Origin of the sequence: Micromonospora sp. CNB394 (genome assembly GCF_000374985.1) — a bacterium.
Lineage (GTDB): Bacteria > Actinomycetota > Actinomycetes > Mycobacteriales > Micromonosporaceae > Micromonospora > Micromonospora marina.
This window is the reverse complement of record NZ_KB895845.1, coordinates 57,672-105,974: the sequence shown is the minus strand read 5'-3', so window position 1 is coordinate 105,974 and position 48,303 is coordinate 57,672. Positions and strand designations below refer to the sequence as shown.

General features: G+C 71.2%; 30 protein-coding genes (1 of these 30 cut by a window edge). 13 read left to right on the top strand and 17 right to left on the bottom strand.

The genetic code is table 11. The features are described from left to right. Positions 1–849 precede the first annotated feature (849 nt). From C569_RS30685 to C569_RS0121185, 3 genes are read left to right on the top strand one after another with little or no spacing between them, the layout of a single operon-like run. Positions 850–12,057, top strand: coding sequence for a hypothetical protein (locus C569_RS30685; RefSeq protein ID WP_155945573.1), 11,208 nt, complete (start codon positions 850–852; stop codon positions 12,055–12,057). A gap of 58 nt (positions 12,058–12,115) precedes the next feature. Further along, complete coding sequence (locus C569_RS0121190) at positions 12,116–13,189, top strand: hypothetical protein (protein WP_018787773.1); 1,074 nt, start codon at positions 12,116–12,118, stop codon at positions 13,187–13,189. 13 nt (positions 13,190–13,202) lie between these two features. Further along, positions 13,203–14,108, top strand: a complete 906-nt coding sequence (locus C569_RS0121185; RefSeq protein ID WP_018787772.1) for a GlcNAc-transferase family protein — start codon at positions 13,203–13,205, stop codon at positions 14,106–14,108. A 5-nt stretch (positions 14,109–14,113) separates the two neighbouring features. Here the strand turns inward: C569_RS0121185 and C569_RS31775 are convergent, their stop codons facing one another. The 3 genes from C569_RS31775 to C569_RS0121170 form a co-directional block, all read right to left on the bottom strand. Next, entirely contained in the window at positions 14,114–15,691 is a 1,578-nt protein-coding gene (locus C569_RS31775; RefSeq protein WP_051090514.1) for a serine/threonine-protein kinase, read from the bottom strand. Between the two features lie 149 nt (positions 15,692–15,840). Next, the gene (locus C569_RS0121175; RefSeq protein WP_018787771.1) at positions 15,841–16,560 is read right to left on the bottom strand and encodes an NAD(P)-dependent oxidoreductase; all 720 of its coding nucleotides are present in this window, start codon (positions 16,558–16,560) and stop codon (positions 15,841–15,843) included. A gap of 253 nt (positions 16,561–16,813) precedes the next feature. Further along, the gene (locus C569_RS0121170) at positions 16,814–18,190 is read right to left on the bottom strand and encodes a hypothetical protein (protein WP_018787770.1); all 1,377 of its coding nucleotides are present in this window, start codon (positions 18,188–18,190) and stop codon (positions 16,814–16,816) included. A gap of 185 nt (positions 18,191–18,375) precedes the next feature. On the opposite strand from C569_RS0121170, the gene C569_RS0121165 reads away from it, so the two are divergent. The 5 genes from C569_RS0121165 to C569_RS30675 are packed head-to-tail and all read left to right on the top strand — an operon-like array spanning position 18,376 to position 23,929. Further along, the gene (locus C569_RS0121165) at positions 18,376–19,416 is read left to right on the top strand and encodes a polysaccharide biosynthesis protein (protein ID WP_018787769.1); all 1,041 of its coding nucleotides are present in this window, start codon (positions 18,376–18,378) and stop codon (positions 19,414–19,416) included. Next, on the top strand, positions 19,413–20,534 hold the full coding sequence (locus C569_RS0121160) for an NAD-dependent epimerase/dehydratase family protein (RefSeq protein WP_026268451.1): 1,122 nt from the start codon (positions 19,413–19,415) through the stop codon (positions 20,532–20,534). Before C569_RS0121165 ends, C569_RS0121160 begins: the two co-directional genes overlap by 4 nt. Next, a complete protein-coding gene (locus tag C569_RS0121155) occupies positions 20,531–21,769 on the top strand; it encodes a glycosyltransferase family 4 protein (RefSeq protein ID WP_018787767.1) in 1,239 nt (412 codons plus the stop codon). Before C569_RS0121160 ends, C569_RS0121155 begins: the two co-directional genes overlap by 4 nt. Further along, positions 21,766–22,890: a non-hydrolyzing UDP-N-acetylglucosamine 2-epimerase gene (gene wecB / locus C569_RS0121150; RefSeq protein WP_018787766.1), complete on the top strand. Its 1,125-nt coding sequence runs from the start codon at positions 21,766–21,768 to the stop codon at positions 22,888–22,890. Before C569_RS0121155 ends, wecB begins: the two co-directional genes overlap by 4 nt. Before the next feature lie 28 nt (positions 22,891–22,918). After that, complete coding sequence (locus C569_RS30675; protein ID WP_155945572.1) at positions 22,919–23,929, top strand: LCP family protein; 1,011 nt, start codon at positions 22,919–22,921, stop codon at positions 23,927–23,929. Positions 23,930–23,942: 13 nt separating this feature from the next. Here C569_RS30675 and C569_RS0121140 read toward each other — a convergent pair whose 3' ends face one another. The 3 genes from C569_RS0121140 to C569_RS0121130 are packed head-to-tail and all read right to left on the bottom strand — an operon-like array spanning position 23,943 to position 27,860. Beyond that, positions 23,943–25,133 (bottom strand): glycosyltransferase, encoded by a 1,191-nt coding sequence (locus tag C569_RS0121140; RefSeq protein WP_018787764.1) that lies wholly within the window; start codon positions 25,131–25,133, stop codon positions 23,943–23,945. After that, positions 25,130–26,425, bottom strand: a complete 1,296-nt coding sequence (locus C569_RS0121135; RefSeq protein ID WP_141708219.1) for a glycosyltransferase — start codon at positions 26,423–26,425, stop codon at positions 25,130–25,132. Before C569_RS0121135 ends, C569_RS0121140 begins: the two co-directional genes overlap by 4 nt. A 31-nt stretch (positions 26,426–26,456) precedes the next feature. Further along, positions 26,457–27,860: an oligosaccharide flippase family protein gene (locus tag C569_RS0121130; RefSeq protein WP_255327285.1), complete on the bottom strand. Its 1,404-nt coding sequence runs from the start codon at positions 27,858–27,860 to the stop codon at positions 26,457–26,459. A gap of 313 nt (positions 27,861–28,173) precedes the next feature. On the opposite strand from C569_RS0121130, the gene C569_RS30670 reads away from it, so the two are divergent. Continuing rightward, positions 28,174–30,093: a S8 family serine peptidase gene (locus tag C569_RS30670; protein WP_081635991.1), complete on the top strand. Its 1,920-nt coding sequence runs from the start codon at positions 28,174–28,176 to the stop codon at positions 30,091–30,093. Beyond that, positions 30,090–31,877: a proprotein convertase P-domain-containing protein gene (locus tag C569_RS0121120; protein ID WP_036346451.1), complete on the top strand. Its 1,788-nt coding sequence runs from the start codon at positions 30,090–30,092 to the stop codon at positions 31,875–31,877. Before C569_RS30670 ends, C569_RS0121120 begins: the two co-directional genes overlap by 4 nt. A gap of 4 nt (positions 31,878–31,881) precedes the next feature. Here the strand turns inward: C569_RS0121120 and C569_RS0121115 are convergent, their stop codons facing one another. Continuing rightward, a complete protein-coding gene (locus tag C569_RS0121115) occupies positions 31,882–34,662 on the bottom strand; it encodes an AAA family ATPase (RefSeq protein ID WP_081635990.1) in 2,781 nt (926 codons plus the stop codon). Between the two features lie 80 nt (positions 34,663–34,742). Here C569_RS0121115 and C569_RS0121110 point away from each other — a divergent pair, with 80 nt between their 5' ends. Beyond that, positions 34,743–35,231, top strand: a complete 489-nt coding sequence (locus tag C569_RS0121110) for a GNAT family N-acetyltransferase (protein WP_026268450.1) — start codon at positions 34,743–34,745, stop codon at positions 35,229–35,231. Positions 35,232–35,287: 56 nt separating this feature from the next. Here C569_RS0121110 and C569_RS0121105 read toward each other — a convergent pair whose 3' ends face one another. The 10 genes from C569_RS0121105 to C569_RS0121060 are packed head-to-tail and all read right to left on the bottom strand — an operon-like array spanning position 35,288 to position 46,579. Then, entirely contained in the window at positions 35,288–36,589 is a 1,302-nt protein-coding gene (locus tag C569_RS0121105; RefSeq protein ID WP_155945571.1) for an MFS transporter, read from the bottom strand. A 2-nt stretch (positions 36,590–36,591) separates the two neighbouring features. Beyond that, complete coding sequence (locus C569_RS0121100) at positions 36,592–37,692, bottom strand: sugar kinase (RefSeq protein ID WP_018787756.1); 1,101 nt, start codon at positions 37,690–37,692, stop codon at positions 36,592–36,594. Further along, positions 37,689–38,351 (bottom strand): bifunctional 4-hydroxy-2-oxoglutarate aldolase/2-dehydro-3-deoxy-phosphogluconate aldolase, encoded by a 663-nt coding sequence (eda, locus tag C569_RS0121095; protein WP_051090512.1) that lies wholly within the window; start codon positions 38,349–38,351, stop codon positions 37,689–37,691. Before eda ends, C569_RS0121100 begins: the two co-directional genes overlap by 4 nt. Before the next feature lie 55 nt (positions 38,352–38,406). Further along, on the bottom strand, positions 38,407–39,093 hold the full coding sequence (locus tag C569_RS30665; RefSeq protein WP_018787754.1) for a DUF624 domain-containing protein: 687 nt from the start codon (positions 39,091–39,093) through the stop codon (positions 38,407–38,409). After that, positions 39,081–41,129 carry a heparinase II/III family protein gene (locus tag C569_RS0121085; protein ID WP_018787753.1) on the bottom strand — a complete coding sequence of 683 codons (2,049 nt, stop codon included), beginning with the start codon at positions 41,127–41,129 and terminating at the stop codon, positions 39,081–39,083. The genes C569_RS30665 and C569_RS0121085 overlap by 13 nt, the downstream gene beginning before the upstream one ends. Beyond that, positions 41,129–42,709: a heparinase II/III family protein gene (locus tag C569_RS30660; protein WP_155945570.1), complete on the bottom strand. Its 1,581-nt coding sequence runs from the start codon at positions 42,707–42,709 to the stop codon at positions 41,129–41,131. Before C569_RS30660 ends, C569_RS0121085 begins: the two co-directional genes overlap by 1 nt. Continuing rightward, complete coding sequence (locus tag C569_RS0121075; RefSeq protein WP_018787751.1) at positions 42,706–43,473, bottom strand: SDR family NAD(P)-dependent oxidoreductase; 768 nt, start codon at positions 43,471–43,473, stop codon at positions 42,706–42,708. Before C569_RS0121075 ends, C569_RS30660 begins: the two co-directional genes overlap by 4 nt. Positions 43,474–43,487: 14 nt before the next feature. Next, the gene (locus C569_RS0121070; protein WP_026268449.1) at positions 43,488–44,351 is read right to left on the bottom strand and encodes a carbohydrate ABC transporter permease; all 864 of its coding nucleotides are present in this window, start codon (positions 44,349–44,351) and stop codon (positions 43,488–43,490) included. Beyond that, the gene (locus tag C569_RS0121065) at positions 44,341–45,267 is read right to left on the bottom strand and encodes a carbohydrate ABC transporter permease (protein ID WP_018787749.1); all 927 of its coding nucleotides are present in this window, start codon (positions 45,265–45,267) and stop codon (positions 44,341–44,343) included. Before C569_RS0121065 ends, C569_RS0121070 begins: the two co-directional genes overlap by 11 nt. A 22-nt stretch (positions 45,268–45,289) precedes the next feature. Beyond that, complete coding sequence (locus C569_RS0121060; protein WP_196806752.1) at positions 45,290–46,579, bottom strand: ABC transporter substrate-binding protein; 1,290 nt, start codon at positions 46,577–46,579, stop codon at positions 45,290–45,292. Positions 46,580–46,832: 253 nt separating this feature from the next. Here C569_RS0121060 and C569_RS0121055 point away from each other — a divergent pair, with 253 nt between their 5' ends. Together C569_RS0121055 and C569_RS0121050 are read left to right on the top strand one after the other, a co-directional pair. Then, positions 46,833–47,894 carry a LacI family DNA-binding transcriptional regulator gene (locus C569_RS0121055; RefSeq protein ID WP_036346448.1) on the top strand — a complete coding sequence of 354 codons (1,062 nt, stop codon included), beginning with the start codon at positions 46,833–46,835 and terminating at the stop codon, positions 47,892–47,894. A 9-nt stretch (positions 47,895–47,903) separates the two neighbouring features. Continuing rightward, positions 47,904–48,303 carry the 5' portion of an IclR family transcriptional regulator gene (locus C569_RS0121050; RefSeq protein ID WP_018787746.1) on the top strand. 362 nt of this gene lie beyond the right edge of the window, so the window shows 400 of its 762 coding nt (coding positions 1–400); it begins with the start codon at positions 47,904–47,906; its stop codon lies off the right edge, out of view.

Here is a 48,303-nt window from a genome sequence, read left to right as displayed (position 1 = left end):
ACCAACAACACCGCCAGCCCAACCACCCCGCCAACCAACAACACCGCCAGCCCAACCACCCCGCCAACCAACAACACCGCCAGCCCAACCACCCCTACGCAGTCCGGTGATCCCGCGCGTCCGGCGGAAGCCCCGCGACCGGCGCCACCGACGGCGGTCTCCGTCGACGGCTTGTCACCTATCGAGGGCCCGACCGCACCCGCCGCCGTCCCGAGCCAACCCCGGGCCGACCAATCCGTCACCGCCCCTGCCGAGCCGCCCGGCTGGACGGGCGGCCCGACCTCGACCTCGGATCCCGGGGCCGGGGTTGACGCAGAAGACACGTGGACCCGTGACCCGATCTGGGACAGTGACGCGGATACAGATTCCGAGACCGGCTCGATCTGGGACGACGATCCGGGCAGGGAGACCGACGCCACCTGGGACGACGATTCCGACGGCGTCGCTCCGGCGGACCGCCCGGCCGCCGGTCCAACACCGGCGCAGAGCGCCCCGGAACCGGCCAGAGCGCCGGTTGGCGCGGCTCCGATCGGACCCCGCGAGCCCGCCACCCACGGTGAGGACCGGCTCCGGCACGAGCCCGGTTCCCCTGTGGGCTCCTCCCCGACGACCGTGGCGGCCCCCACCGCAGCCGTCGTTTCCGCCGCCGAGCTGAGCACCGATGCGGTGAACGTCGAGGCAGAGACGCGGGTCACAGCCGAACTCGACCAGCCGGGACATCGGCCTCCATCCGCGCCGTCCAGCGCGGCGGCCACGACTGTCGCGGACACCGGGGTCGCCGGCGCCGGGACCCGTGGGCCGGCCGACCCGGTCCGCGGCACCCACATCGCACCCCCCGCGGGTACCCGGGTGCCAGCCGGACTCGTGCTCCTCGACCCCGATCAGACCGACAACTGGACCGCCGCGCACGACCACCCCACACGCGCGGACCACTACGTGGTCTTCGCCCACGGCACGCCCGACGGTGTCGTGGTCGACGGCAAGCTCGTCACCCCCGAGCAGCTCGCCACCCTCATCACCGGCGACCCACGCTCCCACGGCAAGCACATCGTCCTCGCCGTCTGCGACATCGCGACCGGCGACTACGACCTCCGACTGAGCGATCAGCCCGGGATCACCGCGGTCAGCGCCCCCGAACTCACTGCCTGGACCACCCCGGACGGCCGCATCCTGTCCGCTGCGATCTCGCACACCCCGGCCGGGCACCCCCGCCCGGACCTGACCCGGCCCGGCACCTGGCGACACTCCGGGAAGCACCCACCCGCCAGCCGCATCACCCGCAACCCTGTCCTGCCGACGCCGGACCCGCTGACCGGCAGCGCCACCAGCAGCCCACCCGCGCCACGCCAGCACCAGACCGTCGGGGAGGTGCCGGGACACAGCAGCCCGGGCGGGTACGTCGCGTGGACCCTGCGTCGGGAGCCGGCCCTGCCGACCATCCCCGAGGTGGAAGAGATCGAACTCGACGAGCGACCGCCGGCCGCAGACCCTGTCGCGACCGCTCCGGCGTCCGCCGCCGACACCGCCACAGTCGTCAACGTCGAGGAGAACGACCACAACCCACCAGCCGGCACCACCACAGAACCCCACCCCGACGACAACCACCAGAACCCACCAGCCGACACCGATCAGACCGACAGCACCTCCGCCGTCGTCGTCGCCACGGTGCCGCCCACGGCGCGCACCGGGGACAACCCGCTGCGCGGTCTCTACCGGGACCGGCCGGACCTGCTCAACGAACCCGACTCAGTCGACGACCTGGACAGCCTGGTCAGCGGCCTCGACCAGAGCATCCACCACGCGGTGAGGCGGCGCGCGGCCGAGAGTTCGTGGATCGCGGCGATGCTGTCGCACCTTTCGGTCGACACCAAGCCCGTCCAGCGGGCGCTGCGCGACGAGCTCCGGTCGTTCTTCACCACCGGTGGCCGGAGCTTCTTCCTCCGCGACGGCCTGCACCGCTGGCACCGGGTCACCGTCCGGCCACGCTGGAACCCGGCGGACGCGCAGGTGATCGACCAGTCCGAGGACAAGGCCAAGTTCGACACCCGCAGCGACTGGTCCGACGGTTCGAAGCAGGCGTCCTCCGTCGGCAGTTCCGGGGCGATCAGCGCCGGCACCATGATCCCGCAGCGGGTCGGACTCGGGGGCGGTTTCTCGGTCGACGTCTCCCTGTCGCGCCCGAGCGAGACCTTCCAGGACAGCGTCAAGCTCACCGACTCGCACAACGTACGGAGCGGCTCCGGCTCTCACCTGGTGTCGGTGCCTGCTGACTTCGAGGTGGTCGTCACCGACCCCTACGAGTCGCTCACCGGTCCGCGTCCGGCCACCCGCACCATGGGTGATCCGGTGCGGGTGGGTCTGACCCTGCGCGGCGTCGACGACATCGCGAACGCACAACCCCGGCAGGTCACCGTCCCCGTCGACCCGGCCCGGCACACGTCGGTGCTGGTCGAGAACTTCACGCCGGCACGTATCCTGAGCGCCGGGATCGACCTGCCGTCGGGGGTTCCGCCCACCGACTCCTGGAACGACGTCGCCGAGGACGCCCTGGTCCGGCTACAGCCCACCAAGACCGTGCCGCCGGGCAGCGTCGGCGCGGATCAGGGCCGCCGCATGCTCGAGGAGACCTCGATGGTGGGCAACCTGATCCCGGCGCTTGAGTCCGCCGGGCACCCGTCGACGATCACCAGCCAGCACGGCAACCACGCGCTGTCGGTCAAGATCACAGCGGCGGTGACGGAACTGTCGGTGACCGCGGACATCGCCAAGTCCTCGTTCCGCTGGCAACCGGGAGAGGTCGGGTCGACGAAGCTGGCCCAGATGAGCCGGGTCGGTCTCGGAGTGTCGGCCATTCCCGCCCGCTGGAGTTTCGGCCCGGCGTACGTCCAGGGGCGCCTGTTCGGTGGCTTCCTACGGTCGATGATCACCTCCGTCTCCCGTGGCGGTGCGTCCCGGATCGGGACCGAGTTCAAGGACATCCCCAACGTCCTGGTGGAGGCCCGGGTCCGGGTCACCATCGACGCCGGGGTACGCGAGGTGCCACTGCAGCGGCTCCCGTTCGGGAAGCGCGGAACAGTCGAACCGATCAGGCTGGACATGGTGGTTCTCGGCCGGCTGCCCGCCAGCCGGCTGGCCCAGCTGCTGCATGACGCGAGTCCTTTCGCCCCGTCGCCGACCCAGTGGCACGCGCCGCCGTACGCGCTGACCGATGCGCGTGCCGTCACCTACGGTCTCAGCGCCTTCAACCAGCTCTACCTGGACGTGACCGGCCTGGTCCGCCGCTTCCCGGGCGGGTTCCTCCCCCGTTACGGCGAGACCGACAAGGTCTCCTGGATGGGATCCAGCCGGGCCGCTACCGAGCGGCAGACCAACCAGAACGAGTTGGACCGCGTGCTGACGGTGCCCGGCCTCCGCCAGGGCAGGAAGAGTCTGCTGGGCGGCGGGCTGGTGGCCCAACTGAGCCGGACCAAGCCGTTCGGCATCCCCCGTCTCGTGGTGCACGTCACCGGCCGCTACACCAGCCCCCTCGACCACAAGGGCACCAGCAGGAACGACGCGGTACGGACGACAGACATCGACAGTTCCGAACAGAAGCTCTCCGCCGACGGCCAGTGGCGTACCGCTGTGGCCGTGGAGGGTGGCGGCATCTTCCGGCTGGTCGGCAGCGTGGGAGGCACCGCGCTCGTCCCCGCCGGCGCGTTCGAGTATCGGCACCGGGTGGGCAGGCAGAGCAGCACCCAGCTCGCCGGGAACGAGAGCCGACTGATCGGCGGTACTCCTGACTCCGAGGCGTTCGGCACCGACCTGGAGATCACCGCGACGGTCTACGCCTACGCACACCGCCCCGGCTTCGACTCCCGGTCCCGGATCGGGTTCGCCCGCGTCCTGCGACCGCGGCTGCCCCGCCCGGTGGCCGGGGAGACCGACGCGACCAGCGTGGTCCGGACGACCCGGGAGCAGGTGACCGCCGCCGGCGGCAAACAGTTCACCCGGTTCCGCCTGACGCAGGCCCGGCCGGTGACCGTGCAGTTCGACGCGGCCTCGGTCGTCGCCACGCCACTCTCCCTGCCGGTGACGCTCACCCCGGCCCCGGACCCCCTCGGCGTCGCCCGACGGACCCGGTTGGAACAGTCCGCACTACGGGAGTGGGTCGACGCCGAGCCGACGGTGGACGTCGACGACTGGTTGGCCATCGAAGGGCTGCCCGGCAGTACCTTCGTCGCCAAGCTGGCCGCCCACGCACTCGGCGCGGCACAGCAGTACGGCAGTGCCCTGTCCCGGACCCACCTACGGGGGGTACGCGGCATCGACGGCCTGATCGAGGGCATGCCGGTCTGGGCGACACTGCTCGACCGGATCGGCCAGTTCCGGCAGGGCCACGGTCTGTCGTCGATGTTGAACGGCGTGTGGCTGGTCGACCGGCTCACCAACGCCGACGACGGTGCGGCGACCGACATCGCCATCGCCGCGGCCCTGACCGAAGCCCGACTGGTGCCGACGGCACACGTTCCCGTCTTCAGCGAGACCGCCTCGACAGGGTCGGCCGAGGTGGGGGCGTCCAGACGGGTGGAGGACCAGTTCGCGTTCCGGAGCCTCTTCTCGGCCACTCTCCGCCGGCTCGGCGCCGACACCGGCGGCACCAGCAGCGGCGGCGTGCTCGGCACCGCCGGCCACGAGAAACTGCTGTACGCCGGGGGTAAGCAGAACAGCGAAAGCGTCAGCGGGGCGATCGAACGCAACGTCAACAACCGCGCCGGCAGGAACCGGACCTTCGTCGTCTCCTTCGACCTGCGGGCATCGGCCTCCGTGGAGGTCACGACCGACCCGGCGCGCTACCGGATCGTTCCGCGAGCGCTGCGCAGCGGCGGTTGGCTGCACCATCACAAGTCGGTCCAGCGACACGGCACCATCACCAACGCGGTTGCCCTGCGCCTCTCCGCCCCGGCGGTGGTCGGCCTGGGTCTGTTGCGACCACTCGCCGGGGACGTCGGCACCATGGGCGCACCGTGGATGCCGCAGTCGCCGCCGGAGCTGCGCCTACTTCCCGGCCACGGTCCCGGCCTCGGTCTGTACACCATCCACCAGGCCCCGAACCTGACCGGACGGCTGACCGCCGCGCTGGAGGCCGAGGCGGCGAGGACCGACGACGGCCGGAGCACCGCCCGGAAGATACTCGATGCGATCCGCAGCAGGGGCAGCGACTCCGCCGCCGCCAAGATCTCCGCTTCGATCTCGGATCCCGGCATCGACGACACCATGTTGAACCGTCGCCGCCTGGTCGACCTGTTCAGCCGCGACGGCGTACGGCAGCACTGGCCGGCGCTCGTGGATGGCGGCCTGTCCGTCATGCACGTCAAGGCGGCGCGGACGAGCCAGCACCCGCGCGAGGTCCGCCTGGTCGCCGAGACCACCGGCACCCCCGTGTTCATGGGGTTCGTCGCGGACCACAACGACCTGGACATCAAGACCACGTACGCCCACGGGTCCGCGGAGACACGCCACCGACGGCACGGGCATCTCTTCACCGCCGGGGTGGCCGGTACCGGAGTCTCGAACCACCACGGAGAGAACATCGCGACGGGAGCCGGTGACACCGTCGGACGGGCCATCCAGGAGCAGAACGCCCGGAGCATCAGCACCAGCACGGTCCAGTCCGACCTGAGTTCGGCTCGCGGGGTCAAGGTACGGATGGCACTGCCGGTCAGGTTCTCCCTGGTGGTCTTCGACCGGGGCAGTCAGGTGGCGAGCGACCTGCTGACCGTCGAGGACCGGATCGTCCAGGACCGGTGGGCCGACGATGTCCGCCTGCCACGGACCGCACCCGCGGCGCGACCGAACACCTACCGGATCCACGCCCCCGGCAGGCCGGCGCCCGGCTGGCGGACGTTGAACGGGCTACCGCTGCCGCCCCGGTTCAGCGCCGAGGACCTCGGTCGGGTCGCCCAGTTGCAGGACACCGTCGAGCGACTGCTGTCCGGCACGGCCAGGCGGCTGAGGCTGCCGGGCTATGCCGGCGCCCACCAGGTACACCAGAGCCTCACCCCGGAGATCCTGCTGCCTGCCGTGTCGGCGATGCTGACCCCGGACGGCTTCGAGCTACCTCCGGTGACCAGCGCCCAGATCTTCGGCCAGCGGGCCCAGATCGTCGTCAGGCTGGTGCCCGAGGCGGCGTCCCTGCGGGGGGTCAGCTCCAAGGTCTACCGCGAGCACGCGGTACAGGACGCCGGCGAGTACAGCAGCGGCACGAGTGCGCTGGTCCAGGACCTCCGGGGGCCTCGGGTGCCGCTGCTGGGGCGCGGCAACGTCGACGACCCGTACCAGCCGTTGGAGAGCGGCGGTACGGGTGCCGTCGCGGGCGACTCGCAGGCCGCCACCGAGAGCGGCAGCAGCACCACGGGCGGGTTCGGCAACGTCAAACCGGAGAGCCGGTCGGCCCTGGTCGACTACCTGAGCCGGGTCGAGGTCGACGTGGCCCTGTCGTACTCGGCCTTTCCGTCGAGCACGGTGACCAGCGTTGGGCAGCCGACCGAGCTGCTCACCGTGTCGTTGCGGATGGGGCTGCACGACGCCCGTACCGCACTCGACATCCCGGCGGACGGCACGCCCCGGCCGGAGGCCGCCGAGCGGGTGGCCGCCTTCGCGGAGCTCGCGGCGCGGGAGGCGGAGCTGGCCAAAGCGGCGGATGCCTTCGTGTCGGCCGCGGATCGGCTCGACCAGGCCCGCTTCGATGCCTATGCGGCGCCGGAGGGCAGCACCGCACGGGCCACCTACGAGGCGGTGCTGCCCGGACTCGGCGACGCCTGGGACCAGGCGGGGCAGGACTGGTGGCATCTGGCCCAGCGGCACTACCAGCTGGTGGACGACTTCAGCAGCCGGTTTCTCGGGGTGGCACCGGCCGTCGACACCGAAGGAGCGCAGCGGCTCGCCGACCACGTCCACCACCTCGACGACAGCCGGATCGAAGACGTGCCGGACAGCGCGGACGATCCCGCCGACGACACCCCACCCACCGCACCCACCGACACCCCACCCACCACATCGGCCGAGCCGACCGAACCCGTCACCGAACAGCAGCCGGCACCGCAGCCACCCACACCACCGCAGCCACCCGAGGCGGAACCGTCCCACCACACCGACAACACCGCAGCCAGCACCACGAAGGACGCCACCGCACCGACCCCACCGGCCGGATCCCCCGAGGTGGACCCGCCGTCCCGGGACGTGCCCCGCACACCGGCCGGTCCGAGGCCGGGCCTCCAGACCGTCTCGACGCCGGGGGACGGACGCTGCCAGCTCTACTCGATCGTCGGAAGCGCTCCGCAGCTGGTCGGCTCCCGGCTCGTCGCCGCCGGACTCGACACACCGGTGCTGCGGTCCTGGCTGGCGAACCCGGATGCCGTCCGCGCCCAGCTCGATGGCCTGACCGGCCCGGACGCGCCCCGCGACCCCGACGGCCTGGTGCCGCAGAGCGCCGAGTTGGGGCAGGCCGCGGAACGACTGCGGCAACTGGTCGAGCGGTACGTGCAGTCGGTCGGCCGGGACGGCATCCCGGGGACGGCCATCCAGGCGTACCGGCTCAACCGGAACCTGCGGGTCCGCGCCGAGGTGGACACGTTGAACCGGAAGGCGTTGCTCGACCGGCTCAGGTCGGCCGGTGTCACCTCGCTCCGCAATCCCGACCTCGTCCCGGCCACGACCCTTCGTGACCGGTACGTCGAGCAGCGCACCGCCGATCTGGTCGCGTCGGGGCAGGACGCCGACTCCGCCCGCACGCACGCGGAGCAGGAGGTGCCGCTCAAGCCGTCGGCGGACGGTCCACCGCGCGACCTGCACGACGACTCGCTGTCGATGCGCGCGATGTTCGACTACCTGACCGCCCACGGGGTCACCATCCCGGTGGAGTCCCTGCAAGACGCGGTCCTGCGCGACCAACTCGCGGACCATCTGATCGACCCGGCCCGGCCGGTCACCGTCGTGGAGTTCGCCGCGCTCACCGATGCGGTACGCAACTGGGAGAAGCGCTGGCGCAACGACATCGGCGAATCATTCGTCGGGCTGCTGGCCGCCGCTCTCGATGCCCGGATCCGGATTCACGCGCCCGGTCATGTCCACACGCTCGGCCGCGACGACGCTCCCCTGATCGATGTCCAGCGGCAGGGCGACCACTACCAGGCGGTCACCGTCCAGGACGTCGGAGGGGATGTCGACACCAGTCGTCCGGCACCGGTCGACGTCCGGCCGACCGACGTCGACGCCACGACGACAGCCCCGGCGGACCTGGACCACGACTACGGTCCCGCCGTCCTACCGAAGAAAGTCAAACCGTTCGAACTCGACCCACCACGCGACCGCGACCAGAAGGGCGTCAAGGGCGACGACCTCCGCACCCAACAGGTCCGACTCAACCCGGCCCTCATGCCGCTGGCCGACTTCACCGAGTTCATCTGGGCCGGCCGGCCGGACGCGCACTGGCACTACGTCGTCGCCGAGGACGGCCAGATATGGATCGGCAGCGAAGAACTCCTCACCGCCGTCTCCGACCGGCAACTCGACGACCTGCACCGAGCGATGCGGGAGAAGAACCCCGACCTCACCCTCCGACAACTACGCGACCTCATCAACGAGCAGGGCCACCCCACGATCGGCGCGCGGTTCACCACCGACGGAAGAACACTCGCCGGCCCGGCCCGGATCAGCGGGGAACTCCACCGGGACCCGACGACCGGAGCCTGGACGGTCAACGACAAGTCGGGCCGCTACATGTCCGGCAAGGTACGCAAGGACATCAACCCCACCGACGTCCAACGCTGGCTGGAGAACGTCGCCGGACGGATCTCCGCCCAGACGGACGAACCCGTGACACCCACCCCCTACAAGCACGCCGAACCACCACCCCCGCAGGCGCAGACCGAACCCGCGCGTACCGATCCGGCTCCGGCACCTCCGCCACCGACGGCCGGGCCGGTCCCCGCCGGTCTGACCCTGCTCGACGAGACGGAGACGCACCACCGGGAAGCGGCGGCGAGGGTGCCGGCCCGGCCCGGGCAGTTCCTGGTCTTCGCCCACGGGGGCCGGGACGGCCTCCGGGTCCGCGGCGAGCCGATCACCGCGTCCCAGCTCGCCGCCGTCATCGCCGCCGATCCACGGGCCCAGGGCAAGGAGATCGTCCTGATCTCGTGCGACACCAGCGGCGACATCACCGGCCCCGCCGCGGAACTCGCCGCCCAGGACGGCGTCGCCTCGGTCCTCGCACCGGCCGCGACCGCGTTCGTCACACCGACCGGCCGGATCTTCACGGCGTCGCCCACGCACAGCCCGGACGGACATCCCCGCCCCGACCTCACGCGACCCGGCACCTGGCACCGGCACACCGGTCACCCACCCGCCAGCGAGCCCGTCCATCACCACGAGCTTCCGTCCCCTGACACCACCGACCAGCCCCTGGTGCCCGAGGGCACCGTCGCCTTCCCCGCCCCGTTCGCCCCCACCGCCCCGTCGACCGGGACGGGCCCCCGGACGAGCGGCCCGCCACCGCAGGATCCCGCCCACGTCCCCGAGCCGGACTACCAGCTCCTGCGGTCCGCCGATCCGGACCACCTTGCCGCCCTGCACGCCCGGGTACGCCGGCTGGTCGCCGCGCGCGTCGACGATCGGAGTCGGCTACCGCTCGAGGCGTACCGGGAGATCGCCGATGCCATGACCACGGCGATCGGCGCCCCGCCCGTCCGCCGGATGAGCAACGACCCACAACGCCGGGGCGCCTTCGACCGGCAGTCGTGGGAGGTGTTCCTCCGGGCCGACCTTCCGGTGGACCAGGTCATGACCTCGCTCGTGCATGAACTGACCCACCTCGAACAGATGACGGTGATCGCTCAACTGCTCGCCACCACGGCCGGTGACGCCGCGGCGGCGGGCCAGGTCACCCCCCGTCCCGAGGTTCAGACCGAACTGTGGGAATCGCGGTCGCCAGACGACCCACGGTATCCCGCTATGCGGCGGATATGGAACAGCGTCGCGGCGAACGACATGCAGGTGGGCGAGGACCAGAGTCTCCGCGTTCTGCGCAACAGCGCCGACGCCCGGGTCTCGGCCGCCCGAGGGATGTACCAGTTCTCCGCCCGGGTCATGCAGCGACTGTCCCGCAGCAACCAGGCGCTGCTGGATGCGCGCTTCGAGATGACCCACCCGAAGTACACCGCGCTGCCGATGGAGATGCAGGCGTACCTGACCCAGCTGCGGTACGAGTCGCTGGGCTCCGTGATGGACTGGAGCGGCACGCCGGTCACCCGGCTGGTGCCTCCGTCCGGCTACCAGCTCGACGGTCTCGGCCCGGCCGGCAGTCACCTGCGGCCGGCCGGCGCGCCCGGCACCCGCCCCGATCGGCTGCCGCACCCGGACCGACCGATGCTCGTGATCTCGATCGCCGACCGATCCGAAGCCCAGCGCATCCTCCAGCACCTCACGGCCGAGCTTCCACCGCGGGTTCTGGTGGAGCTGGTACTCGCCTCCCCGATCACCGCAGGCCAGGCGGTGCACCTGGCCGGGCTGCTCGGACCGGATCAGGTACTCGCCGCCGCTCCCGCGCTGGTCACCGACACCGAGGGCGGCCACGTCGACCATCTCGTACCGCACAGCCGGCTGCACACCGCCACTGCGCCGGCCTTCGCCCACTACCTCACGATCCACCCGACGCCGCAGGCTCCGACCCTGCTGACCCCCGTGCACGACATGCCGTACCTGGGCAACGGACGGTGGGACGTGTACCAGGGTTGGGAACTCGTCTCGATCGGCCACCGGGTGTGGATCGGGCCGCCGGGCGCAACCCCGGTCATCGCCGACGACGACCCCCGGGTGGTCATCGGTGTCCCCACCCAGGACACTCCCTGGTCCGCCTGGCAGTTCGGGATGTGGGTCTCCCGGACCTTCGCCACACAGGAGGGCGCTGTCGACACCGGCATCACCCGGGTCCACCGTCCCGAGTTGCAGCCGCCCCAACTGCAGCTCACCGGGGACCTGGTACACGCCGTGTCCCCGCAGGACGTCCAGCTCGCCCGTACCGTCACCGGCCTGCCCGACCCGATGGCCGCCTACGGGTACTCCCACCCCCACCCCTTCCCGCCGCTGGACGTCGTACCCGGTCACGATCTCACCTTCACCCCCTACCACCTCATCGACGCCCTGCTCGACGTCGCCGCGCCCCCGGCGACCGAGCGCGACCCCGCCAGCGCCACGGCCGCGCTGACCGAGCTGGCCGGGCAACTGGGCCACACCGGCCCGACCGCCCTGCGCAACCTGCTCGCCGCCGGCTTCCTCGCCGCCCGCGCCTACGGCATCGGCACCTTCGGCCCGAGCCGGCTCGCCGCCGCACACCGGGCCCTGCGGCTGCTCGAACCCACAGGCGACCTCACCGCCGGTCCCGGCGCCGCCGCCGACCTCGTCGCCTGGGTGGCCGGAATGAACATCGACCAGAACGCCCCCGACCTTCCCGTCCGGCTCATGCGGATCCTCGACCGCACCCGCACCCCAGGTGTCGGACTCGGGGACCTCAACATCGCTGAGCAGCGAGACGACGAGCGCATCCGGCTCGCCCTCGACGCGCTCCGGCATCGCGACGCCGGTGTCTGGGTGACCTCCGGGGTCGACCCGCAGATTCCCCTCGCCCCCGTCGACGGCGCGATCGTGCTCGCCTACCTCGCCGGCCCCGCCCTCGAACCCTCGCCGCCCGGCCACCCACCGACCACCGACACCGACCCCATGGCGGTACCGCTGGCGCTCCTCGCCGACCAGGCCCGCCACCGGATCAGTCCACCCCCCGGTCCGACGATCGACGTCCACCTCACGCCGGTCACCGACCATCCGATCACCGCCGCCGACTTCTACTGGATCAGCGGCGACCTGGGCGATCTCGACGACCGTCTGGGATGGAACGTCATCCTCCGGAAACCGGTACGACCCGACGGTACCGAGGCGCAACTGGTCGACGTCGACGAGAACGCCGGGCCACCGGAGGTCCACGAGGCGGCGACCGCGTCCGCGGGCGACGTGACGGGAACGTAAGGGCAGACCCACCGCGCCACCCTCGATCGGTCGCCGCCGGTCGTGGTCGGATGGCACCATGCCTGAGTTCCGCCGGACCGAGCACGCGCCGCAGTTCCACCGCCTGCTGCTACGGGTGGCCGGTCACGCGCCGGACGACGTCCTCGCCGACGCGCGGTATGCGCTGGCGCAGGGCCGCATCGCCGATGTCGCCGCCGCGGTGGCCTCGATCACCGTGAACGCCGGGCTCGCCCTGACCGACGAGGAGTTCGCACTGGTCGCCGCCGTCGATCCGGACGCCGTCGCGGCACTGTCCGACACCCGGCCCGACCAGTGGCCGCTTCCCCCGGTGGAGTTCCAGCCCGCGTTGGCGGACCCGGCGGTGTTCGCCCCCGAAGCCCCACCACCGATGCTGGACCTGACCGACGCACCGGCTGCGTTCGTCGGCACGGTCACCGACGACGTCGACCGGGCCGCGGTCGCCGCGGTGGGACGGGTACCCGGCGCGACGGCACTGTGGCGGTCCTGGCGGTTCACGGTCCCCGCCGGCCCGGACGCACCGGCGACGCGGGTCTTCGTCCTGTCCACGGCGGTCGCGACGGCTGACCTGCCGGCGGTCACCGCGCGGTTGCAGACGCAGCTCGGTACCACGGGGACGACCATCGAGGTGTACGTCCAGGGTGAGGCTCTACCGGCATACCAGATGCAGGCCCGGGGCGCCGCCGCGCTGCTGTGGACCGCCACCGAGCCTCAGCCGATCACCGTGGCCCGGGTCTTCGACGGGGTGGACGCCGTCACCGGACCCTGGTTCGACGACGACCATCCGCGGCTGGGCGGCCCCGACCGGGACCACGTGTTGGCGTTCCTGGACGCCGGCCGGCCGGTGCTGACGACCACTCAGCGGATGGCGGACCTGGTGGATCCGGGTCGAGGGGCGGTGGTGCCGATGTCCTACCGTACCGACGGCAGTTGGGTGTGGACCGACACCGTCTCCTACTACCTGCGTGAGCACGGCCTCGCGCCGGACCCGGGACTGCTGTACCGGGCTCGCAGCACCGGAGCGCTGCCGGCCGACACCGACGAGATCGCCGAACACCGGGTGCTGGCGGCGTTGTTCCGGCCGGCCGCGGCGAGCCCGGCCGCGTTGGGCTGACCCGGATCAGATGATGAGCATCTTCGTTTCCGTGGCTTCCTACCGGGACGCCGAGCTGGTCTCGACGGTACGGGACTGTCTGGCCAAGGCCGCCCGCCCCGACCGGGTACGGATCGTGGTGTGCTGGCAGCACCGGGGGGACGAGGACGTCTCCGCGATCGCCGCCGACCCCCGGGTGGAACTGCTCGACGTCGACGCTCGCGCCAGCCGGGGCGCATGCTGGGCTCGGGCGCAGGTGATGGGCCACTACGCCGGCGAGGACTGGTTCCTCCAGGTGGACAGCCACACCCGGTTCGCACCGGACTGGGACGCCCGGCTGCTGACGCTCGCGGCCGGCACCGGTGCCGGGAAGCCGGTCATCACCGGCTATCCGCCCCGGTACGAGCCGGCGGACGACCTGCCCGGCGACGGCCTTCCGGCCGAGACGATCGTCCGGGGCTGGACCGGCGACGGCTTGCCGGTCCTGGGCCAGCGCCCGATGACGGACCGGTCCCGGCCGACGGTACCCGCCCGGTTCGTGGCGGGTGGTTTCCTCTTCGCCCCGGGCAGCCTCGTCCGCGAGGTGCCGTACGACCCGCGCATCTACTTCCTCGGCGAGGAACTGACCATGTCGGTGCGCGCCTTCACCTGGGGCTACGACCTGTTCCACCCGACCGAGGCGCTGGCCTGGCACCACTATCTGCGGGAGGGCAGCCCCCGGCACTGGACGGACCACACCAGCACCGCGGGAACGCCGGGTTGGTGGACCCTCGACCGGGCGAGCCGCCGCCGGGTGGGTGTCCTGCTACGGCGTCCGAACTTCGGCCGGTACGGCCTCGGGCGGGTACGCCCGCTCGCCGAGTACCTGGCCCACGCCGGCTGCGATCTCACGCGGCGCACCTGGTCGGACTGGCGGCAGCCGGCGGCGGTCGGCGCCTGAGGCGGTCAGCGCACCTCGATCTCGTACAGCGAGTAGCCGTAGTCGCCGGAGCGTCGGGTGCCGTACATGCGGACGTACCTGCCGGGCAGTTCGGCGACGGGTATCCGTACCACACCGCCGGTTCCCGTCGCGGTCGAGTAGACCGGCGTCCACGCGGCGCCGTCCGCCGAGATCTCCACCCGGTACGCGACCGCGTACGCCCTTTCCCAGTGCAGCACCACCTCGCTGATCCGCCACCGCTTGCCAAGGTCCACGGCCAGCCACTGCGGGTCGGTGAATGCGCTGCTCCACCGGCTCGCCGGATCACCGTCGACAGCCTTGCCGGCGCTCCAGTTCGGCCCTTCCGCCGCGGCGGCGGTGGCGGTTCCGGTCAGGGCGAGGTTGCGGCCGGTCGGGTTGTCCGAGGCCGGGAGCTCCGCCGACGAGGGGCCGGTGGCGGGCGGGGCGGGCGGGGCGGACGGGGCGGGCGAGGTGACCGTCCGATCCGGTGTGGTGGACGGGGTCGCCGGAGGACTCGATCGCTCTGGCGACGGTGGCGACGACGGGACGGCGGCCGACGGGGTGCCGGCGGCTGCCGGCGCGGACGCGGCGCCCGGGCTGGACGGCGTCGGGGAACCCGACGGCGGGCCGGTTCCGACCGACAGGACGCCGGCGGTCGCCCCGACCAGGAGAAGCACCACGGTGACCACGACCGGCAACCGCCACCGGGGCCACCGGGGGTGCCGCCGCGTGGGCACCGGCGCCGGGTCGCGCTTCTCGCCGAGCAGCATGGCGAGCAGGTCCGGGGCGCTCGGCCGGTCCGCCGGGTCTTTCGCCAGGGCGAGGCGCACGGGCTCACGCAACGGCTCGGGCAGCCCGTCGAGATGCGGCGGTTGGGTGAGGATGCGTCCTGCGGTCGCCGAGGGTGAGTCACCGCCGAACGGCGTCCGCCCGGTTCCGGCGTAGGTGATGACGCAGCCCCAGGCGAAGACGTCGGCAGCCGCGCTGACCGGATCGCCCTGGTTGTCGGCGAACCGTTCCGGCGCCATGTAGGCGATCGTGCCCACCATGTCATCGGTGCGGGTGTGTCTGCTTGTGACGCCGAACGACCTGGCGATCCCGAAGTCGATCACCTTGGGACTGCCGGGCGGGAGCAGCACATTCTCCGGCTTCAGGTCCCGGTGGATGATGCCCGCCCGGTGGATGCCGGTGAGTGCGGTGGCGACCCCGACCGCGAGTGAGTGCAGCGTGCCGCCGCGCAGCGGGCCGCGCTCGGTGACGACCTCCTCCAGGCTCGGCCCGTCGACGTACTCCACTACCAGATAGGGCGGGTCGTGGTCGATGTCGGCGGCGATGAACTCCGCCGTGCAGAACGATGGAACCTGCCGGGACCGCTCCACTTCGTCCCGGAACCGGGCGCGGAACTCGGGATCGGCGATGAGGTCGGCGTGGATCAGCTTGACCGCCACATAGCTGCCGTCCGCGTCTTCGGCAAGATAGACCATCCCCATGCCGCCGGCACCGATCCGGCCGACCATCTGGTACTCCCCGAGGAAGGCGGGGTCGGCGGCCCGAAGCGGGCTCACCCGGTAGGCGGTGTCCACTGTGGTGCGTTCTCCCCTCGCTGCGGATCCGCACCTATATACCAGGCCCAGACGACAGCAAGGTGAAGGGAGACGCACTGTCACACGCCGCTCACGTCAGCGACCGCCACGCTCAGGGCTCGCCGGGCACGGGCGGACGAGCCGAGGGCTCACGCCGGTCCGGCGGCGTGCGCCAGGGCGGAGGGGGTCAGCCGGCCGACGATGGCCGGGGCCTCATGGACGAGAGCGTCGTTCTCCACCGCCTCGACCATGAAACGGGCGTAGTCAACGCGGCGGGTGAGGTTGCTGGCCAGGATCGGGTCGCCCACGTGCCGGCTCCACACCGGCAGACCCTGGCTGCCCCCCTCTTCCAGGTCGCTGCCCCGCACGACCGTCCAACTGGTGTCACTGGCGAAGATCCTCCGGCAGGCCTCCACCTGGTCGTCCACGTCCACCACGCGGGCGAGCTTCGCCAGCCGGCCGAACACGGCCGCGTACACCTTGAACCTCCGGGTGTAGACGTCCTTCCCGTCGCGGGTGATGTGCCATCCGCAGGAGAACACCAGGCGGGCACCCGGACGCGCGTGGTCGAGCACCGCCTGGGCGGTGCCGGAGGCATAGTGCTCAACCCCCCAGGGCACCAGCACCGTGAGCACCGCGTCGCAGCCGTTCACCGCCCGCGCGACGACGGCACGATCGTCGGTCGCGCCGGGGACCACCGTGATCTCTCCCGCGAGGTCGGCGAGTTTGTGGACACTCTGCTCTCTGCAGACGCCCACCACCTCGTAGCCCCGGTCCAACGCATGCTGCACCAGGTAGCGCCCGAGCTTCCCGGACGCGCCGATGACGCACACCTTCTTTCCCGCGCCCGGCTTCCTGGTTCCGTCCATCGCGACAGGCTCCATGACCCCTCCCCGACACGCCATCCAGAGACTTACGACGTAAGGTACAGCCTTACTGTGTAAGTTTGTCAAGACGTGTACGGCGCCCCCGCCCCCGGGCACCGCCTCGCCGGGCAGTCCACGCCGTCGATCCCGGAGCCGGGTGACGTCGAGGCGCGACACGCTACTGAGCGGCGACCTCGGCCCGGTGGCCGTCCGGTCTGGCCCGGCACCGACTACCCGGCCGCGACTCGCATCCCCGTCAGACCCGCACCAGCCTCGATGCGGACGCCCGGTAGAGAATCAGCAGCGTGATCAGCCCGAACACCGACTCCGGCGACATGCCGAGCTGGTTGTTGGCCGGAAGGTAGAGGATGAGGATCCAGAGCTGCGCGAAGATCAGCAGGGGCAGGATCCGGCGAGTCCTGGTCACGTCCAGCCAGACCCGGGCGAAGAACCAGCCCACCACCGCCATGAACAGTGCCGCCCCGGGGAACGTCAGATCGGAGGCCAACCACGGATAGATGGTTGACCAGTACTGGTCCGACGGCCATCCGGTGGCGTACTCCGTCCGCTCGGGGTAGCTGGGGTGAGCCGAGGTGTCGACCCCGAACGTCTCCTGGAGGAAGAGCCTTATCGCGGGGGCGCTGCCCAGTCCCTGCGACCAGACGAACGGCTCCTGCAGGTTGTAGGCGAGGCCGAGGTAGCCGTGCGTGGGATAGAAGGCGGTGGCGGTCAGGCCGTCGGCGGCCCGTGGACCGACCAGGTCTACCAGCGCCGGACTCGGCCGGGTGAGGTCGCTGGTGCCGAACGACTCGGCGCGCGCGGCCTGGTTGAAGGCGAGGTATCCCACGAAGACCGCAGCGATGGCACCCCCGATGACGACTGCCGCGCGGCGGCGCGTCAGCGAGTGCCGAGGCGCGGTGATGACAACGAGCAGACCTGCGGCGCTCAGGATCGCGGTGTCGCCGAGGCCCTTCAATGTGCCGGTGTAGAGGTAGTAGGCCGCGTCGAAGGAGAGTCCGACGATTCCCGCGACCCGTGCCGCGGCAGACAACTGGCGCCAGTACACGACCAGGAGGGGGGCCAGTACCGTGCCGAGGACGCCCAGGAACGTCAGTAGCGACACCAGAGCATCGCCTTGGCCGATCCCCTGCTCGTACGCGTCGAGCTTGTGCAGGTAGCCCGCCGCGGGATCGCGCAGGCCGTTGAGGATGTCCTGCGGTCCGGTGGCTCCGAGCGCGGACAGTCGTAGCAGACTCAGCGCCACGGTGTATCCCGCGCCCAGGAACACCAGTCGACGTACCCAGGTCGTCTGCGCTGGTGGCGTCGTCGTGGTACGGCCGGGGCGATTGAGGAGTATCTGGGCGGAGTAGCCGAGGGCGAACAGGCCCACGGCGCCGAACACGAAGGCGCACAACACGTCCGGGTTCGGCACCCGGTCGCTGAGATCGCTCAGCCAGAAGGCGCCGAACGTGGCCAGCATCCAGAACAGCGCGACGGCCAGCGGCGCCCACTCGCCGGCCCGCCTTCGCCCGCGGCCCTCTCGGCCGGTCGGCCAATCTCGCCGTTCGGCGCCGTCGTCCCACGACAGGCCCTGCAGCGGCGCCGTCGCGTGCCGCGCCTGAACGGGAGCCACCTGAACACCTCCGAGTTGACCGGGTCCATCCCGACGATCGCCGGCACCATCCGAACGTCGCGACGAGATCAGGGTAGTCCTATTTCTGCCTTTGTGTGCCTTGTGGGGGTTTTATCTAGTAGACCTACCTAGGCAGGGCCAACCCCGTCGAGAAGGGTCGGCTGTGATCTACCGGAAGGAAATCGATGACCCTCCTGGATCCCGAGGCCAAGGTGCTCGTCACCGGCGGCACCGGCTCGTTCGGCCGCGCCATGGTTCGCCGACTCCTCACCGGGGTCGTTTCGGAAATTCGCGTGTTCAGCCGCGACGAGGCCAAGCAGGACGCCATGCGCCACGCGATCGACGACGATCGGGTGCGGTACCACCTCGGCGATGTGCGTGACCTCGATTCGCTGGTCAAGGCCATGTGGGACGTGGACTACGTCTTCCACGCCGCCGCACTGAAGCAGGTTCCGGTCTGCGAGTTCTTCCCCACCGAGGCGATCCGCACGAACGTGCTCGGCAGCGCCAACGTCATCGAGGCGGCCGAACGGGCCGGGGTCCACTCGGTCGTCATGCTCAGCACGGACAAGGCCGTGCAACCGGTGAACGCGATGGGGATGACCAAGGCGTTGATGGAGAAGCTGACCCAGGCCCACGCCCGCAACCGCCCCGACAGCGCGACCACCGTGTCCTGTGTGCGGTACGGCAACGTCATGTACTCACGGGGATCGGTCATTCCGCTGTTCGTCAGCCAGATCAAGGCCGGCCGCACGCCGACGGTGACGGACCCCGACATGACCCGTTTCCTGATGTCGCTCGACGACTCGGTGCGGTTGGTGGAACACGCCTTCCGGCACGCCCGCTCCGGCGACGTCTTCATCCACAAGGCGCAGGCATGCACCGTGGCTGATCTCGCCACCGCCCTGTGCCACCTCTTCGACGTGCCGGACAAGATCGACATCATCGGCAGCCGCCACGCGGAGAAGCAGCACGAGTGCCTCGCCAACGCGGACGAGGTCGCCCGCGCCGACGACTTCGGCGACTTCATCCGCGTGCCGCTGGACGCCCGGGGCCTGCACTACGCGCTTCAGCGCCCCGTGGAGGCGCAGGATCCGTCCGGTGTCACGGATCTCACCTCGGCTAACGCACCGCGACTCGATGTCCCGGCCGTCCGGGAGCTGCTGCTCGGGCTCCCCGAGATCCGGGCCGAGCTGTCCCTGCGTGAACCGGTACTGGTCCCGTGAGGGTCGTTCTCACCGGGGCCGGTGGATTCCTCGGATGGCACACCCGAGTGCTGCTCCAGGCGATCGGGTGGCCGCCGGCGGTGACCCTGCCGAGCATCGAACTGAACGACCCGGCCCGGGTGGCGAGCCGGGCCAACGGGGCGGACCTGCTGGTGCACCTCGGTGGCGTCAACCGTGGCGCCGAGTCCGACCTGGTCCAGGGCAACGCCGGTGCCGCGAGCGCGCTCGTCCGCGGCCTGCGGCAGTGCCCGGTGCCACCGAAGCGGGTCGTGTATGCGAACTCGACGCAGGCCGGCAACGGCACCCCCTACGGAGACGCCAAGGCCGAGGCGGCAGAGACATTGGCTGCCGCCGCTCACCTGGGTTATGAGTTCGACGATGTCAGGTTGCCGAACCTGTACGGAGAACACGGCCGCCCGTTCTACAACTCGGTCGTGGCCACGTTCTGCCGGCAACTCGCCGACGGCGGCGCTCCGGAGGTGACCGGAGATCGGGAGCTCGATCTGGTCCACGCGCAGGACGCCGCAGCTCGCCTGATCGGTGCCCCTCCCGGCCACGCCTGGGACGCCGCCATGCCGGCACTCCGGATCAGCGTGTCGCGACTCGCCGAGCGCCTGTCCTACTTCGCGGCCACCTACCGCTCCGGAGAGATCCCGGCGCTGGGCGAGCGACATGCGGTGCGGCTGTTCAACACGTATCGATCACACTGTTTCCCGCAGCTCTTCCCGATACCGCTGACGTGCCGCAGCGACGCCCGCGGGAATCTGTTCGAGGCGGTGCGGGTGCACGGTGGGGGGGGACAGACGTTCGCCTCCACCACCCGTCCGGGGATCAGTCGAGGCGACCACTTCCATCTAGCCAAGATCGAGAGGTTCGTCGTCCTCCGGGGCAGCGCTGAGATCGCCCTCCGCCGGATCGGTCACCAGGAGGTCGTGACCTTTCCGGTCGGCGGGGACGCCCCGGTGGTGGTGGACATGCCGACGATGTGGGCGCACAAGATCACGAACACCGGCTCGGCGGAGTTGCTGACCCTCTTCTGGGCGAACGAGATCTTCGATCCGACCAGTCCGGACACCTACGCCGAGCCGGTGTTCCCGACCGCGACGGCACCGGCATGAAGATCGGCGTGGTGAGTCAGTGGTACCCACCGGAGCCGGTCTTCGTCCCCGGCAGTCTCGCGGACGAACTCGTCGCGCGGGGGCACGAGGTACGCGTGTTGACCAGTTTCCCGAGTTACCCCGGGGGCCACATCTATCCCGGCTGGCGACAACGCTGGCAGGACACGACGACGACCGGAGCGCTCACCGTGCGCCGGGTGCCGCAACGAGCGAGTCACGGCCGCTCGGCCGCCGGCAGGATGGTCAGCTATCTGTCGTTCGCCGCGACGAGCACCCTGGCCGCTCTCCGCTACCTCGCACATGTCGACGCGCTCTACGTCTACCATCCGCCGGCCACCACATTCGCCGCGGCGGCAGCGCTACGCCGTCTTCGCCGGACCCCCACGCTGCTGCACGTACAGGACGTGTGGCCGGAAGCGGTGACCGCCTCCGGGCTGGCCCCGGCAGGTGTGACGGGGAGATTCCTCGCCGCCGGACTGACCTCGGTCATGCGGCGGCTCTACCAGGGCGCCTCGGCGATCGCGGTCACCGCTCCCTCGATGCAGCAGCTCGTCGTGGAGCGGGGCGCGGCGCCGGAACGCGTGCGGACGGTGCTCAACTGGACCGACGAGTCGATCTTCCGGCCGGTGCCCGTGACGGCACAGGCCCGCGCAGCGATCGGGCACCGAGGCCGCTGCACCGTCATGTTCGCGGGCAACATGGGTCGGTTCCAGCACCTGGAAACGGCAGTACGTGCCGCCGCTGCCGTGCGCGACCACATGGACCTGGTCCTGGTGGGGTCCGGCGTCGATCAGGAGCAGGTCATCCGCCTCGCCGGCACTCTCGGTGCCTCCAACGTACGGTTTCTGGCGCGACGCCCGCCCGAGCAGATGGCCGAACTCTACGCCGCCGCCGACTACCAGTTGGTCTGTCTGCGCGACCTGCCCGCGCTGCGGGCGACCATACCGTCCAAGCTGCAGGCGGCGCTCTGCTGTGGTTCGCCCGTTGTCGCCGCCGTGGCCGGTGACGCCGCCCGTCTCGTGGAGACGGCGGGCGTCGGGCTCACCTGCCCGCCCGAGGACTGGCAGGCACTGGCCGATCGGTTCTCGCAGGTCGCGGGCTGGTCCCGTGAGCAGCGGGCCGACCTCAGCGCCCGCGCACTGCGGCTGTACCGGGAGCGGATGGCGCTTCAGGTCGGAGTCGATCAGATCGAGGACATGTTGATGAAGATGACACACGAGGGAGCACGCCGATGACCCGGGTCATGACAGTGGTCGGCACCCGGCCGGAGATCATCCGCCTCTCGCGGGTGATGAGCAGACTGGATCGAACGGTCGATCACGTACTCGTCCACACCGGCCAGAACTGGGACCACTCGCTGTCCGAGGTGTTCTTCACCGATCTCCGGATCCGGCGGCCCGACCGCTTCCTCCGGGTCGACACCGGCTCACTGGCCCGGGTGTTCGCCGGGGTGCTGACCGGCGTCGAGCAGGCGATCACGGAACTGCACCCCGATGCCCTGCTCGTCCTCGGTGACACGAACAGCTGCATCGCCGCGCTGATGGCCAGGCGGATGAGGGTGCCGGTCTACCACATGGAGGCGGGCAACCGCTGTTTCGACCTCAACGTCCCCGAGGAGACCAATCGGAGGCTGGTGGACCACGTCGCCGACTTCAACCTCGTCTACACCGAACACGCCCGGCGCAACCTGCTCGCCGAGGGACTGCACCCGCGGCGGATCCTGCACACCGGCTCACCGATGCGGGAGGTGCTCGACCACTACCACGAGGACATCCGCCAGTCGCCGATCCTCGACCAGCTCGGGCTGACCCCGAACGGCTACTTCGTCGTCAGCGCCCACCGCGAGGAGAACGTCGACCGACCGGCCCGCCTCGAACGGCTGCTCGACTGCCTCCGTGCGGTCCGCGACGAATGGCGGCTGCCGGTGCTGGTGTCGACCCACCCCCGTACCCGCAAACGGCTGGAGGCTCTCGCGGTCGACGGGACCACGCTGGAGGGAATCACCTTCCACGATCCCTTCGGCTTCTTCGAGTACGTCCAGTTGCAGAGACACGCCCGCTGCACGCTGTCGGACAGCGGCACGATCAGCGAGGAGTGCGCCATCCTCAACTTCCCAGCCGTCACTCTCCGGGAGTCGATCGAGCGTCCGGAGGCACTGGACGCCGGCGGCATCATCATGACCGGGCTCGACCCGGCAGGCGTGCTGGAGGCGGTTCGGGTGGCGGTGGATCAGTGTGCCGAAGGCGGCGTGCCGTGTCCGGCCGACTACGCCGTGCCGGACACGTCCCGCCGTGTCGTCGACTACCTGCTCTCCACGGTCCGCCGCCACCACGACTGGGCCGGCATCCGATGCTGACCCACCGCGTCGGCGAAGGGAGGATCCGGTGAGACTTTTCGGGCCCGGTGCCCGCAGACTGCGGATGATGCCGCTCGGTCGCCGTTGGGCCCGGGCCGCGGCGCTGGTCGCCGCCCTTTCGACACTGCTGAGCCTGCTCGGCGGCGCCGGCTGGCTCTACCTGCGGCATTTCGAAACCACAATCACCAGGGTGGACGCGTTCAGCCCGATCCCGGCCGAGGAGCGACCCGCCAAGGCCACCGGCAAGGCCCTCCACATCCTGGTCGCGGGCACGGATCAGGCGGGGCCGTCCGGTGGGTCGCAGCGGACCGACACCATCATCCTGGTCCGAGTCTCGGCCGACGGAGACCGGGTGCACATGGTGTCCATCCCCCGCGACACGTGGACCGCGGTCCCGACCAGGGTGGACAGCGACGACACCAGGCTTGCGAAGATCAACGCGGCGTACGCCTGGGGCGGCACACCGCTGCTGGTGCGGACGGTCGAGGGATTCACCGGAGTCCGGATCGACCACGCCGCCGTCGTGGACTTCGCCGGCTTCGGCCGCGTCATCGACAGCCTCGGCGGCGTTGACGTCGAGGTCGACAAACCCTACCTGTCGTACGCCGCCGGCGGGATCACGGTCCCGCCGGGCACACGCCGGATGAACAGCGCCATGGCACTCGAGTACGCGCGTGAGCGTCACCAGTTCGCCGCCGGTGACTTCACCCGCATCCAGCACCAGCAGGCGATCATCATGGCGATCCTGCAGGCGGCCACCCGCAAGGGGCTGCTGGCTGATCCAGCCCGGCTCGACGGCTTCCTCGACGCCGTCAGCGGGGCCGTGCGGGTCGACGCGGGACTCCGGGTCACCGACCTCGTCTGGCGGCTGCGCGGCGTCACCGCCGACCGGATCGTCATGCTCACCAGCCCCTCCGCGGGCGTCGACATGATCGGGGACCAGAGCGTCGTCCTGCCCGACCGGCCCAGGGCCGCGAGTCTCTACCGGGCGCTCCGCGAGGGTGCCGTGGAACAGTGGCTGGCGGAGAACCCGCACTGAGCTACGCGGGAGTTCAGCGACGTACCGCGTCGAAGAAGGCGTCGAGGCTGTCGGCGTACATGCGGTAGTCGAACGACTTCAGCGCCTGCTCGCGGGCTGCCAACCGCATCATGGTCAAATCCCGGTCGGTCAGCCGGGCCGCCCGCTGGACCGTGCGCATCAGCCCCGTCACCGAGTAGTCGGGGCAGACCAGCCCTTCCACCCCGTCACGGAGGTAGCTGCCCATGTCGCTGGTCAGGTTGGCGAGCACGGGCACCCCGTTGGCGAGGCTCTCGCAGAACTTCGTCGAGAAACCCGCGTCGGAGGCGCGTTCGGGGCGACGCAGCAACACGGTGAAGTCGGCCTCGCGCAGCGCCGCCGGTACCTGCCGCTGCGCCATCCGGCCCATGACCCGCACGCCTTCCGGCACCTGCCCGCCCGCCATCGACCGCACCTCGTCCGCCGAGGGGCCGATGATCCGCAGTTCGACGCGCACGTCCGCGCTGTTCGCCTTGCCGACGGCGGTCATCACGGTCGCCAGCAGGTCCTTGTTGTTGCGGCCGGGGCTGCCGGCGTAGACGAGCGTCAGCGCGGGCCCCCGGCAGGTGCGCGGCGGGCCCACCGGCGTGTGCTGAACGTCGGTGGTCGGCGGGATGCGAATCACGGCGCCCACCCGGGAGAGGTAGTGCCGTTCCAGCAGGCTGCTGATCGCGATGACGGCGTCACAGCGCGGATAGTGGTGCCGCAGGGCCGTCTGCATGCTGATGTTCAACGGCCCCAGCACGCCGCCCCGGACGTATCGTCCGTTGTACCAGTCGACCACATCCGCGACCAGCGGCACCCCGTTGCGGTGACACCAGCGCAACAGTCGATGGGCGTACTGGGCCTGTCCTCCGTGGAGGAGCACGTGGGACGGTTTCGTCGGCTGCTCGTCGAGCCAGCGAACGGTGCGTCGTCCCCAGGTGAGGAACATCCGGGCGGAGGCGCGCAGCGGACCGGCCCCGGACGGCGGGGCCTCGCCCAGGCCGACGTGGCACACCGAACCGGCGCCGTCGACATGCAGGGGCACCGGTAGCCGCGGGCCGGGGTCACCGCTGGCGACCACGACGTTCCGGCCGGCGGCTGCCAGGGAGGCGACGAGCCCGAAGACACGCCGTGATCCCGGTTCCCCCCACGGGAACGCGATCGGGCCGACGCACGCCACCCAGTCATCGCGGCGGCTCACGATCGCCCCTGCTGCCGTCCGGCCCGCGCGGCGGCGCCGAGCGCCTCGGCGAACCGCGCCGCCACCCGTTCCCGGCGGTGGTGGCGCTCGGCGTGCGCTCGTCCGTTCGCCCCGTACTGGTGCCACGACGAGGTGTCGAGGCAGAGCTTCCACAACTGTTCGGTCAGCACGTCCGGATCCTGCTGGCCTACGACGACTCCGGCGCCCGCCGCACGGATGTACGCCATTGAGGCGAGTTCGGCCGGCCCGTGGCCGAGGATCGGGCGCCCGGCGGCCAGATACTGCGGGATCTTCGTCGAGACCGAGTATCGCGTGTACCGCCGGGTGTCCTCGGCGAAGCTCTCGACGTGCACCAGGATGTCCGCCCCCGCGAGCACACCCGGCACCTCGTGACTGTCCAGTGACCGCCCGAAGTGCACGGCGGGGTGGGCCACGAAGGCGGACCGGTAGCGCTCGACATCGGCAGCCGGGCAGTGCAGGGTGAGTCGCACCGGCGAGGCAGACGCGCTGATCGCCTGGACGCTGTCCGCAAGGTTCCGCAGTGAGCGCCAGCGGCCCAGGTGCAGGGCACCCACGTAGACGAGGTTGGTCGCCGACTGGCCCGAGTCGGCGGGTCGTGGCGACATCGGCGCGGCGAAGAACTCCGGGTCCACCGAGTTCGTGAAGACGTCGAAGGGGATGCCGTACCGGCGCTGGTACTCGTCGGCCATCGAGTCGCTGATGGTCATGCCGGCCGGAGCGCGTCCGATCACCTGCCGGACCGCCGAACGCACCGCACGGTCGGCGATGCCGCCCAGTTCGCCGTGGGGGTACAGGGTCGCGGGCCAGTCGTCGGTGAAGTGGGGCACGACGGGCACCGCGCACGCTCGGGCCGCCCGGACCGTGAGCCGGGCCAGCCGAACGCTGCCGAGCATGGAGTAGACCACGTCGGGCCGGAACTCCTGCATCCAGCGCACCACCTTCGGCGGCAGGTGCAACGGGCTGAGGTCGGCCAGCGCGACCAGGTGGGCGTACGCGGTGGCGACGAGTGGGCGCCGGTCGGCGGCGTTGCGCACCGCCGTGACCGCCCGGATGCCCTGTAGCGGGCTGCTGCCGTTCCATCCCAGCATGCGCAGCGTGTAGTACTGCGGCGGGAGGTAGTGCTCCCGGGGCGGAAAGTGCAGGTAGCGATCGCACACCTCGTCCGACGGTTCGGCCGAGGCCGTGTAGACCTGCGCCAGGCGGTCCTTCGGCCAGCCGTGGAACAGGTTGGACAGCGTGATCGTCGTACCGGTGGTCCGGTCGAAGGGCATGTGGCCCACCACCAGGACTCGTGGCACGGCATCAGGACGGGACGCCAACTCGTCTCACCTCTCGTGTCTCTCCGGCGCGAGCCGCTCGGGCCAGCGTCCGTCGGTAACCGTGGATCGCCGCGGGAGCGGCTGTCAGCAGGAAACAGATGGTGGCGACGTACGGCACCGCGGCGATGCCGAGCCACCGGGCGGCGCACCACTTGCCGATCACCGACAGCACGAGGTACGCGACGTAACCGACCAACTGCGGGCCGATCACTCCGGCCGCGTTCTGCACCATGAACACGGGCGACACGGCCGCCATCGTCAACCACCACGCCGCCAGGCCCAGCAGCAGCCAGCGGTCGCCGTACGGTGCGGACAGCCAGGCGACGAAGAGCCGCTCCCCGCACGCGACCAGTGCCGTGGCCGGTATCAGGACCACCGCGACGGAGATCAGGGTCATGCGGCGTGCCGTCCGGCGGACCCAGGTGACCCGCCCCAGTGCCAGGGCTGTGCCGTGCGCCGGCCAGAACGGCTGATTGATCAACACGACGATCATCCCGAGTTGGGTGAAGAGCTTGGCCGGCACGGCGTAGGCAGTCACGTCGGCCAGGCCGCGCGTGTGCGCGATGATCAGGTTGTCGGCGTTGTCCGCGAGGGTCATCAGGATCGTGACGACGCCGAAGAGGCCCCCGATGCGCAGCAGTTCCCGTACGGCATCGGGGTCGAGAGCGGTCAGCCCGGGGCGAAGGGGTCGCAGCTCCCGGGCGAAGGCCCAGCAGGTGTTGACGACGTTGCCCAGTACCGGGCCGGACACCGCGGCCGCGACGACCCACGGGGCGCTGAGACCGGCCTGCACCGCCCCGATCGTCAGCGGCAGCGACACGGCCGACCCGACGGCCTGCCAGATGTTGCTCCGCACCCCCATCTGCCAGGCGTACTGCACCCGGCCGATCAGGGAGAGCGGCACGTTCAGCAGGAACGCCGTCAGACCGACCAGGCTGATGGCCCGCACGTCGTCGAGCGGGGCCGACTGCGAGACGTTGAACAGCGCCCGCCAGGGCACGGCGTCCGAGACGAGCCAGAGCAGGGCGCACCCGGTCAGCGCGATCGCCGACACCATCGCGTACGCACTGGACACGTACCGCCGGGCCTGAGTCGTGTCACCGCTGGCGTAGCAGGGCGCCAGCCGGGTGAGGAGACCGTTGCCGAGCCCGAGATCGGCGAAGGCCGCCATGCCGGTGACGGCCACCACCGCCATCCACAGCCCGTAGAGATCGACTCCGATGTTCGAGAGGACGACGGGCACGAGCAGTAGCGGCACCAGCGCACTGACCACTCGTCCGACGAGGGCCGAGGCGATCCATGAGGTGAGTCGACTCGGGCGGGTCGCCGTCCCCGCTCCGGGCCCGCCCTCCGCGGAGGATGTGCTCCCGTCGTCCGTGAGGGACACGCTCTTCACCGAAGCTCTCCTCGCATGCCGCCCATCCTTTGCCTCACCTCCCTTCACGGTCACCACCACCAACGCGTCCCACCGATCTCTGGTTACGCCCGCATATCCACCAGAGGAGCCACCGCCCACCACGGCGCCGCGGCGAGTACGCAGTCCCGCCACCACCGCTTCGCGGGATCACGCGCTCACCGGCCCGCCTTTTCTCCGTGGGGCGTGAATTTCTTGCGTGTTAACGCGGATTGAAATCGACATAAACGAATAGCAACCATCGCAGGCAGATGAACGAGTGTTTCATCGAGGAGAGGTCCCTGCCATGACACGAACTCGGGCCCGGATCGGGCCCTTCCGAGCGCTGTGCGTGCTCGCGCTCGGTGCGGGTATAGCCGGCGTCTCCGGCATCGCCCCGGCCATCGCCCAACCGCAGGGCGTCCGCGCCTACCTGGTGCTCACGACACCCGCTTCCACCAGCACCGTCGCGCAGGCGGTGGTCGCCCAGGGCGGCACGGTCCAGAACAGGCACGCCGAGATCGGCGTCATCGTGGCGCACTCCACAGCCACGGACTTCGCTACCCGGATGCGCGCGGTGAGCGGGGTGCAGAAGGTGGGGCAGTCGCGGGACACCGACGTCCCCGCCCAGGGTTCGACCGCTCGGCGGTACCTGGAACCGCAGATGGGATCGTCCATCGCGGCGCCCCTGGAACCGGTCGACTGGAACATGTCGATGATGGGCGCCGACCGGGCCTGGGACATCAACCCGGGCAGCCGGTCCGTCACCGTCGGTGTACTGGACACCGGTGTGCAGGGAACGCACGACGACCTGCGCGCCAACTTCGACGCCGCCAATTCGGTGTCCTGCCTGTACGGAAAGACGAACACCACGCCGGGCGCCTGGGAGCCGGACGCGTACGCGCCCGCCGCCGGACACGGGACGTCGGTCGCCGGCATCATCGCGGCGGCCCGGAACGGGCGCGGCGTCGTCGGTGTCGCGCCGAACGTGCGGATCGCCGCCGTCAAGGTGATGGAGCCGACCGGCTACATGTACCCGGAGAACGTCATCTGCGGGCTGATGTGGTCCGCGGCGCGTGGCTTCACGGTGACGAACAACAGCTACTACGTCGACCCCTACACGTTCAACCACCCGACGAACCTCGACCAGGACGCGGTGATCGAGGCGGTACGGCGCGCGGTCGACTACGCCCACGGCCGCGGTACGGTCACCGTCGCCGCGGCCGGCAACTTCTCGACCAACCTCGACACCGAGCAGGGGCTGTTCCTGCCCGGCGACCTGCCGAACGCGATCTCGGTGACGGCGACGACCACCCGCAAGGAGTTGGCCTACTACTCGAACTACGGGCTCAACACCGTCGAACTGACGGCCCCGGGTGGCGACGGGAACGGGATGATCAACACCACCGACCTGAACAACGGGTACACGACGTTCAGCGGTACGTCCGCCTCGTCGCCGCACGCGGCGGGCGTGGTGGCGCTGCTGGCCTCGGCGAACCCGAGTGCCAGCCCCGACCAACTGCGCTCGATGCTGCTCTCCCAGGCCATCGACACGCCCTGCCCGTCCGGGGACAGTCGCTGCACCGGAACGCTCACGCGGAACTCGCACTTCGGTGAGGGGATCGCCAACGCCCTGCGTGCGGTCTCCGGCAGCGACCCCGGCCCCGGTCCCGGCACCACCGTCTACGCCACCGATTTCGAGAGCGGGACCTGGACGCTGAACCCCGCCGGGACCGACACCGCCACGAGCGGTCGATTCGAGGTGGGCGACCCGGGCGTCACCTCCTGGAACGGCTACACGTTGCAGCCGGGAAACACGGTGAGCGGGATACGTGCCCTGGTCAGCGGCGCCGCGCCGGGAGCCTCGGCGGGTGACGGCGACATCGACGGCGGGATCACGTCGGCGAGTTCGCCGCCCATCCAGATCCCGGCCGGAGGCACCGCGAAACTGACACTGTCCTGGTATCTCGGGTGGCTGTACAACTCGGCCGGCGCGGACTTCCTGCGGGTCCGGGTGGTCTCCGGGACCGGCTCGACGACGGTGTTCGAGAAGAAGACCAGTTCGTCGAACACCTCCGCGGTCTGGACGGCTGCCACGGTCGACCTCACCCCGTGGACGGGGAACTCGGTACGGATCCTCGTCGAGGCCGGGGATGTCTCCGGTGGCAGCCTCGTCGAAGCGGGCGTGGACGATGTCCGCGTCACCCACCAGGCGGCGACCCGATGAGGCGCCGAAGCGTACCGGTGATCGCGGTTCTCGCCCTGGGCATCGCCGGCCTGAGCGCTCCCGCGGCCGCCGCGGCCGACGACGACCTGATCGCCTCGATCAGCCGCGACCTGAAGATGTCCCGTGCCGAGGCCCGGACCGCGCTGGCCAAGCAGGATGCCGCCCAGCGGACCGTCGAGCGGTTGCCCGAGCGGGGCGCGGGAGTCTGGCTGGACGCGAAGAGCGGTGCCGTGGTCGTAGCGGTCACCGACCCGGCTGCGGCCACCCGGATCCGCGCTGCCGGCGCCGAACCGCGGATGGTAAGCCGGAGCCGGGCGGACCTCGACCGGCTCGTCGGCAAGATCGGTGACCTCGCCGACAACGTCCCCGGCGTCATCGGCTGGGGTGTCGACCCCGAGGGCAACGACGTGCTCGTGCGCGTCGACACCACCAGGACCACCGCCGCCACCCACGCGTTCCTGGTCCGCGCCAAGGCCCTGGGCGTCCGGGTACGTGAGTCGGCCGGTTCGCCGAGCCCGCAAGGGGGCGAGATCCGGCCGGGCAACCCGTGGTTCCCCGGGCCCCTGGGCAACTGCTCGGTCGGCTTCCCCGCGGTCGACGGCTCCGGCGGCAAGCACTTCCTCACCGCCGGGCACTGCACCACTCAGCCGAACCAGCCCGCGTACGGCGCCGCCGGCCAGCAGAACCGGATCGGGACGTCGAACACCGGCGGCACCCGGAGCGTGTTCTCCCGCGAGGGGGACATGGGTGTCGTCGCGGTGACCGAGCCGGCTTGGGCGTTGTCCGCGTCCGTCAACACCTACGGCAGCGCCCCGGTCACGGTGACCGGCAGCACCGAGCCACTGGTGAACCAGATCGTGTGCCACTCGGGTGTGACGACGGGCTGGCAGTGCGGCCGGGTCACCTCCGTGAACCAGACGATCAACTACGCCAGCGGGCCGATCGACGGGGTGTCGTTCACCACCGCCTGCTCGCTGCCGGGTGACTCCGGTGGCGCGTGGCTGGCCGGGACCAGGGCGGTCGGACTGCACTCCGGTGGCTACTCCAGCTGCTCGCCGGGCAACCTGCCGGACCAGTCGCTGTTCCAGCCGGTCAACGAGGCGCTGCGCAAGTGGAACCTCACCCTGTACACCGGTGGCGGTGGCGGTGGCGGTGACACCCAGGCGCCCAGCGTGCCAGGAAACCTGCGGACCACCGGCGTCACCTCGACGAGCGTGTCGCTGGCCTGGAACGCGTCGACCGACAATGTCGGGGTCACCGGGTACGACGTGTACCGCGGCGCCACCCTCGCCACGAGCACCGCCGGCACCACCGCGACGCTCACCGGCCTGACCCCGGCGACCAGCTACCAGATCACCGTCCGGGCCCGCGATGCCGCCGGGAACGTGTCGGCGGCGAGCGGATCGCTCACCGTCCGCACCGCGGACGGCACCGGTGGCGCGCGGACCTTCGCCAACGACACCAACTTCCCGATCCAGGACTACCAGTCCCTGTACAGCCCGGTCAGCTCCACCGCCACCGGTGCCACCACCAGTTCGGTACGGGTCGAGGTCACGGCACAACACACCTGTATCGAGGACCTCGACATCTATCTGCTCTCGCCGTCGGGCCGGTGGTACGCACTGCACCAGTACGGCGGTTACGTCTGCCACCCGTTCCCCGGCACGGCGACCTACACCGTGCCGGTCTCCGGTGAGCAGGCCGGGGGCACCTGGAACCTCTGGATCCGCGACAGCGGGTACGGCGACACCGGGTACCTCGACCGCTGGTCCATCACCTTGTAGCGGCTCAGGGCGCGGCGGTGCTCGGTCCATCCACCTCGGACGGCCCGAGCACCGCCGCCAGTTCCGTCCGCGACCCCACTCGAAGCTTGTGCAGGGCACGAGCGACGTGCTGCTCCACCGTGCGTACCGACACCCCGAGACTGGACGCGATCTGCCGGTTGGTCCGCCCCTGGGCCGCCAGCCGCGCGGCCTCCCGCTCACGCGGAGACAACTTCTCCCCGTACCCCGGCCTCCCCCGCCTCGGCGCCGGTAGCGCGTGGCGCGCGCGCAGCGCGTCTCGGCACCGTTGAGCACGAACCGTCGCGCCCATCCCGGTGAACAACCGCTCCGCGTCGCGCAACGGCTCGACACCGTCGTGCCCGACGGCGAACATGGCCTCCGCCCTCCGTTGGAGGGTCCGCGCCAGCCACTGCGGCCGGTCCCCGACGAGCAGGGCGGCCTCCCGGTAGCCCACCTCGGCGGCGTCCCACTCGCCGCGCTCGTGCGCCAGCATCGCCTCGGACAACGCCAGCGCGCCGGCTGCGGCCGGGCAGTCCAGTCCGCGCACCCCGGCCCGATGCTCCTCGATCGCCTCGCGTGCGGCGGCGTACCGGTCCACCGCGCACAACAACTCGACCGCGACCGGCGTCACCTCGGCCGCCCACACCCACATGCCGGTCGACCGGACGACCCGTAACGCGCTTTCGATGCCGCTCACCACTCCGGACCGGACCTGCCTGCGATGTCGCAGTTCGGCGATCAGCGCGTACGCGGTCGCCACCACCGGTGGCGGCCCGTCCGCCACCGCCATCCGCAGCAGGGGGAACGCGTCGGCGACGTCGCCCTGCTCGGCGGCCAACGCCCCCGCGATCAGACGACACTCCGCGGCGATACGCGGTAGCGAGGCGTAGCGGACGGCCATCTCCCCCGCGCGCGGTCGTAACCCCGTCCACCGCCCGCCGAGCCAGTCCAGCAGCACCGACGCGACCTGGAGCAACTCCACCACGTAGCTGGAGGTCGAGTCCAGTCCGCGCCCGTGCTCCAGCAAGCGGGCGGCCCGGTCGTAGTGACCGAGCCATCCGGCGGCGTCGGCCAGGTTGAGACATCCACGGGTGCAGTGTCTGCCGATCTCCGCGTCGGCGGGCTCGTCGAAGATCCACGCGGCCTGCTGCCAGGCGTCCGGTTCGCCGCGGGTCATCAGGGTGGTCACCCGGTTGACCTGGAAGGCCACCCGCGCCCGTTCGTCGGTGATCGCGCCGGACAGCCCCTCCGCCTCGGCCAACCATCGCAGGTGGACGTCGATGTGCTGTTGCCCGGCGTGCACGTTGGCCAGTGACGACATCACCCGCGCGGCCAGGTCGGGCCGCGGTCCGCGCAGCTCCGCCGCGGCCCGCGCGAGCTCGAGGTAACCCTCGGTCGGACTGCCCGTCTGGTTGAGCAGGAGCAGACCCAGCTCCGACCGCAGTTCACCGCGGATCGACTTGGGTAGATCGGCGATGGTGAGCAGGTCACGCAGCAGGGCCACGGTCGCGGTCACGTCCACGCCGTCGAGCGCGACCCGGCCCAGCTTCACCGCGAGGCGGTGCCGTTCCCGCGGGTCGTTGGCGGCGGCGAGAAGATCGCTCAGCAGGTCGACCGCGCCGCCCGTGTCACCGACCTCGACGGCCCGGTCCGCCGCCAGTTCCGCGTACTTCCGCCAGCCCGTCGTGTCGCCGGCCGCGCGCAGATGGTCGGCCACCCGGCGGTGCGGCGGCGTGGCCGCTGTGAGCAGTACCTCCGCCGCGCGCCGGTGCAGCCGCTGAGCCCGGGCCGGGCCCATCGCCCGCAGCACCGCCCGCTCTGCCAGTTCGTGGCGGCAGTGGTACCTCCCACCGCTCTCGCGCAGCAGCTCCGCAGCGATCAACCTGTCCAACGCGCCCTCACCGTCGGTGAGCGGCACTCCCGCGACGGTGAGCAGGTCGACCCCGCCTACCGGGGCACCCAGCACACAGGCGGCGAACATGACCTGCCGGGAGACCTCGTCGAGGCGCTCCAAGCGCCGGGCGATCGCCTCGGCGTACCCGTCCGGCACCAGTCCGCCGTCGAGCCCTTCCCACAACGCGCCGTGCTCCACCGCCGCCCGGACGACCTCCTCGATCGCGAACGGCACTCCCCCGGTGCGGCGCAGCAGCGTCGCCGCGGCGCGTGCGGGCGGCCGGTCACGGACCATCGCGCGGACCATCTCGACCGTCTCGTCGAGATCCAGCGGCTCGAGCCGGAGCCGGCCCCCCGGCAGATCGGCCGCCGCCGGCCGGCGGGCGAGCACCACCGACAGCCCGGCGGGCAGATGCCCGGCGAGGAAGCGCAGAAAGTCGGCGGTCACGTCGTCCACCCAGTGCAGGTCGTCCAGCACCAGCACGACGGAACCCGCGGCGGCCAACGCATGGCGCAACGCCCGGTACACCCGGTGGCGTTCAGCCCGCAGGTCACCGAGTGGCGGCAGCGCGGGCGGCAACCGCGCCCCCAGTTCGGGCAGCATCGGGACCAGCGCCCCGAGCACCGGATCGGTGCTCCACGGCGCACCGTCGCCGGACAGGACGGCATCGATCACCGGTGCCAGCGGAAGCGGCTCCCGCAGCGGCTGCCCGGACCCGGTGAGCCAGGTGCGACAGTGCAAGCCCGGCTGCGTACGCAGTTCCTGCAACAGCCGCGTCTTCCCCACCCCGGCTTCTCCCTCGACGCGCACCACCGCCGGAGCCGCCCGCACGAGGTCGAGCAGTTTCCGCAGTTCCGACCGGCGGCCCACCAGAGGCGTCTGCCCTGCCATCCGCACACAGTACGACGCCAGACGGTCCTCGGCGTCCCGACCACGAGATCATGAACACCGTCCGGGCCTATCATGGTGCCGTGACGCTCGCCCTTCGCCCGCTCACGCTCGACGACACCGCCGCCGTGCACCGCTGGGCGTGTCTGCCGGAGGCGTGCCGCTACCAGGTGTGGGGTCCCAACACGTACGAGCAGACGCAGGCATACGTGCGGGAAGCGGTGGCGGCGCGGCCCGAGCGGCTGGTCTTCGGGGTGCTCGTCGACGGTGAACTGGTGGGCAGCGCCGAACTCAGGCTGCACGGCCGCAGCACCGGTGAGATCGCGTACGTGGTGCATCCACGACGGTGGGGGCAGGGAATAGCTACCGCCGCGGCGCGGGAGCTGGTGCGGATGGGCTTCGAGGACCACGGGCGCCACCGCGTCTTCGCCACCTGCGATCCACGCAACGTGGCCTCGGCCGCCGTGCTCCTCAAGATCGGCATGCGCTACGAGGGACGAATGCGCGGCACCGCGTTCGTTCGCGACGGTTGGCGAGACTCGGACCTGTACGCGATCCTCGCCTCAGATTGATCGACAGGCCGGGACGGTGGGGCACCGCCCGCGGCCCGAACCCGACGAGCAGACTGTCACCCGCGTTTGTCTGAAGCCGCCTCAGCGGTGCGTCCGACCGGCGACGCGGCTGCCTCGACGGGTTCGGGCGCGCGCAGCACGAGCAGGTACACGCCTGCGGTTGCCAGGCCCCACGCGGCGAAGACAGTCCACGGCACCCACTGCGCGAGACCGCCGCCGAGGTCGAGCAGCCACCCGCCGCCGAGGTTGCCGACCAGCCCACCGAGCGACAGCACCAGACCGTTGGCACCGAAGTACGACGCCACCGCACCCGCCGGGGCAAGTCGCGAGACGGTGCCGTTCAGGGTGGGCAGCAGCAGGACCTGTCCCAGGGTGAACACGACGACACCGGTGACCACCCCGGCCGGCCCCGGCAGCACGCCCAGCAGCCACAGGCCGACGGCGAGCGCGCCCGTGCCCGCGGCGAGCGTCTGACCGGTACGGAGATACCGTTCGGCGAGCCGGGTCAGCGGAACGGTCGCCACGACCATGACGATCGCCGCGACGCTGTAGACGAGTCCCAGTGACGTCGTTCCCGGTAGGACCTGCCCCACGCGGACCGGCACCGCCAGGTAGAGCTGGCTGAACAGCGCCCACGCGGCGGCGCTGACCAGGACGAACCGGCGGAACTGGCGGTCCCGGGCGACCGTACGCAGCCGGTGCAGGGACGACATCCGGTCCGAGGTGCCGGCGTTGGCGCGGTCCGGGCGCAGCCCCAGCCAGGTGATCGCCCCGGCGAGCACGAACAGGCCGGCCGCGACGAAGCACAGGGCGGGAAAGTTGGTGGCGGCCAGGACGCCGCCGAGGGCCGGTCCGAGAACGAAGGCGGCGTTGCTGGCCATCTCCCGCACGGCGTAGGCGCGGGTGCGGTGTGGCGCGGGTGTCAGTTCGGCGTACAGGGCGTAGCTGGCCGGGTGGAACAGTGAGCCGCCGAGGCCGGCCAGGACCGAGGCCACCACGAGCCCGGGCACGGCGTCGACGACGCCGAACGCGGCGAACCCGGCGGCGCGCAGAAGCACGCCCAGGCAGATCGCGCGCCGGTGACCGAACCGGTCGGCGAGCATGCCGGACCAGAGCATCATGCCCTGCTGGCTGGCCGACCGTACGCCGGCGAGCAGCCCGGTGAGTGCGATGCTGAGGCCGAGGTCGTGCAGGAGGTGGTATGCCAGCAGCGGCACCAGGGCGTAGAAGCCGAGGCCCATGAGGAAGGTGTCGGCCACCATGATCCGCAGACCGGGTGACCACCACGTACTCCGGCCATCCCCCGGCGCGGGAGTCGGCTCCGCACGCCGGGGGTCGGTGCCGGTGCGGCGGGTCACGCTCAGCGGCGTACCCGGGCGCCGGAGCCGGCCGCCAGTGCTTCGACCTCCGGCAGACTGGCCATCGACGTGTCCCCCGGTGTGGTCATCGCCAGCGCGCCGTGTGCGGCACCGAACTCGACGCCCACCCGCAGGTCACCGCGCGCCATGAGCCCGTAGATGAGGCCGGAGGCGAAGCTGTCGCCGCCGCCGACCCGGTCGAGGATCTCCAGACCCGGCCGGTGCCGGGCGGTCACGAAGCCGGTGTCGGCGGACCAGCCGATGGCTCCCCAGTCGTTGACCGTGGCGGTCCGCACGGTGCGCAGCGTGGTCGCCACCACCGCGAAGTTGGGGTACGCCCGGGTGACCTGGTCGATCATCTTCTGGAAGTTGTCCACCTCCAGGTGGGACAGGTCCGCGTCGGTGTCCGGCACCTCGAAGCCGAGGGCGGCGGTGAAGTCCTCCTCATTGCCGATCATGACGTCGACCATCCGGGCCAGCCGCTGGTTGACGTGTCGTGCGCGCTCCTGCCCACCGACATCACGCCACAGGCTCGGCCGGTAGTTGAGGTCGTACGAGATCACCGTTCCGTGCCGGCGGGCGGCGGCCATCGCCACCGCGGCGGTCTCCGCGGCCACCTCGGACAGGCCGGCGTAGATGCCGCCGGTGTGCAGCCAACGCACGCCGAGGGTGCCGAACAGGTGCTCCCAGTCGACAGCGTCCGGGCTGAGCTGGCTGGCGGCGGTGTGCCCCCGGTCGGACGTGCCGACCGCCCCGCGTACCCCGTGGCCGCGTTCGGTGAAGTTGAGCCCGTTGCGGGTGGTGCGACCGATCCCGTCGTAGGGCGTCCACCGCACCAGGGACGTGTCCACTCCGCCCTGGAGCATCAGGTCCTCGACGAGCCGGCCGACCTCGTTGTCGGCCAGGGCGGTGACGACAGCGGTGCGCAGGCCGAAGCAGCGGCGCAACCCGCGCGCGACGTTGTACTCGCCGCCGCCCTCCCAGACCCGGAAGGTACGGGCGGTACGTACCCGGCCCTCCCCGGGGTCGAGGCGCAGCATCACCTCACCGAGGGACACCAGGTCGTAGCGGCACTCTGCGGCGGGGCGGACGTTCAGCTTCATCGGTCACCTTCTCGGGCGGCGGCCAGGGCCGCGGCGGTCAGCGTCGTCACGTCGTCCCACCGGCCGGCGGCGAGCAGCCCGGCGGCGACCATCCAGGTGCCCCCGACAGCGAGCACCGAGGGATGGTCGAGGTAGCCGCGGAGGTTGGCGGTGGTGATTCCGCCGGTGGGGACGAAACGCAGGCCGGGGTACGGTGCGGCCAGCGCCTTGAGCATCGGAAGGCCGCCGAGTTGCTCGGCGGGGAAGAACTTGAGCACCGAGAGTCCGGCGTCGAGGGCCGTCTGGATCTCGGTGGGGGTGGCGACGCCGGGAATGACCGGCACGCCGTGTTCCTGACATCGCCGCACCACGGCTGCGGAGAAGCCGGGGCAGACGACGAACCGGGCGCCGGCGTCGATCACCTGCTCGACCTGGTCGACGGTGGTGACCGTACCCGCGCCGACCACCAGGTCGGTGTGGTCGGCCAGCGCTCGGATCGCGGCGACGGCCGTCCGGGTGCGCAGGGTCACCTCGACCGTGCGGAGGCCGCCCGCCTTCAGGGCCGCGCCGAGCGGCGGTGCGGCCTCGGCGTCGTCGAGCACGACCACCGGCAGGAGACGGTCTCCGGCGACGACGTCCAGGACGGTGGTGCCCGCCGCCGCGGTCACGGGCCCCGCCATCACCTGCTCCCGCACGAAGCGGCCGGCGCGAGGGCGGTGCTGGTAGGTGGTGTCGTCATGGCTTCCTCTTCCGGTCGGGCGGGGTGCAGGGGTGTGGACGGTCGGCGAGCCACAGGCCGACCAGCAGTGGGAGGGTGCCGCCGAGGAGCAGCGGGCCGACCGCCAGCGGGGCGGTCAGCACCGGCGCTGCGATCGCCACGGCGAGCAGCGCCAGGCCCCGGCGGGGCGCGGCGAAGGCGAACAGCAGAGCGCCCCGGCACCAGCGCCGCACGTCGCCGCCCGGGTCGCGGGCGGCGGTCACCGCCAGCGCCAGGTGGTACGGCACCGACGCCAGCACGAGCCCGATCTGGAGGGCCAGCAGGGCGAGGGCGGCGACGCCGGGGCGGGTGGTGAGGAAGACGACGTTGGCCACCAGCACAAGTCCGGCGACGGTCGACAGCAGCGCGTGTCGCCACAGCCGCCGCCAGTAGCGTCCGAATGCTTCCAGCGTGTCGAGGAAGGGCCGGGGCCGCCCGTCGTCGCGCCACTGTCGCAGGGCGTACGCGGCGGCGGCCAGCGCCGGCAGCCAGGTCACCACGCCCAGGCAGAGCAGGAGAAGGGCGCAGCCGGCCAGCGCCGGGTACGCGACGAACTCCAGCATCCGCAGGGCGGCGCCCTGCCAGCCGGTCTGCCGTTCTCCGACCGGATGACGCCGGTCCGGGGCGGACCGGCTGATGCGCGTTCCGGCGGTCAGGCTGGCCACGGCAGCACCCGGGTCACCGGCTCCGCGCCGTCCAGCAGGACCCGGCCGGCCAGTTCGACGTGGGTGGCACCGACCACGCCCACCCGCGCGGGGTGATCGTCGGTCGCCGGCACCAGGATCACGGCAGCGGCGTCGGCCCGTACGCCCTCGCCCTCGATCCGTCGTGTCGTCGGGGCGAGCAGGACCGTCTCACCGCCACCGAACCGGATCCCGGTCCCCGCGGCGCAGTCGGCGGTCTCGGCGGTGGCCGGTGTCGGGGCCAGCGCGGAGGTCGGCTCGATGGTGGTCAGGATCTGGCTGCGCGGCGTGGGTGCGACCCGGACGCGGACGGTGTGCAGCGTACGGACGATCCGCAGGCTCGGGGTGCTGGCGGTGGGGTTGGCCTCGATCTCGGTCGTGCCCTGGCTGACCGTGGCGTCGTCCGGGGCGAACCGGCGCACCTGGGCCTGCGCCGGGCCGGAGCGCAACACGACGTCGCCGTCGACGAACTCGGCCGGCCAGTCCGAGTGCAGCAGGAACGTCCACTCCCGCGGCTGCTCGGCGGCGAGGTCGTCGAGGATCACCAGCCGGCCGGACGGGGTGAAGACCAGTGTCCGGTCGACGCGCCGGACGCCGAGGGCCGGATCGAACATCGCGCCCGACTCGGCTGTCGCGTGCACCAGGCCACCGTCGGCGAGCACGTCGCGCAGCCGGGCCTGCCGCTCGTACGGCAGGTCCTTGTAGACGTGGTAGCGGTCCTCGCCGGCCCAGCCCTGCCCGTCGACGAGGACGAGGTTGTGGTGGGCGGCCCGCTTTCGGTTGCAGTAGCCGTCGTCCACGGCGAGGAACGCGCCGTGGACACCGAACACGAACGATCCGGCGTCGGGGTGGTGGTGCCCGGCGTTGAGGGTTTCCCAGCCCTTGTCGCGGCGGAACCGGTCGGCGGTCTCCCATGCGGTGTGCCCGCCGCCGGGTGCCGACTTGAAGCTGACGAAGGCCGCGCCGTCGTGCCAACCGGTACGGGCGGTCACCTGGCCCAGGTCGGGGAAGTGTGCGGTGGTCGGCACCGTGTCCGCCGGGTCGACGACGGGTACCTGCGGGTCGTACCAGAGCAGTTCGTAGCCGGCCTCGGGCATCACCCCCGGCCGCACTCCGGAGGCGTATGCCTCCCGCCAGTAGTGCCGTTCGGCGACGTGGTCGGCGAGCCAGCGGGCCCGGCCGTCCCGGTAGGCGGCGGCGAGCTTGTGGTAGAGCGCCACGCTGTGCCCGGATCGGCGGTCGTGGCAGTCACCGTGGTCGACGTTCTCCTCGAACCCGGGAGCGCACTGGTGCAGCCGCCATTCGAAGGTGTGGCGCAGGAAGCCGCCACGCTCCCACCAGTCGATGCCCTCGGCGTGCTGGAGCAGGTCGAGGTGGATGGCCAGCCACGGCACACCGTACCGCCAGTAGACGACGCCCTCGGAGTCCGACCCGTCCGCGGGCATCAGGTCCAGCACGGTGCCGAGGTTGTCGCGGGCCCGGTCACTCCACTGCGGCTGGTCGAGGACGTAGCCGGCGGCGGCCAGCCCCGTGTAGCAGATCCAGTTGTGGTTCTGCCAGTAGCTCGACGACCACCAGGTTCCCTCGGTCTGCACCGCGAAGTCGTACATCCGCTCGCCCTGGAGCAGCAGCTTGGCGCGCAGCGCGTCGGCCTCGTCGCCGGGCAGGTCGTCGCGGAGCCAGGAGTACGCCAGGGACAGCCCGTGCAGCAGCCAGCCGGCGTCGAGGTCGTGGTCGGGCAGCTTCGCCTTGCCCCAGTGCGGGAAGGACACGGCGATGCTGATCCACCGTCGGGCCTCGGCCAGGTAGCCGGGCTGCCCGGTGAGGCGGTAGGCCAGGGCGAGGTTCATCGCGGCCGGACCGAAGTAGGTGATGCTGGCGGTCGGGTGCTCGGTGGGCGGGCTCTGCCCGCGGTACCACTCGCACTGCTCGTACAGTCGCCGCCACTGGGCGGTGTGGGTGGTGGTGAGCGCGGCCCGCAGCTCGTCGAGCCGATCACCGATCAGCAGGGGTTGCATCAGGTTCCCATCCGGTAGACGGAGCGGAAGGTCACAACGGTGGCGTCCGGCACGGTCCAGTCGACCCAGGTCCGGACGCGCTGCGGGTCGTCGGCGGGGCCGGGACCCGGCCGGCAGAGCACGTCGGCCGGTACGGATGCGGTGTGCGACCCGCGCAGCTTCTGCCGGCCGGCCCAGGCCGTCTCCAGCGCGCCACCGGCGCCGGGCCAGACGGTGAGGTCGACGTCCGGACGCAGGTGGGCGACGACCAGGCGGGGCCGGTCCGTCTCGACGGTCAGTTCGTCGACGAGCGCGCCGTCCCGAAGGGCCAGCTCCCGGCGGGCCGTCACCCCCGGGTAGGCCGTGTCGCAGCCAACAGCGACCGACCGGTTGTCGTGCCCGATCAGGTATCCGGCGCACTCGGCCTGGTCCGACCCGTCGACGCTGAACGTCGGGTGCGCGGCGGTCGAGGCGTAGTGGCGACGCCATCCCCGGTGCGCGTACGGTACCTGGCCGGGGTCCGGCTGCCAGGGGGTGTCCGCGCCGTAGAGATAGAGGGCCAGCTTGTCCAGGTGTCCGTGCGAGCCGCCGTGCGGGCCGAAGTCCACCACGGCGTGCAGCCCCGCTCCGCGCAGCACCGCGTAGCCGGCGCTCGAATGCAGCGTGACCGGCTCCGTCGGGGTCGGCGGCACACCGAGCAGTGGTAGCAGTTCCCTCAGCTCGGCCAGCTCGTACGCCGCCGGCGGACGGTCGTACGGGCCGTCGTGCAGGGCGGGCAGCAGACCGCCGGAGGTGGTGAGGGATTCCAGCACCCCGACCATCGCGGTGAGTCGGTCCCGCACCTCGCCGGGCACGTCGACGTGGGGCATCGCGTGCAGCGCCAGCAGGTACGCGCGCAGCACGAAGCCGTGGTAGTAGGTCGACCCCTCCCACTCCCATCCGTCCGGCCGGACCGCTGCCGGGACGTGGGCGCACAGGCCGTGCGGTCCGGTCAGCCACTCCGGCCGGCCGGAGCAGACCGCCCCGGCGGCGATGAGCCAGGCGGTGTAGTTCGAGTCGAACCGGCCGGCACCGATCAGTGCGTCGCGTGCCTGCCCGGCCGCCGTGGCGAGCGCACGCAGCAACTCCGTCACCTCGGCGGGCAGTGGGTGGCCGGCCTCGCGCAGCGCACGAGCGGCCTGCCCGACGGTCACCGCCCAGATGGCCTCGGTGAGCGCCTGGTGGAACAGTCGGCCACGCAGCATCCAGTCGGCGGCTCCCTCGTGCGGGGCCGCGCCGAGCGCCGCGTACTGCCGGGCGTACCCGGTCAGCAGGTCGACGGCGGTGTAGCGGTCGGCGGCGTGCGGGGACCGGGCGAGCGCCCGGATCTGCCGGGCGCACGCCTGGTGGGCCAGCACGGTCCAGGCCCCCCGTACCGCGGGTTCGTCGACCCGGCAGCCGTGCCGGCAGCGGGCACCGCCGTCGGGGAAGGCGCCGGAGAGCAGCCCCTCGTGTTCGAGTTCCACCCCGTGCGCCGGGCAGACGTAGGCGTGCCACCAGCCGCCCCGCGCCGCTGGCGGCACGGGGCGGCTGGTGGACGGTGCAACGGTGGTGTCGGTCACCGGAACCACGCGCCACCGTCGATGTCGATGGTGGCGCCGGTGACGTAGGAGGCGGCGTCGGAGGCGAGCCAGACGATCGCGCCGGCCACGTCGTCCGGGGTGCCGCCCCGCCCGAGCGGCACCCCGCTGATGATCGCCTCCTGAGTGGCCGGGGCGGTGAAGGTGTCGTGGAAGTTGGTGCCACCGATGAAGCCCGGGGCGACCGCGTTGACGGTCGCTCCGCTGGTGGCCAGCTCCTTGGCCAGGCCCTTGGTCAGTCCCCGCACTCCCGCCTTCGCCGCCGCGTAGACGGCCGAGCCGGCGCCCCCACCGTTCTGCGCCGCCAGCGAGGACATGGTGATCACCCGTCCCCGGGCGCCGGCCGACCGCAGGTGCGGGATCGCCGCCCGGACGGTGCGGAACGTGCTGCCCAGGTTGAGGTCGACGACCTCGGCGTAGTGTTCGTCGGTCATCTCCGCCACCGGGCTGCGGCCGACCATGCCACCGGCGTTGCAGACCAGGATCTCCAGGCCGCCGAGGAAGCTGGTGACCTCGTCGACGAGGTCACCGACCTCGCCGGTTCTGGTGAGGTCGGCCTGCCGGACGACGGTCTTGCGGCCCAGGGACTCGATGGCGGACGCCACCTCACCGGCCGGGCCGGCCGAGTGCCCGTGGTGTACGGCGACGTCCGCCCCGGCCTTGGCCAGCCCCACGGCGATGGCCGCGCCGATCCCGTGGCCGGCGCCGGTGACGAGAGCCCGGCGTCCGGTCAGGTCGAAAGTCATCAAGGTGCTCCTTCTTACTTGATTCCGGCAGTGGCGAAGCCCTGCACGAAGTAACGCTGGGCGAACAGGAACAGCACGATCATCGGCACGGTGGCCAGCGTCGAGCCGGCCATCAGGTAGGACCACTCGGTCCGCTCGGCCAACTGGAAGGCGGCCAGGCCGACCTGGATCACCCGAAGATCGTCGCGGGTGGTGACCAGCAGCGGCCAGAGGAAGTTGTTCCAACTGCCCTCGAAGGTGACCAGGGCGACGGTGGCGATCGCGGGTTTCACCAGCGGAGTCATCACCCGGGCGAAGATCCCGAACTCGCCCATCCCGTCGATGCGTGCCGCCTCCTCCAGCTCTCGCGGCAGCGAGAGGTAGAACTGCCGGAACAGGAAGATCGCGAACGGGGTCAGCGCCCCCGGAACGATCAGGACCCACCACGAGTCGAGCCAGCCGTAGCCGCCCCGCCCGAGGTAGTCGTTACCGCCGAAGAACGGCATGCCCTTGGCGATCAGATACTGCGGGACGATCTTCGTGTAGGTCGGGATCATCATCATCGCCAGTACGGCCATGAAGACGACGGTCCGGCCCCGGAACGGCACCCGGGCGAGGGCGTACCCGGCCATCGTCGCCAGCATCAGGTTGATCACCGTGTGCCCGATGGCGATGAACAGGCTGTTGCGGAAGTACGTCCCGAACGGTGCGTAGTCCAGCGCGGCCTGGTAGTTGCTCCACACCCACTCGTCGGGCAGCAGGTTGGGCGGGTAGGCGGCGATGTCGGCACGGCTCTTGAGCGACGTCAGGATCATCCAGAAGAACGGCACGACCATGACCAGGGCACCCCCGCCGAGCATGAGGTGCAGTGCCAGGCGGGGAGCGATTCTAGGCTTCATCGGCGTCCTTCCCGGTCAGCCGGCGGCCGATCACCGTCAGGACGAGCAGGAAGGCGAAGAGCACCAGGCTCTGCGCACAGGCGACCGAGATGTTGAACTCGCTGAATGCGGTCCGGTAGATCTCGTACGTCATCACGGTTGTCGAGTTCGCCGGACCGCCGTCGGGGGTCAGCACGTACACCTGGTCGAAGACCTGGAACGCGTCGATCATCGATACGATGAAGACGAAGAACGTTGCGGGCTTCAGCAGGGGCAGGGTGATCGCGAAGAACCGGCGGAGGCCCGAGGCGCCGTCGAGGTCCGCCGCCTCGTAGAGGTCGTGCGGGATGTTCTGCAGGGCCGCCAGGTAGATCAGCATCTTGAGGCCGATGCCCTTCCAGATGCTGACCAGGATCACGGCCGGCATCGCCCAGTCGGGGTCGGACAACCAGGCCGGCCCGTTCACCCCGACGCGGTCCAACAGCAGGTTGAACAACCCGAGGGTGGGCTCGAACATCCACATCCAGACCAGCGCGATCGCGACGGTGGCGGTGATGTGCGGCATGAAGAACGCCGCGCGGTACCAGGCCCGCGCCCGGATCTGTTGGTTCAGCAGCACCGCGATGAACACCGCGATCGCCATCGCCACCGGCACCGTGAAGAAGGTGAAGATGATCGTGTGCCAGATCGACCGGTTCCAGATGTCGTCGGCGAAGATCTCCCGGAAGTTGTCCAGGCCGGCCCACTGGATGGTGCCGGCGATCACGTCGTAGTGGGTGAATGCCAGGCCAAAGGTAGCCACCACGGGCAGGCCGATCCACCAGATCAGGTGGATCACCGATGGGGCCAGCATCAGATAGGCCGCGCGGCGGCGGTCGGCGCCCAGCCGTCGACGGCGGGGCGGGCGTGGCGCCCGGTTCGCGGACGCCACGCTCACGGATTCAAGGGTGGTGGTCATGTCAGCCCTTGGCGATCGCTGCCTGCGCCTTGGCCGCCAGCTCGTCGAGCGCCTGCTGCGGGGTCTTCTGGCCCAGCAGCGCGGCCTCGATGGCCGCCTTGAAGTCACCCCGGATCTCCAGCCAGGCCGGTACGCCGCCCTCGGAGAACGCGGCGTCGAGGTTCTCCATCGCGAACTGCGCGGCCTTGTTGCTCTTCACGTAGTCGGAGTCGGCGAGGCCGTTGAGCGCCGGGACGTTGCCCCGCTGCTCGTTGGCGGCGAGCGAGGCCTGCTCGTCGGTGAGGAAGCGGACCAGCGCCTTGGCCGCGGCCGGATGCTGGGACTTGGCGGAGACGGTGGCGAGGGTGCCACCCTGGAACATCGCCGGCCGCTCGTTATTGATCATGAAGAAGCCGATCTTGTCTTCCTTGACCAGCTCCGGCGCCTGCTCCTCGATCGCCAGCAGGTGGTTGTTGTGCCCCACCATCATCGCCGCCCGGCCCTGGGCCAGCGGGAGACTGGTGGCACCGGGCTGGGTGAAGCCGAAGTCCTCGGACTTGTCGGTACGGATGATGTCGGTCATCAACTGCAACGCGCCCACCGCCTGCGGGCTGTTGAAGGCCGGCTTCCCGTCGGGGGTGAACAGCTCACCACCGTTGGCCCACATCAGCGGGAGGAACGTCTGCCGCAGGTCGTTGGAGAGGATGTCCACTCCGGCACGGGTGAGCTTGCCGCTACCGTCACGTACGGTCAGCTTGCGGGCCATCTCCCGCAACTCGGTGAAGTTGCTCGGCGGCGCGGTGATGCCCGCCTGGGCGAAGATGTCCTTGCGATATATCCCGAAGCGGGTGTCCAACATGATCGGCAGGCCGTAGACCTTGTCCTGGTAGATACCCGGCTGGACCACCCGCTCGTTGTACCGCTTGGTCAGGTCCTGCTTGTTCTCGTCCAGCTCGGCCAGGGCGCCCTTGGCCGCGAACGGCGGGATCCACCCGACTCCCATCAGCATCACGTCGTACGGCCGGCCGCCGGCGATGGAGGTGGTGAGCTTCTCGTTGAGCTTGGCGTACGTGGTGTAGTCGACCTCGACCGCGACGTCGGGGTGCTTGCTCTTGAAGTCGGCGAGCTGCTTCTCCAGCACGGTCTTTCCGTCGGCGCCCTCGAAGATCGGCGTCAGCAGGCGAACGGTGCCGCTGACCTTGCCGTCGTCGCCGTCCCCGCTGGGGGCCGGTCCGCCGCATCCGGTGGTGAGCAGTGCCGCCGTCAGCACCGCCGCCAGCGGTCGCAGTCGGCTCCGCCTCGTCTCTGTCATCATCTCGTCCCTTCCGCGGCGGAAGCGCCGCCGCCCTGGGTCACCGCTACGTCACGAACTTGGCTACCGCTCAATGCATCGATTTACTGGTGGAACGATGCAGCAAGGCTAGGAGCGAGGCGCAGGTATGTCAATGGCTGGACACAGGCCAGCAACACGGGGTTAACTGAGCGGGTCAATATCCGCCATGAGACGGTAAACCCATACACTCCTTGCGTTCCGTTTCCCCCGCGTAGCACAGGAGAGCCCCGGTATGGCTGGTGTGACGATCTACCAGGTCGCAAGGGAGGCTGGGGTGTCCCCCAGCACCGTGTCGAACTTCCTCAACGGACGCCCCGGACGCATGCTCCCACAAACCCGCGCACGGGTGGAGGCGGCCATCGACCAGTTGGGATACCGGCCGAACCGGGCCGCCCGCCAGCTCCGTACCGGCCGGATCCAGGTGATCGGTCTGGTGGTCCCGTCGGTGGCCAACCCCTTCTGGGGCAACTTCGCCCGCTACCTGGAGCGGGCAGCCCTGGCCGACGGCTACCACGTCCTGCTCTGCAACAGCGAGCGGGAGCCCGACCGGGAGCTGCGTTACCTCGAAGAACTGTGGGGCGACGGCATCCGCGGAGTCGTGCTCTGCTCCTCGCTGCCCTCGCTGGAGCATGTCCTGCCCCTGGTCGAGCGCGGCCTCGGCCTGGTCGCGTTCGACCGCACCGCCCAGGCCGGCGATCCCCCGGCGCTGGTGAACATCAGCGTCGACAACGTGGTCGGCGCCCACCTCGCCACGGCCCACCTACTACAACTCGGGCACCGACGGATCGCCTTCGTGTCCGGCTCGCTGCGCAGCATCAACCGTCGGGAACGCTTCCGCGGGTTCACGAACGCCTTCGAGCAGGCCGGCCTCGATCCGGCTGAGGCGATCATCTGGTCGGGCAACGCCGAAGACGAGCCGTACGGCGACCTCGACGCCGCCGGCCTCGGCCGGTCCGCGGCCCGCGACCTGCTGCACGGACCGGACCGGCCGACCGCCATCGTGGCGATAAACGACATGTGCGCGCTCGGGGTCAGCGCCGGGGTCCGCGACGCCGGCCTGCGGGTCGGTCGGGACGTCTCGGTGGTCGGCTTCGACGACATCGTGCTCGCCGACCTCGCCGCGCCGCCGCTGACAACCGTCCGTCAGCCCATCGCGGACATGGCGACGGCGGCGTTCCGGCACCTCCTCGCGCGCATCGAGGACCCGGACGGCGGACCGAGCCAGTCCCTGCTGCTGCGCCCGGAACTGGTCGTCCGCGCTTCCACCGGGCCCGCGCCCGACCCCCTGGAGTGAGGAACGACCATGACGACAGGCGGCGGCGTCGCGCGGGTCAAGTCGGCGGACCGGACAGTGGAACTGCTGGAACTGCTTGCCGCATCGCCCGATCGACGCACGCTCGTGGACCTGGCCCGGGATCTCGGCATCCCGAAGAGCAGCATGCACGGGCTGCTCCGCACCCTCGTGCAGCGCGGCTGGGTGGAGACCGACTCCGCCGGCCTGCGATACGGCCTCGGCGTGCAGGCTCTTCGGACCGGATCCGCCTACCTGCGCACCGACCGGTCGATCCGACGCCTGACCCCGGTGGTGGACCGGCTGCATCGCGAGCTCGACGCCACCGTGCAGCTCGGCCGGGTCACCGGAGGTCAAGTGGTCTGCCTGGTCAGCAGGGAGAGGCCCGGCGCACCACCGGCGATCGCGGCGG

What these genes read in the sequence shown, in the direction of transcription:
- C569_RS0121190 (WP_018787773.1), top strand. Translation starts at nt 12,116, where the DNA reads ATGCCTGAGTTCCGCCGGACCGAGCACGCGCCGCAGTTCCACCGCCTG.
- C569_RS0121185 (WP_018787772.1), top strand. Translation starts at nt 13,203, where the DNA reads ATGAGCATCTTCGTTTCCGTGGCTTCCTACCGGGACGCCGAGCTGGTC.
- C569_RS0121175 (WP_018787771.1), bottom strand. Translation starts at nt 16,560, where the DNA reads ATGGACGGAACCAGGAAGCCGGGCGCGGGAAAGAAGGTGTGCGTCATC.
- C569_RS0121165 (WP_018787769.1), top strand. Translation starts at nt 18,376, where the DNA reads ATGACCCTCCTGGATCCCGAGGCCAAGGTGCTCGTCACCGGCGGCACC.
- C569_RS0121155 (WP_018787767.1), top strand. Translation starts at nt 20,531, where the DNA reads ATGAAGATCGGCGTGGTGAGTCAGTGGTACCCACCGGAGCCGGTCTTC.
- wecB (WP_018787766.1), top strand. Translation starts at nt 21,766, where the DNA reads ATGACCCGGGTCATGACAGTGGTCGGCACCCGGCCGGAGATCATCCGC.
- C569_RS0121135 (WP_141708219.1), bottom strand. Translation starts at nt 26,425, where the DNA reads ATGCCCTTCGACCGGACCACCGGTACGACGATCACGCTGTCCAACCTG.
- C569_RS30670 (WP_081635991.1), top strand. Translation starts at nt 28,174, where the DNA reads ATGACACGAACTCGGGCCCGGATCGGGCCCTTCCGAGCGCTGTGCGTG.
- C569_RS0121120 (WP_036346451.1), top strand. Translation starts at nt 30,090, where the DNA reads ATGAGGCGCCGAAGCGTACCGGTGATCGCGGTTCTCGCCCTGGGCATC.
- C569_RS0121115 (WP_081635990.1), bottom strand. Translation starts at nt 34,662, where the DNA reads ATGGCAGGGCAGACGCCTCTGGTGGGCCGCCGGTCGGAACTGCGGAAA.
- C569_RS0121100 (WP_018787756.1), bottom strand. Translation starts at nt 37,692, where the DNA reads ATGAAGCTGAACGTCCGCCCCGCCGCAGAGTGCCGCTACGACCTGGTG.
- eda (WP_051090512.1), bottom strand. Translation starts at nt 38,351, where the DNA reads ATGGCGGGGCCCGTGACCGCGGCGGCGGGCACCACCGTCCTGGACGTC.
- C569_RS0121085 (WP_018787753.1), bottom strand. Translation starts at nt 41,129, where the DNA reads ATGCAACCCCTGCTGATCGGTGATCGGCTCGACGAGCTGCGGGCCGCG.
- C569_RS0121075 (WP_018787751.1), bottom strand. Translation starts at nt 43,473, where the DNA reads ATGACTTTCGACCTGACCGGACGCCGGGCTCTCGTCACCGGCGCCGGC.
- C569_RS0121070 (WP_026268449.1), bottom strand. Translation starts at nt 44,351, where the DNA reads ATGAAGCCTAGAATCGCTCCCCGCCTGGCACTGCACCTCATGCTCGGC.
- C569_RS0121060 (WP_196806752.1), bottom strand. Translation starts at nt 46,579, where the DNA reads ATGACAGAGACGAGGCGGAGCCGACTGCGACCGCTGGCGGCGGTGCTG.
- C569_RS0121055 (WP_036346448.1), top strand. Translation starts at nt 46,833, where the DNA reads ATGGCTGGTGTGACGATCTACCAGGTCGCAAGGGAGGCTGGGGTGTCC.